Source organism: Agrobacterium deltaense RV3, from assembly GCF_900013505.1.
Classification (GTDB): domain Bacteria; phylum Pseudomonadota; class Alphaproteobacteria; order Rhizobiales; family Rhizobiaceae; genus Agrobacterium; species Agrobacterium leguminum.
Genome location: NZ_LT009745.1, coordinates 1586222 through 1643892 on the forward strand (window position 1 = coordinate 1586222; position 57671 = coordinate 1643892).

General features: G+C 60.7%; 52 protein-coding genes. 21 read left to right on the top strand and 31 right to left on the bottom strand.

The window, feature by feature from the left end:
- Window positions 1-296 precede the first annotated feature (296 nt).
- A complete protein-coding gene (gene trmFO, locus AGR7B_RS07990; RefSeq protein ID WP_162934081.1) occupies window positions 297-1739 on the top strand; it encodes a methylenetetrahydrofolate--tRNA-(uracil(54)-C(5))-methyltransferase (FADH(2)-oxidizing) TrmFO in 1443 nt (480 codons plus the stop codon).
- Between the two features lie 6 nt (window positions 1740-1745).
- Here trmFO and AGR7B_RS07995 read toward each other — a convergent pair whose 3' ends face one another.
- The 3 genes from AGR7B_RS07995 to AGR7B_RS08005 are packed head-to-tail and all read right to left on the bottom strand — an operon-like array spanning window position 1746 to window position 4127.
- Window positions 1746-2348 carry a TadE/TadG family type IV pilus assembly protein gene (locus AGR7B_RS07995; RefSeq protein ID WP_080856418.1) on the bottom strand — a complete coding sequence of 201 codons (603 nt, stop codon included), beginning with the start codon at window positions 2346-2348 and terminating at the stop codon, window positions 1746-1748.
- A complete protein-coding gene (locus tag AGR7B_RS08000) occupies window positions 2345-2911 on the bottom strand; it encodes a TadE/TadG family type IV pilus assembly protein (protein ID WP_065655968.1) in 567 nt (188 codons plus the stop codon). Before AGR7B_RS08000 ends, AGR7B_RS07995 begins: the two co-directional genes overlap by 4 nt.
- Before the next feature lies 1 nt (window position 2912).
- Entirely contained in the window at window positions 2913-4127 is a 1215-nt protein-coding gene (locus tag AGR7B_RS08005; RefSeq protein ID WP_080856419.1) for a TadE/TadG family type IV pilus assembly protein, read from the bottom strand.
- Between the two features lie 428 nt (window positions 4128-4555).
- Between AGR7B_RS08005 and AGR7B_RS08010 the strand changes: the two genes are divergently transcribed.
- From AGR7B_RS08010 to AGR7B_RS08030, 5 genes are all read left to right on the top strand, one after another.
- Window positions 4556-5683, top strand: a complete 1128-nt coding sequence (locus tag AGR7B_RS08010) for an S-(hydroxymethyl)glutathione dehydrogenase/class III alcohol dehydrogenase (RefSeq protein ID WP_080856420.1) — start codon at window positions 4556-4558, stop codon at window positions 5681-5683.
- Between the two features lie 287 nt (window positions 5684-5970).
- Window positions 5971-6711, top strand: coding sequence for a hypothetical protein (locus AGR7B_RS08015; protein WP_162934082.1), 741 nt, complete (start codon window positions 5971-5973; stop codon window positions 6709-6711).
- 105 nt (window positions 6712-6816) lie between these two features.
- Window positions 6817-7080 (top strand): acyl carrier protein, encoded by a 264-nt coding sequence (locus AGR7B_RS08020; RefSeq protein ID WP_080856422.1) that lies wholly within the window; start codon window positions 6817-6819, stop codon window positions 7078-7080.
- On the top strand, window positions 7077-8609 hold the full coding sequence (locus AGR7B_RS08025) for an AMP-binding protein (RefSeq protein ID WP_080856423.1): 1533 nt from the start codon (window positions 7077-7079) through the stop codon (window positions 8607-8609). Before AGR7B_RS08020 ends, AGR7B_RS08025 begins: the two co-directional genes overlap by 4 nt.
- Window positions 8593-9870 (top strand): type III PLP-dependent enzyme, encoded by a 1278-nt coding sequence (locus AGR7B_RS08030; RefSeq protein WP_162934083.1) that lies wholly within the window; start codon window positions 8593-8595, stop codon window positions 9868-9870. The genes AGR7B_RS08025 and AGR7B_RS08030 overlap by 17 nt, the downstream gene beginning before the upstream one ends.
- A 205-nt stretch (window positions 9871-10075) precedes the next feature.
- Here AGR7B_RS08030 and AGR7B_RS08035 read toward each other — a convergent pair whose 3' ends face one another.
- The 6 genes from AGR7B_RS08035 to coaD all read right to left on the bottom strand — a co-directional run bounded on the left by AGR7B_RS08035 (window position 10076) and on the right by coaD (window position 15367).
- Window positions 10076-11233, bottom strand: coding sequence for an aminodeoxychorismate synthase component I (locus AGR7B_RS08035; protein WP_080856424.1), 1158 nt, complete (start codon window positions 11231-11233; stop codon window positions 10076-10078).
- A gap of 37 nt (window positions 11234-11270) precedes the next feature.
- On the bottom strand, window positions 11271-12401 hold the full coding sequence (tgt, locus tag AGR7B_RS08040) for a tRNA guanosine(34) transglycosylase Tgt (RefSeq protein ID WP_080856425.1): 1131 nt from the start codon (window positions 12399-12401) through the stop codon (window positions 11271-11273).
- Complete coding sequence (queA, locus tag AGR7B_RS08045; RefSeq protein WP_080856426.1) at window positions 12401-13483, bottom strand: tRNA preQ1(34) S-adenosylmethionine ribosyltransferase-isomerase QueA; 1083 nt, start codon at window positions 13481-13483, stop codon at window positions 12401-12403. Before queA ends, tgt begins: the two co-directional genes overlap by 1 nt.
- A 244-nt stretch (window positions 13484-13727) precedes the next feature.
- Window positions 13728-14237 (bottom strand): peptidylprolyl isomerase, encoded by a 510-nt coding sequence (locus AGR7B_RS08050; RefSeq protein WP_065655977.1) that lies wholly within the window; start codon window positions 14235-14237, stop codon window positions 13728-13730.
- A 36-nt stretch (window positions 14238-14273) separates the two neighbouring features.
- Window positions 14274-14843 carry a peptidylprolyl isomerase gene (locus tag AGR7B_RS08055; protein ID WP_004442095.1) on the bottom strand — a complete coding sequence of 190 codons (570 nt, stop codon included), beginning with the start codon at window positions 14841-14843 and terminating at the stop codon, window positions 14274-14276.
- Between the two features lie 29 nt (window positions 14844-14872).
- Entirely contained in the window at window positions 14873-15367 is a 495-nt protein-coding gene (gene coaD / locus AGR7B_RS08060) for a pantetheine-phosphate adenylyltransferase (RefSeq protein ID WP_059760169.1), read from the bottom strand.
- 437 nt (window positions 15368-15804) lie between these two features.
- On the opposite strand from coaD, the gene AGR7B_RS08070 reads away from it, so the two are divergent.
- From AGR7B_RS08070 to AGR7B_RS08105, 8 genes are all read left to right on the top strand, one after another.
- Window positions 15805-15984 (top strand): hypothetical protein, encoded by a 180-nt coding sequence (locus tag AGR7B_RS08070; RefSeq protein ID WP_004442101.1) that lies wholly within the window; start codon window positions 15805-15807, stop codon window positions 15982-15984.
- Between the two features lie 40 nt (window positions 15985-16024).
- Window positions 16025-16159 carry a hypothetical protein gene (locus tag AGR7B_RS26435; protein WP_256387174.1) on the top strand — a complete coding sequence of 45 codons (135 nt, stop codon included), beginning with the start codon at window positions 16025-16027 and terminating at the stop codon, window positions 16157-16159.
- A gap of 269 nt (window positions 16160-16428) precedes the next feature.
- Entirely contained in the window at window positions 16429-18321 is a 1893-nt protein-coding gene (locus AGR7B_RS08080) for a peptidylprolyl isomerase (protein ID WP_080856428.1), read from the top strand.
- Window positions 18322-18338: 17 nt separating this feature from the next.
- The gene (gene trpD / locus AGR7B_RS08085) at window positions 18339-19358 is read left to right on the top strand and encodes an anthranilate phosphoribosyltransferase (RefSeq protein WP_080856429.1); all 1020 of its coding nucleotides are present in this window, start codon (window positions 18339-18341) and stop codon (window positions 19356-19358) included.
- A 10-nt stretch (window positions 19359-19368) separates the two neighbouring features.
- Window positions 19369-20184, top strand: coding sequence for an indole-3-glycerol phosphate synthase TrpC (trpC, locus tag AGR7B_RS08090; RefSeq protein ID WP_080856430.1), 816 nt, complete (start codon window positions 19369-19371; stop codon window positions 20182-20184).
- 7 nt (window positions 20185-20191) lie between these two features.
- Window positions 20192-20683 carry a cyclic pyranopterin monophosphate synthase MoaC gene (gene moaC, locus AGR7B_RS08095; RefSeq protein ID WP_065655981.1) on the top strand — a complete coding sequence of 164 codons (492 nt, stop codon included), beginning with the start codon at window positions 20192-20194 and terminating at the stop codon, window positions 20681-20683.
- Window positions 20684-21901: a molybdopterin molybdotransferase MoeA gene (locus tag AGR7B_RS08100; RefSeq protein WP_080856431.1), complete on the top strand. Its 1218-nt coding sequence runs from the start codon at window positions 20684-20686 to the stop codon at window positions 21899-21901.
- 505 nt (window positions 21902-22406) lie between these two features.
- Entirely contained in the window at window positions 22407-23477 is a 1071-nt protein-coding gene (locus AGR7B_RS08105; RefSeq protein ID WP_078053072.1) for a GGDEF domain-containing protein, read from the top strand.
- A gap of 226 nt (window positions 23478-23703) precedes the next feature.
- On the opposite strand, the gene AGR7B_RS08110 is transcribed toward AGR7B_RS08105, so the two are convergent.
- From AGR7B_RS08110 to AGR7B_RS08120, 3 genes are all read right to left on the bottom strand, one after another.
- Complete coding sequence (locus AGR7B_RS08110; protein ID WP_080816895.1) at window positions 23704-24312, bottom strand: pyridoxamine 5'-phosphate oxidase family protein; 609 nt, start codon at window positions 24310-24312, stop codon at window positions 23704-23706.
- A 49-nt stretch (window positions 24313-24361) separates the two neighbouring features.
- Window positions 24362-26173, bottom strand: coding sequence for a monovalent cation:proton antiporter-2 (CPA2) family protein (locus AGR7B_RS08115; RefSeq protein ID WP_080816894.1), 1812 nt, complete (start codon window positions 26171-26173; stop codon window positions 24362-24364).
- A 277-nt stretch (window positions 26174-26450) separates the two neighbouring features.
- Complete coding sequence (locus tag AGR7B_RS08120; RefSeq protein WP_003522738.1) at window positions 26451-26819, bottom strand: gamma-butyrobetaine hydroxylase family protein; 369 nt, start codon at window positions 26817-26819, stop codon at window positions 26451-26453.
- Between the two features lie 131 nt (window positions 26820-26950).
- On the opposite strand from AGR7B_RS08120, the gene moaA reads away from it, so the two are divergent.
- From moaA to mobB, 5 genes are all read left to right on the top strand, one after another.
- Window positions 26951-28000, top strand: a complete 1050-nt coding sequence (gene moaA, locus AGR7B_RS08125; protein ID WP_080856432.1) for a GTP 3',8-cyclase MoaA — start codon at window positions 26951-26953, stop codon at window positions 27998-28000.
- Between the two features lie 171 nt (window positions 28001-28171).
- Window positions 28172-29140, top strand: a complete 969-nt coding sequence (locus AGR7B_RS08130; RefSeq protein WP_080856433.1) for a DMT family transporter — start codon at window positions 28172-28174, stop codon at window positions 29138-29140.
- 1 nt (window position 29141) lies between these two features.
- A complete protein-coding gene (locus tag AGR7B_RS08135; protein ID WP_080856434.1) occupies window positions 29142-30341 on the top strand; it encodes a multidrug effflux MFS transporter in 1200 nt (399 codons plus the stop codon).
- Window positions 30338-30964: a molybdenum cofactor guanylyltransferase MobA gene (gene mobA, locus AGR7B_RS08140; protein WP_080856435.1), complete on the top strand. Its 627-nt coding sequence runs from the start codon at window positions 30338-30340 to the stop codon at window positions 30962-30964. The genes AGR7B_RS08135 and mobA overlap by 4 nt, the downstream gene beginning before the upstream one ends.
- Window positions 30961-31476, top strand: a complete 516-nt coding sequence (mobB, locus tag AGR7B_RS08145) for a molybdopterin-guanine dinucleotide biosynthesis protein B (protein ID WP_080856436.1) — start codon at window positions 30961-30963, stop codon at window positions 31474-31476. The genes mobA and mobB overlap by 4 nt, the downstream gene beginning before the upstream one ends.
- A 294-nt stretch (window positions 31477-31770) precedes the next feature.
- Here mobB and AGR7B_RS08150 read toward each other — a convergent pair whose 3' ends face one another.
- From AGR7B_RS08150 to AGR7B_RS08210, 13 genes are all read right to left on the bottom strand, one after another.
- Window positions 31771-33336 (bottom strand): LysM peptidoglycan-binding domain-containing M23 family metallopeptidase, encoded by a 1566-nt coding sequence (locus tag AGR7B_RS08150; RefSeq protein ID WP_162934084.1) that lies wholly within the window; start codon window positions 33334-33336, stop codon window positions 31771-31773.
- A gap of 345 nt (window positions 33337-33681) precedes the next feature.
- Window positions 33682-34335 (bottom strand): protein-L-isoaspartate(D-aspartate) O-methyltransferase, encoded by a 654-nt coding sequence (locus AGR7B_RS08155; protein WP_003522731.1) that lies wholly within the window; start codon window positions 34333-34335, stop codon window positions 33682-33684.
- Complete coding sequence (gene surE, locus AGR7B_RS08160) at window positions 34332-35102, bottom strand: 5'/3'-nucleotidase SurE (RefSeq protein ID WP_065655992.1); 771 nt, start codon at window positions 35100-35102, stop codon at window positions 34332-34334. Before surE ends, AGR7B_RS08155 begins: the two co-directional genes overlap by 4 nt.
- Window positions 35103-35308: 206 nt before the next feature.
- Complete coding sequence (serS, locus tag AGR7B_RS08165; protein ID WP_078053082.1) at window positions 35309-36592, bottom strand: serine--tRNA ligase; 1284 nt, start codon at window positions 36590-36592, stop codon at window positions 35309-35311.
- Between the two features lie 101 nt (window positions 36593-36693).
- A complete protein-coding gene (gene tatC, locus AGR7B_RS08170; protein ID WP_065655994.1) occupies window positions 36694-37497 on the bottom strand; it encodes a twin-arginine translocase subunit TatC in 804 nt (267 codons plus the stop codon).
- Entirely contained in the window at window positions 37494-38246 is a 753-nt protein-coding gene (gene tatB, locus AGR7B_RS08175; RefSeq protein WP_080856438.1) for a Sec-independent protein translocase protein TatB, read from the bottom strand. The genes tatC and tatB overlap by 4 nt, the downstream gene beginning before the upstream one ends.
- A 157-nt stretch (window positions 38247-38403) precedes the next feature.
- On the bottom strand, window positions 38404-38610 hold the full coding sequence (locus tag AGR7B_RS08180) for a twin-arginine translocase TatA/TatE family subunit (RefSeq protein ID WP_003509722.1): 207 nt from the start codon (window positions 38608-38610) through the stop codon (window positions 38404-38406).
- A gap of 128 nt (window positions 38611-38738) precedes the next feature.
- Window positions 38739-39473 (bottom strand): SMC-Scp complex subunit ScpB, encoded by a 735-nt coding sequence (gene scpB, locus AGR7B_RS08185; RefSeq protein WP_121490410.1) that lies wholly within the window; start codon window positions 39471-39473, stop codon window positions 38739-38741.
- Entirely contained in the window at window positions 39463-40311 is an 849-nt protein-coding gene (locus tag AGR7B_RS08190) for a segregation and condensation protein A (protein WP_003522723.1), read from the bottom strand. Before AGR7B_RS08190 ends, scpB begins: the two co-directional genes overlap by 11 nt.
- Before the next feature lie 58 nt (window positions 40312-40369).
- Complete coding sequence (gene nagZ / locus AGR7B_RS08195; RefSeq protein WP_080856439.1) at window positions 40370-41386, bottom strand: beta-N-acetylhexosaminidase; 1017 nt, start codon at window positions 41384-41386, stop codon at window positions 40370-40372.
- Window positions 41387-41647: 261 nt separating this feature from the next.
- On the bottom strand, window positions 41648-44671 hold the full coding sequence (locus AGR7B_RS08200; RefSeq protein ID WP_080856440.1) for an SPOR domain-containing protein: 3024 nt from the start codon (window positions 44669-44671) through the stop codon (window positions 41648-41650).
- A 66-nt stretch (window positions 44672-44737) separates the two neighbouring features.
- Complete coding sequence (gene argS, locus AGR7B_RS08205) at window positions 44738-46495, bottom strand: arginine--tRNA ligase (protein ID WP_003522720.1); 1758 nt, start codon at window positions 46493-46495, stop codon at window positions 44738-44740.
- Between the two features lie 75 nt (window positions 46496-46570).
- Window positions 46571-47788 carry a deoxyguanosinetriphosphate triphosphohydrolase gene (locus AGR7B_RS08210; protein ID WP_059760463.1) on the bottom strand — a complete coding sequence of 406 codons (1218 nt, stop codon included), beginning with the start codon at window positions 47786-47788 and terminating at the stop codon, window positions 46571-46573.
- A 215-nt stretch (window positions 47789-48003) separates the two neighbouring features.
- Here AGR7B_RS08210 and erpA point away from each other — a divergent pair, with 215 nt between their 5' ends.
- On the top strand, window positions 48004-48336 hold the full coding sequence (gene erpA / locus AGR7B_RS08215; RefSeq protein ID WP_065656001.1) for an iron-sulfur cluster insertion protein ErpA: 333 nt from the start codon (window positions 48004-48006) through the stop codon (window positions 48334-48336).
- Between the two features lie 96 nt (window positions 48337-48432).
- On the top strand, window positions 48433-49230 hold the full coding sequence (gene xth / locus AGR7B_RS08220; protein ID WP_078053086.1) for an exodeoxyribonuclease III: 798 nt from the start codon (window positions 48433-48435) through the stop codon (window positions 49228-49230).
- 42 nt (window positions 49231-49272) lie between these two features.
- Here the strand turns inward: xth and exoR are convergent, their stop codons facing one another.
- The 6 genes from exoR to AGR7B_RS08250 form a co-directional block, all read right to left on the bottom strand.
- A complete protein-coding gene (gene exoR / locus AGR7B_RS08225; protein ID WP_003509731.1) occupies window positions 49273-50067 on the bottom strand; it encodes an exopolysaccharide production regulator ExoR in 795 nt (264 codons plus the stop codon).
- The gene (locus AGR7B_RS08230) at window positions 50061-50363 is read right to left on the bottom strand and encodes a hypothetical protein (protein WP_233282630.1); all 303 of its coding nucleotides are present in this window, start codon (window positions 50361-50363) and stop codon (window positions 50061-50063) included. Before AGR7B_RS08230 ends, exoR begins: the two co-directional genes overlap by 7 nt.
- Before the next feature lie 268 nt (window positions 50364-50631).
- Window positions 50632-51921, bottom strand: coding sequence for an outer membrane protein transport protein (locus AGR7B_RS08235; protein ID WP_065656003.1), 1290 nt, complete (start codon window positions 51919-51921; stop codon window positions 50632-50634).
- A gap of 460 nt (window positions 51922-52381) precedes the next feature.
- Entirely contained in the window at window positions 52382-55225 is a 2844-nt protein-coding gene (locus AGR7B_RS08240) for a valine--tRNA ligase (protein WP_080856441.1), read from the bottom strand.
- Between the two features lie 219 nt (window positions 55226-55444).
- The gene (gene popZ, locus AGR7B_RS08245) at window positions 55445-56452 is read right to left on the bottom strand and encodes a cell division protein PopZ (protein WP_080856442.1); all 1008 of its coding nucleotides are present in this window, start codon (window positions 56450-56452) and stop codon (window positions 55445-55447) included.
- A gap of 389 nt (window positions 56453-56841) precedes the next feature.
- Window positions 56842-57513, bottom strand: a complete 672-nt coding sequence (locus AGR7B_RS08250) for a protein-L-isoaspartate O-methyltransferase family protein (protein ID WP_065656006.1) — start codon at window positions 57511-57513, stop codon at window positions 56842-56844.
- Between the last annotated feature and the right edge of the window lie 158 nt (window positions 57514-57671).

Below are 57671 nucleotides of genomic sequence, written 5' to 3' on the forward strand. Positions count from 1 at the left end.
CGGTACGTCAGGGAACGGTGGCCCGAAGGGTCGGATGACGGGGGCAACGACACGCGATAGACCGCCCCCTGCCCCCCTCATCCCGCTGCCGCGACCTTCTCCCCGGCGGGGAGAAGAAACAAGCGGCACCCGCCCGCTCCACATCCCCTCCGTCGCCCCCCACCCTCAAAAACATTTGGCTGCCCCGGCCATGCATGCTAGTGCATCCGCAAACAATGCCGCGTCCTTCGGGACCCGTGCGGAACAATCACTCGAAAGACAGCCGCCGGACGGGAGCCTTTGCCCCGTGGCCGCCCATGGACGCCAGCATGCAAGACAAGACCACTTCTTCCATTCACGTCGTGGGCGGCGGACTGGCCGGTTCGGAAGCCGCATGGCAGATCGCGCAAAGCGGTGTGCCCGTCACCCTGCATGAAATGCGCGGCGTGCGCGGCACGGACGCGCATAAGGGCGATACGCTGGCGGAACTGGTCTGTTCCAACTCCTTCCGCTCCGACGATGCGACCGCCAATGCGGTCGGCGTCATCCATGCCGAAATGCGGCTTGCCGGTTCTCTGATCATGGCCTGCGCCGACAGGCACCAGGTGCCGGCCGGCGGCGCGCTTGCCGTCGACCGCGACGGATTTTCCGAGGCCGTGACGAAAGAGTTGGAAAATCACCCATTGGTGACAATCATCCGCGAAGAGGTGAACGGCCTGCCGCCGAAGGAATGGGGCAACTCGATCATCGCCACCGGCCCGCTGACCTCGCCGGATCTCGCCGCCGCCATTCAGGCAGAGACGGGTGAGGATGCGCTCGCCTTTTTCGACGCCATCGCTCCCATCGTCCACCGCGACAGCATCAATATGGATATCTGCTGGTACCAGTCGCGCTACGATAAAGTCGGCCCCGGCGGCACCGGTAAGGATTACATCAACTGCCCGCTGAACGAGGAGCAGTACAACGCCTTCATCGACGCGCTGATCGCCGGCGATACGGTGGGTTTCAAGGAATGGGAAGGCACGCCCTATTTCGACGGCTGCCTGCCTATCGAGATCATGGCCGAGCGCGGCCGCGAGACGCTGCGCCACGGCCCGATGAAGCCGATGGGACTGACCAACGCCCATAACCCGACCGTCAAGGCCTATGCCGTCGTGCAGCTGCGACAGGACAATGCGCTCGGCACGCTCTACAACATGGTCGGTTTCCAGACCAAGCTGAAATACGGCGTTCAGGCGGATGTATTCCGCATGATACCGGGCCTCGAAAATGCGGAATTCGCCCGCCTCGGCGGCCTGCACCGCAACACCTATATCGATTCTCCGATCCTGCTCGACCGCTCGCTGAAGCTGAAATCGCGGCCGGACCTGCGTTTCGCCGGCCAGATCACCGGCTGCGAAGGGTATGTGGAAAGTGCCTCCGTCGGCCTTCTCGCCGGACGCTTCGCCGCCGCCGAGCAAAAGGGTGAGAGCCCAAGCCTGCCGCCGGCCACCACCGCGCTCGGCTCGCTCCTCAACCACATCACCGGCGGCCACCTCTCTTCCGATGATGAGCCGGGCAAACGCTCCTTCCAGCCGATGAACATCAATTTCGGCCTGTTCCCGGAACTGGAGCCGGGCTCGATCGTCAAGCCGGAGGGCGTGAAGCGTTTTCGCGGCAAGGACAAGACGATCATGAAACGCCAGCTCATTGCAGCGCGGGCGTTGCGGGATTGTGCGGCGTGGCTCGGCGAAAGCCAGGCCGAGACAGAGGCTGTCTGAGGCCGATCAGTTTGCTTTGAATGGCGAGCGCTTGAGGTTCCACTTTGCGAAATCCGATTTGCCGCTCTGGTAGGGATATCGCTGGGAAAAGAACGGGTTGACGGCCGCAACATATTCGAATTTGAGCGTGATATCGGCCACCGCAGCGATCAGAGGCCGATAGCTGTACCGCCCAGAGACAACAATGATAGCGTCCTGAGCGACAAAACCGTTGGCGATCACGGTTTTCTCCCAAGGCACATCTTCGGCAGATCCCAGAAAATTGTGGGCGGGAAATTGCAGCCGGGCGACTTTGTCCACCAGTTTGACGCTTCTCAGCGTCAGGTCGAGTTTGCCCGTCTGGAGAATGCCGCTGCCGGAAAGGACGACGAAACTCGGAACTCCCGTGCGCACCCGTTCCTCGAATTCGGGGAATCTTGCCGCCCAGCGCGCTGAATCGTCGACTATCGTCATGAACCGGTCATAGCTGAGCCAACCCCGCCCGACCTCAATGATCACTGCAAGCATGAGGACAAGCAGCGGCGCCAAAAGCCCCATTTCCAACGCCGCAGCGCCAGAACGGCAACGCCCGAAACCAGCAAGACGCAAAAACCATGTCGTCTTTTTCATTCCGTCACCCGCACGGCAGTGATCGCCAGGGAAATGTTGCGCAACTGATGAATGCCGCCCGTGTCCGGCACGAGGAAACGCGTCGTCGGCATCAAAAAATTCCAGTTGTAACCGATGGCCAGAATGTACTGCCCGGCGGTATCGGCGGGTGGGCGAAAATCGTTCACGATCGGTATGGGCACTTTGGCTTCGGCAATATCGTCGTCGGGAATCGGCAAGAGGGCGATCTTGAGAGTGGTTTCGTCAGTCCCTCCAATGAAATTGGAGGCGATTGCCTTGCGCAACGCAATCTCGGTCGCCGGTTTACCGTCCGACGCCGCCTTGCGGAGATATTCGATACCCGCATTCGATGCGAACGAGAGATAAAGATAATAGAGCATCAGCAGGCCGATTTCGAGCGTCCCGAAAATCAGCGCAAAAAACAGCGGCAACAGCAGAGCCGTCTCCACCGCCGTTGCTGCCTTTCGGTCGCCGAGCAGCCGATAACATTTGGCATGCGCGACCCGGCATCTGCTCGGGCCACCACGGCTTTTATCCTGACGCGGGGAAAGTAAGGACTTCATCTCAGCCCTCTTCCATTCGATCCACGTAGATGAGCTGGAAACCGGTGATGATGCCACCAAAGCTGTCGCTCAGGCCGGTTGCCTCAATCGTCACCCGATAGATCGAGTAGGCCTTGACCCTGAAACTGTAATCCCTCGGCGTCCAGGCAATACTGTTTTTATCCTGGGTCAACTCCCACACCCGCTGCTGGGGTTTCAGGTCAGGAAGGAGCTGTTGGAGCGAGATCTTGATTCCGTTTGTTTTCTCCACGTCCTCGACGGCCCGGCGCCCATTATACCAAACCATGATCTTATATATTCCGGGATGAAGCTCGACATCCTTGTAGATCGAGCTATTGGCTTCGATATTTTTTTTCTTGCCGGGCTCAGGCGGCCCCCAGTCACTATCGAGCTCCATGACATAACGGGTTGGCAATGAGAGCTCGGTGCCCGGATTCTTGTCGATTTCGATTTTGTCGGTGGTCTTTGCCTTATCGACCTCCTTCAAAGTACAGGCTTTGTCGTTGGCGGTGGGGGCCTCGTTGAGTTTCTTGCTCTGCATTCCCGCCGGATAGCCCTGCCAGTTGTGATTGCGGCGGCAGCAGGGGCTGCTCCAATCCTGCAACTCGACGCCGGGGCCGGTCCCGCCATCCCATCCGATCTCCGAATAGGGATAGACACCCCAGCAACCGCCGGGGGTTTCCTTGGTGACGCCGTTTTTCAGAACCCGCTCGACGCCGAGAGCGTTGCTCTCGAACATATTGTCAATGATGACCGCATCATCCTCGGGATAGGGCGGGATGCCCTCGCAAGAGTATGCAAGGCGATATTTCAGCTTCTCGAGATTGAACATCTCCGAGAAAATCAGCCCGTAACTGAACTCGGCATTGATTTTTGTCTCAGTCCATTTCACTTGCACGTCGCGCGAGAGGACCTTCTGCTTCGTGGATTGAATCATCGCATCGAAGGCCGCGGTCACATTGTCGCGCCGGACAGTGTCAAGCAACGTGTAGGTACGTGTCGGCTTGGTGGCTCTTTCGCATGCCATGGCCATGACCCGCTTTGACTGGTTGTAATAGGCCAGCGCCCTGCCACCCTCAAAAAGCAGCCCCAGCAAAATGATAAAGACCGGCAGCAGCAGCGCGGTCATGATGGCGAAGGTACCCGCGCGGTCCCTGAGGAGCGATGAAAACAGGCTCCGTTTCCATGCCGCTTTTTTAATCCGCCTGCTCGTCATCAAAACACCGTTTCATGTCGCTCATCGCCATGGGAAAGGCGCGCTGTGAAAAGCGACAGGCCTTGCTTTCTGCGACGCTAAAAAATGTCCGGCTCGCGCCGGTCGCTCGAAAATTGCTCGTTGGTCGCCGGCGGCGCTGCTTTTCGAGCAACTTCGCCTGACCCCTGAAATACAGGGGTCAATTAACACGCAAACCGTAAATCAAAACTCAATCGGAACCTAAAAATATGAAGCAAATTCATATGCTTAGTTTATTTATTAGTAAATTAGGTCTCGACAATAAAATCGTATGACCACGTAACGGCAGTGCGGGGTTTGCCTTCACGGTTTCTTCCGAAAACACAAACTTGGGCTCGCCCCTTGTCCCTCAAGCCAAGCTCGGGCAAAACAGCCCTGTTCAATCACAAGACAATGCCAGGAGATAAGATATGGACGTTCGCGCCGCAGTTGCCATTCAGGCCGGAAAGCCGCTTGAGGTTATGACCGTTCAACTCGAAGGCCCGCGCGCCGGCGAAGTACTGGTTGAGGTCAAGGCGACCGGCATCTGCCATACAGACGATTTCACCCTGTCGGGCGCCGATCCGGAGGGCCTGTTCCCGGCCATTCTCGGCCATGAGGGCGCGGGCGTCGTCGTCGATGTCGGACCGGGCGTCACCTCGGTCAAGAAGGGCGACCATGTCATTCCGCTCTACACGCCGGAATGCCGCGAATGCTACTCCTGCACCTCGCGCAAGACCAATCTCTGCACCTCCATCCGCGCCACCCAGGGTCAGGGCGTGATGCCGGACGGCACGTCGCGCTTCTCCATCGGCAAGGACAAGATCCATCATTATATGGGCTGCTCGACCTTCTCAAACTATACGGTTCTGCCGGAGATCGCGCTTGCCAAGATCAATCCCGACGCGCCCTTCGACAAGGTCTGCTACATCGGCTGCGGCGTGACGACCGGCATCGGTGCGGTCATCAACACCGCCAAGGTCGAGATCGGCTCCAGGGCGATTGTCTTCGGCCTCGGCGGCATCGGCCTCAACGTGCTGCAGGGCTTGCGCCTTGCCGGCGCGGACATGATCATCGGCGTGGATATCAACCCCGACCGCAAGGCCTGGGGCGAGAAGTTCGGCATGACCCACTTCGTAAACCCGAAGGAAGTCGGCGACGACATCGTGCCCTATCTCGTCAACATGACGAAGCGCAATGGCGACCTGATCGGCGGCGCGGATTATACCTTCGACTGCACCGGCAACACGAAGGTCATGCGCCAGGCGCTGGAAGCCTCGCATCGCGGCTGGGGCAAGTCGGTCATCATCGGCGTTGCCGGTGCCGGCCAGGAAATCTCCACGCGTCCGTTCCAGCTCGTCACCGGCCGCAACTGGATGGGCACCGCCTTTGGCGGCGCACGCGGCCGCACGGATGTGCCGAAGATCGTCGACTGGTACATGGAAGGCAAGATCCAGATCGACCCGATGATCACCCACACCATGCCGCTCGAAGACATCAACAAGGGCTTCGACCTGATGCATAAGGGCGAAAGCATTCGCGGCGTCGTGGTTTATTGATTGGATAAGACAGAGGCGGACGCGCGTAATCGCGCGCGCCCGCCTTTCATACAAATGTGATCGCCTCCAACCCGCTGCAGCCATTGCGATTAACGGGACGGTAAATCTATCGTCGTAAGCCGATACTACGCGGTGGAGTTGAAAATCCCTCCCCGCCCAGAACGACGCCAGACCTGCGGAGAGCGACCCTGAAAATCGTACCGATCGACAACGGAAACCGCGTCGCCGCCGTCGCTCTTCTGGCGAAAGGCTTCCCGGAAAAAACCGAGGCCTTCTGGTCGCGCGGTTTGTCGCTCGTCAGCGAACATCACGAGCGGCGCGAACTCGGTCCGATCGGGCAATTGCTGATGAAGGGCGACGATGCCGCAGGCGTTCTGCTGACGATCAAAAGCCGTCTGCCGCAGACCGGCAGGATCGTCGTCAACCTGTCCAGCTGGTATGTGGAGCCTTCCTGCCGCTGGTTCGCCCCGCGCATGTTGCAGATGGCGTCCTCCAATGAGGACGAAATCTTTACCGATCTCACGCCCTCTCCCGAAGCCTGCAAGCTCAATGAGAGGCTGGGCTTTGCGACGGTAACCGATTGCACGCTTTTTTATCCGCTGCCCTTTGCAGCGCTTCGCCCGGCAAGCGCACGGCTGCGGGCGCCAGGAGAGATAAAACCGGAAATACTCTCCGCCGAAATGCGCGACCTGCTGGAAGATCATGCCCGTCTCGGCTGCATCGTGGCCGTGATGGAGGCGGAGAACCGCCATTACCCTCTGGTCTTCCTGAAAACCACGACCAAAAGATTGCCATCCGCGCGCCTCATCCATTGCGAAGACCGGCAGGTCGCGCAAAGGCACATATCCACAATCGCCCGCCACCTTCTTGGCCATGGCCGGCTTGCGCTGACCATGGCGGCAATGGGCGCAGAGCGAAAGGCCGGCGGGCTTGCCGCACATAAATCTGCACCAATACAAGTAAAAGGCGCATGGAACCCACGATTTATTAACGAAGCATACTCAGAGTTGGTGTTATTGCCACCGTAGGTATTTTAGTGAGTCATGCGCGACTTGACGGAATCTTGGCCTTTACAGAAAAAGCGCCGTTCCGGGCAGGTCATTAGGAAAGACGCGGGAAATCGGAGAACGAGCATGCTTGCAGCGAAAAAGAGTGAAATCGACGTTGCCGATACCATCTATTCCTACCTCTCCAACCGTTTTCCCGCCTATGCCCCCTTTTCCGCCGATACGCTGCTTCTCGAAGGCGGCGTAATCGATTCGCTTGGCTTTCTTGAGCTGATGATCTTCCTCGGCGAAAGTTTCGGCATCATTCTCGATGACGAACATTTCACGCCCGACAATCTCGGCACGCCGGCCGATCTCATCGCCTTCGTCCTCAGGGAACGGAGGATATGACACCCCATTTCCTGCTGCACCACCTGCTTGACGCCCGCGCCGCGAGCGACGATCAGGCCCTCGTCCACAAGGACCGATCGCTGAATTATCGCGAATTTGCCGCAGCGGCGGCCCGTTGCGCGGCGGCATTGCAGGAAGCCGGAGCGCAACGCGGAGACCGCGTCGTCATCTATCTGCCGCGCGGCATCGAGGAATGCTGGTCGATCTTTGGCGTGAGCATGGCGTCCGGCGTCTTCGTGCCGGTGAACGCATTGCTGAAGGCGCAGCAGATCCGCCATATCGTCAGGGATTGCGGCGCAAAAATCGTCATCAGCGACGCCGCGATGATGGATGAGCTGAAAGCGGCACTGGAAGACCTTCCCGAGGTCGCGATCCTGCTGGCGGAAGAAATAGAGGCCCGCGCCGACACACCCGCCCGGCCTTCAGCGGCAATCGGCGAAGACCTGGCCGCCATTCTTTATACCTCCGGCTCCACCGGCTCGCCCAAGGGCGTGATGCTGTCTCACCGCAATCTTCTGGCCGGCGCGCGCATCGTGCGCACCTATCTGGACATCACCGGTAGCGACCGCATTCTGTCCCTCCTGCCCTTCAGCTTCGATTATGGCCTGAACCAGTTGCTGACGGCGGTTGAACAGGGTGCGGCCACGATCATCTCCACCTTTCGGCTGGGCGATGAGATCGTCCGTGATCTGCGCGACCATGCCATCACGGGTCTCGCCGGCGTGCCGACGATCTGGGCGATCCTGACGAAAGCAGCCCCGTCGCTCACAAAGACGCCTCTGCCACACCTGCGCTACATCACCAATTCCGGCGGGCGCGTGCCGCAGGAAACCGTAAAAGCGCTGCGCGAGAAGTTGCCGGATACGAAAATCTACCTGATGTATGGCCTCACCGAAGCCTTCCGCTCCACCTTCCTGCCCCCCGATGAGATCGACCGCCGCCCGACCTCCATCGGCAAGGCCATTCCCGAATGCGAAATCTTCATCGTCACCGCCGAGGGACAGAGGGCGAGGCCGGGTGAGCCCGGCATTCTCGTGCATCGCGGCCCGACCGTCTCGCTGGGTTACTGGAACCGGCCGGAGGAGACGGCAAAGGTGCTGCGCCCTCACCCCTTCATTGCGGCGGCGATGGGCGGCGAGACCGTGTGTTATTCCGGCGATCTGGCGGTGGAGGACGAGGATGGTTTCTTCAGTTTCGTCGCCCGCAACGATGCGATGATCAAATCGTCGGGCTATCGCATCAGCCCGACCGAGGTTGAGGAAAGCCTGATGTCGACAGGCCTTTTCCAGCAGGTCGCCGTCATCGGCCTGCCCGACCCCTTTGCGGGCGAAAAGGTCCATGCCGTGGCGACTGCTGCCAACCAGAATATCGATGTGACAGCGGCTCTGAAGAAGGCGGCCGAAATGCTCGCCCCCTTCATGATCCCCCGCGCCATCGAACTGGTGGAACGACTGCCGGTCACGGCCAATGGCAAGGTGGATTACCGCGCGCTGGTGCGCGAACGGACGGACAATGGCGCCAACGGATAAACCCCAGAGCCACGGCCAGGCTTTTGCAGCCGCGTTATTCGACACAAGCGAGAACGATCTGATGATCGGCGGACTTCCGGTGCACGATATTGTCGCCGGGACCGGAACACCGTGCTTTCTCTATGACGCCGCCGCCATGCGCCGCGCCTATCGCGATCTCGAAACCGCGCTCGGCGGTTTTGCCGATATCTATTATTCGGTGAAGGCCAATCCCCTGCCCGCCATCGTCTCGCTTTTCCGGCAGGAAGGTGCGGGTGCGGAAATCGCTTCCGTCGGCGAATATCGCGCCGCCATCAAGGCCGGTGTCGCAACGCAAAATATCATCTTCGCCGGCCCCGGCAAAGGCATGGCCGAGCTGCGCGAAGTGATCGAGGGCGGCATCGGCGAAATCCACATCGAAAGCGCCGAGGAAATTACCCGCATCGAGGCAATCGGCAAGCCGGTTAGGGCTTCGATCCGCATCAATCCGGTGCCGGATGCACAGGCCGGCGCGATGCGCATGGGCGGCAAGGCCACCGCCTTCGGTTTCGATGAGGAAGAGCTGGAAAATGTCCTGCCGCTCTTCAAGGACGCCCGATATATCGATCTCGTCGGCGTCCATATTTACGGCGGCACGCAGATCCTCGATGCCGACATGCTTGTCTCCCAATGGAGACACGGCATTTCCCTTGCCGCGCGCTTGGCCGGGATGCTGGGCAGGCCGCTCAAAACCATCGATCTCGGCGGCGGTCTCGGCATCCCCTATTTCGCAGGCGAAACCCCGCTCGATCTTGAAAAAGTCAGCGCCGCCATACCCGACCTCAAGGCGCTTCTGAAGGCGCATGAACTGATAACCGACGCCCATGTCATCGTCGAACCCGGCCGTTTCCTCGCCGGTCCCGGCGGCATCTATGTGGCGGAGGTGAATTCGGTAAAGACCTCGCGCGGCACTACCTTCGTGGTGATGGATGGCGGCATGCACCACCACCTCGCCGCATCCGGCAATCTCGGCCAGATCGTCAAGCGCAACTATCCCATCGTCGCACCGGCCATGATGCTGGCGGAGCATGAAGAGACGGCAACCATCGTCGGCCCGCTCTGCACGCCGCTCGATACGCTTGCCCGCAATGCGGCGCTGCCGAAGCTCAAGGCCGGCGATCTCCTCGCCATCCTGCAATCAGGCGCCTATGGCGCCAGTGCCAGCCCAGCGGGTTTTCTGAGCCATGCGGCGGCAAAGGAAGTGCTGGTAGAGAATGGGGTGTTTGAGGTGATCGGGCGCTGAGGACGTTTGGTAGCGAAAACCGTAGCCGGCTTTCCTAAGGGCACACATTTGGCTGCCTACCTCGGAGCTTCCTCCAACCTCCCTCATTCCTGTGCTTGTCACAGGAATCCAGTCGACGCACGTCTGTGCGGAGGGAGGAGTCTTTTCAGCCCAAGGACTTGGGCTGGCTGGATTCCTGTGACAAGCACAGGAATGATGGAGGCGACTAACTCCGAAGCAGCCTGTCCCCCACCGCGAATTTCGATTTCAGCAGACACTCGTCATACTCCGCCTCGGCAACGGAATCGAACACGATACCACCGCCGACATTGAAGACGGCACGGCCGTCGTCAAACAGGCTGAGCGTACGGATCGCCACGGAGAACCGCATCTCACCATTTGGGGACATGAAGCCGATTGCGCCGCAATAGGCTTCGCGCGGCGTCGCTTCCAGCTCGCGCAGGATTTTCATCGCCCACATTTTCGGTGCGCCGGTAACGGAGCCGCAGGGGAACAGGGCGGCGAAGATATCTTCCACCGTCACGTCAGGCAGAAGTTTCGCCCGCACATGGCTCACCATCTGGTGCACGGTCGGATAGGTCTCGATATCGAACAGCCGCGGCACATCAAGGCTGCCGACTTCTGTAATGCGGGAAATATCGTTGCGCAGCAGATCGACGATCATACGGTTTTCGGCGAGCGTCTTTTCGTCCGCCAGCATCGCCGCGACAATCGCCCGGTCTTCTTCCGCATCGGCTCCGCGCGGCGTCGTTCCCTTCATCGGATGGGTTTCGATGAAACCTTGCCCGTCAACCGAGAAGAACAGTTCCGGTGAGCGCGACAGGATGACCGGGCCGCCGAGATCGACAAGCGCGCCATATTTCACCGGCTGCCGTTCGATGAGCGACCAGAAGGCCGTCAGCGGATCGCCGCTCCAGCGGGCATGAACGGGCATGGTCAGATTGCCCTGGTAACAGTCGCCGCGACGCAGATGCCCGTGCAGCCGCGCGAAACGCTGGCAATAGTCTTGAAGGCTCCATGCCGGCACGGGACCGGACAGAAACGCATCCGCATCCGGCAGATTTGCCGGGCGCGCGAACCGCCCCTCATCCGGCTGCGGACCGGAAAAGACGCCGAAATTGAGAAACGGCACGTTGCGAGGCTCGTCCGCAAAAGGCGCAAGCTTCGGCTCGAACAGGAAGCCCGCTTCATAGGACATATAGCCGGCGAGGTATTTCCCGGCCCGGCGCAGCTCTTCCATGCGCTTCAGCGCAGCAAAAAACGACGCCGGTTCATCCGCGACGATGATCTCTTCCGGCTCGGTGAAGGCTGTCACCGTGCCGGTCGTATCATCCCGGAAAAGAACGTAAGGCGCGTGTGCCAAGGAAAGCGTCCGAAACAGGAGAAAAAGTCGGGAAGCGTCAGATGGGGTCTATATCGCCCCGCGCCCACATTTCGATGGTTTCCGCATAGAAATCGGCGAAACGGCCTTCCTCGATCGACTTGCGGATACCCTGCATCAGCTCCTGATAATAGGCAAGATTGTGCCAGGAGAGCAGCATGCCGCCCAGCGCCTCATTGGCGCGGGTGAGATGGTGCAGATAGGCGCGGGAATAATCGCGCGAGGCCGGGCAGTTGGACTGCTCGTCCAGCGGGCGCATATCCTCGGCATGGCGGGCATTGCGGATATTGACCTTGCCACGACGGGTAAAGGCAAGCCCGTGACGGCCGGAACGGGTCGGCATCACGCAGTCGAACATGTCGATGCCGCGCGCCACCGATTTCAGGATGTCATCGGGCGTGCCGACGCCCATCAGGTAACGCGGCTTTTCGGTGGGCAGCACCGGCAGGGTGATATCGAGCATGCCGAGCATCACATCCTGCGGCTCGCCGACGGCAAGGCCGCCCACCGCATAACCCTTCAGATCGAGCTGCTTCAGTCCCTCTGCGGAACGGATGCGCAAATCCGGCTGGTCGCCGCCCTGTACGATGCCAAACATGGCCTTGCCGGGCTGCTCGCCAAAGGCGACGCGGCAGCGCTCGGCCCAGCGCAGCGACATTTCCATGGCGCGCTCGATTTCCTTGCGTTCGGCCGGCAGCGCGATGCATTCATCGAGCTGCATCTGGATATCCGAATCGAGCATGCCCTGAATTTCAATCGAGCGTTCCGGCGACATGTGGTGCAGCGAACCGTCCACATGGCTCTTGAAGGTCACGCCCTTCTCGTCGAGCTTGCGCAGGCCGGAAAGCGACATCACCTGAAAACCGCCGCTATCGGTGAGGATCGGATGCGGCCAGCGGATCAACTCATGCAGGCCGCCAAGGCGGGCAACTCGCTCCGGACCCGGCCGCAGCATCAGGTGATAGGTATTGCCGAGAATGATATCGGCCCCAAGCTCCCGCACCTGATCGAGATACATGGCCTTGACGGTGCCGACGGTGCCGACCGGCATGAAGGCGGGCGTGCGGATGACACCGCGCGGCATGGCGACTTCGCCGAGGCGTGCGCCGCCGCTCGTGGCTTTCAGGGTGAAGGTGAATTTGTCGTGCATCAGTTTTTCCGGAACAACAGGCTGGAATCGCCATAGGAATAGAAGCGGTATCCGGTTTCGATGGCGTGCCTGTAAGCGTCACGCATCGTTTCGAGACCGCAGAAAGCCGAAACGAGCATGAACAGCGTCGATTTCGGCAGGTGGAAATTCGTCATCAGAATATCGACCGCGCGGAAGCGGTATCCCGGCGTGATGAAGATGCCGGTGGCGTCGGACCATGGGTGGATAACGCCATTCTCATCGGCCGCACTTTCGATCAGGCGCAGCGATGTCGTGCCGACACAGACGATGCGTCCGCCGCGCGCCTTTACCGCATTCAGCCGGTCGGCGGTTTCCTGAGACACATAGCCGATCTCGAAATGCATCTTGTGATCGTCGGTATCGTCGGACTTCACCGGAAGGAAAGTGCCTGCCCCAACGTGAAGCGTCACGAAATGCCGCTCGATGCCCACCCTGTCCAGCGCGGCAAACAGATCGGGCGTGAAATGCAGCCCGGCGGTCGGGGCGGCAACGGCTCCCTTTTCGCGGGCATAGATGGTCTGGTAATCGGTCTGGTCCTGCGCATCTTCCGGCCGTTTGGCCGCGATATAGGGCGGCAGGGGAATATGGCCGACGGAAGCGATCGCCTCATCCAGCACCGGGCCGGAGACGTCGAACAGCAGCGTGATCTCGCCCTCCTCGCCCTTCTCCTCGACGGTGGCTTCCAGATGCGCAAGGCCGCAGGCATTGTCGCGCTCGTAACCGAAACGGATGCGGTCGCCCTGCTTGATGCGCTTGCCGGGACGCGCGAAGGCCTTCCAGCGGGATTGATCGGCACGCATGTGCAGCGTGGCCGAAACCGCCGTCTCCGGCGCACCTTCGCGCAGGCGTACACCTTCGAGCTGGGCGGGAATGACGCGGGTGTCGTTAAAGACAAGCGCATCGCCGGGCTTCAGGAAGGACGGCAGATCGAAGACGCGGTGGTCTTCCATGCGGTTTTCATTCGGATCGACCACCAGCAGACGCGCGCTGTCGCGCGGGTTCGCCGGGCGCAGGGCGATATTTTCCTCGGGCAGATCGAAATCGAACAGGTCTACACGCATTGCAAGGGCTCTCGAAAATATCAAAACCCGCCCTCAATGGGGCGGGTGGTGGGTAGTGACAAGGCTTCGTCTAACGAGACGTCATCCTCGGGCTTGTCCCGAGGATCTAACCACGTAGCCGTCGGGGATCGTTAGATCCTCGGGACAAGCCCGAGGATGACGACGGAGAGGTTGGCACCCTTGTCATCAATGTGAAACGCCCCGCAGTTTCCTGCGGAGCGGGTAAACACTTTATACGCTATCCTCAGGCCGCAGAAGCGAGCTTGATGGAAACGATCGAATCGGGGTCCTTCACCGGCTCGCCGCGCTTGATCTTGTCGATGGCCTCCATGCCTTCGATGACCTGGCCCCAGACGGTGTACTGCTTGTTGAGCCACGGAGAATCCGTGAAGCAGATGAAGAACTGCGAGTTGGCGGAGTTCGGGTTCTGCGAACGGGCCATGGAGCAGGTGCCGCGCACGTGCGGAATGGCGGAGAACTCGGCCTTCAGGTCCGGCTTGTCGGAGCCGCCCATGCCGGCGCGTGCCGGGTTGAAGCTTTCCGAACCCTTCTTGCCGAACTTCACGTCGCCCGTCTGGGCCATGAAGTCTTCGATGACGCGGTGGAAAACGACGCCATCGTAAGCGCCTTCCGAGACGAGTTCCTTGATGCGGGCAACGTGACCAGGCGCAACTTCCGGAAGCAGCTGGATCACGACCTTGCCGGTCGTCGTTTCCATGATGATGGTGTTTTCCGGATCCTTGATCTCGGCCATGACTATTCTCCTCTGTTCGGGCTCTATTGCCCTACCTTACTTCTTGCCGACGGTGACCTTGATCATCCGGTCGGGGTTGGAAACTTCGCCGTTGCTGCCCTGCCCGCGCTTGATCTTGTCCACGGCTTCCATGCCGGACACGACCTTGCCGACCACGGTGTACTGGCCGTTCAGGAACGGGCCGTCGGCAAACATGATGAAGAACTGCGAATTGGCGGAATTCGGATCCTGCGAGCGGGCCATGCCGACCACGCCGCGCGTGAACGGAACCTTGGAGAATTCGGCCGGAATATCCGGCAGGTCGGAACCGCCCGTACCCGCACGCTGGGCACTGAAACCCTTCTCCATGTTGCCATACTGCACGTCGCCGGTCTGCGCCATGAAGCCATCGATGACGCGATGGAAGGCCACATTGTCATAAGCGCCCTTCTTGGCCAGCGCCTCGATCTGCGCCACGTGCTTGGGCGCGACATCCGGCATCAGCTCGATGACAACGGGGCCGTCCTTCAGCTGCACGGTCAGGAGTTCGGCGGCGGAAGCGAAGGTGCTGGCGGCGAGAGCGCCTGCAAACATGGCGCCGGCAAAGGCAAATCGAACGAGTTTCATCGGATTGGCTCCAGAATGTGAGGCTGAAGTTAGCGCTTCAGCTTGGCGTTGAGGGCTTCAAGCACGGCTTTCGGCACGAAGGCGTCGACATTGCCGCCCATGGCGGCGATCTGCCGGACCAATGTGGCTGTGATGGGTCGCGACGAGGTGCCGGCGGGCAGGAATACGGTCTGGATATCGGGCGCCATCTGGCGGTTCATCCCGGCCATCTGCATTTCATAATCGAGATCGGTGCCGTCGCGCAGGCCGCGTAGCAGAAGGCGCGCACCGTGCTGGCGGGCGGCATCGACGACGAGATTATCGAAGGAGACGACTTCCATGCGCGCCGCTTCGCCCGGCAGATGTTCGGCAAGCGCCCGCTTTATCAGCCCTGCCCGCTCCTCGAAGCTGAACAGCGGCGCTTTTCCGGGATGAATGCCGACCGCAACGATGACTTTCGACGCCACGTTCAGCGCCTGAATAAGCACATCCAGATGTCCGTTAGTCATCGGATCGAAGGATCCTGGATAAAAGGCAATCGTCATATCGCTCTCAGATGGTGGGCGCGTCTCGACGCTTCAGCATATGTGCCGCCTTTTGTCATGGAGAGGCACGCGGCGCAAGACTTTATAACCAACCCCTCACAAGCGTGGCTGCGGCGTGAACCGCGGATGAATGGGCCGTTCAGTGCGGTTTCACAGCTATTTTGTTTAAATGCACAGCATCGGGAAACCGAAACGCCCCTCACTCGTTAAGCATCCGGAGAAATGAAAATGCTGGCCTTCATGATCGTCCTTTCGATCATCGCTTCATTCGCTGCCGAGTATATTTTTCTCGAATGACGGCCTTAGCCAGTTTCCTGAACGCCAGATGAACGAACCATTCAAGGAAGTTTCACAGGCGCGATGCTAATCGATTTTTACGGTTGACGCGGAACATGTTTGGACATGGCGCGTTAAGAAAGAACCAAAGGAACGGACAGATGTTTGTAAGAGAAAAACAGTCTACTTCGGCGAAAATCAGCGTCATCAGCACCGCCTGGACAGTACTGGTTATCGCAATGGTAGCAACGACGTTTAGCCTTTATGAACAGAAGCCTGAAAAACTGGGCCCGGACTATCCGCAGCTGACCGCCCGTTATCAGTATATGAATTACTACTGATAACGGAGAGAATTTTCTCGAAACTCCCGGAGACGATATCATGTTCACATTTCTGACAATGCTTCTTGCCCTGATCAGCGTTATGTTCGTGACATCGATGATCTCCGTGGTCGCCGAAATGCGACGTGAAGACGAGGAATTCAAGGCGATGATCCGGCGCGACCGCGCCTTCTGAGCGCGACGGGCCGGGCAGACGGCCGCTTAAAAGTGATTCTTTTCAACCGCCTGGACCTTCCGGGCGGTTTTATTTTGCGCTTCGCCGGGGCAAGGCGGCGAAGACGATGGCGGAAAATCCCGCCTCCAATCACACAAGCGTTTTCAAAACCCCGTTTTTCCAAGGCAAATTCCCTTCAATTTCCGTTTGGATTGATTTAAGGAACGCCGATACGTTGCGGGCCGGAGAGCCGGCGACCGCGACGACGTTCCTGTGAGGTTTGCATAACGATGCTCGATTCCCTGAGAAATGCTTCTCGAACCATGGCAGCCAAGCTGCTGCTTCTCCTGCTTGTTGTCTCTTTTGGCATCTGGGGCGTCTCCGCATCGCTTGTCACCGCCAATTCCCACGCCGTCATGACGGTGGGCGACCAGACGGTCAGCCCGGAGGAATTCCGCCTCGCCTATCAGCGCCAGATTTCCGATCTCAGCCGCCAGTTCGGCACAAGGCTGACGACCGAGCAGGCCAAGGCCTTCGGCATCGACCGCCAGGTGTTCAGCCAGCTTGCGGCCGGTGCAGCGCTTGACGAGCTGGCCTCGAAGATGAATCTCGGCCTTTCGGAAAACCGCCTCGCCAATCTCATCGCCGAAGACCCGGCCTTCAAGGCGGTCAACGGCCAGTTCGACCGCAATCTCTTCAGCGAACGCCTGCGCAATTCCGGTTTCCGCGAGGATGACTATATCAAGGAACGCAGTAAGGTCGCCGTCCGCAGCCAGATCGTCGAAGCCGTTTCAGACGGTTTTGCCGCGCCGCAGGTGCTGGTGGATGCGCTGAAGCAATATCGCAACGAGCAGCGCGCCGTGGATTACGTCATTCTTTCGAACGCCGTCATTCCGCCGGTCAAGGCGCCGGGCGACGACGTGCTTACCCCCTGGTTCGAAACCAACAAGACGAAATATCGCGCGCCCGAGTTCCGCAAGTTCACCTATGTAAAGCTTGAGCCGTCCGATATCGCCGATCAGGCCGCCGTCACCGACGCCCAGATCGCCGATTATTATAACAGCCACAAGGACAGCTTCCGCACCGCCGGCCGCCGCACGGTGGAGCAGCTGACCTTCCCCGAAAAGGAAATGGCAGAGGCCGCCGCCGAGCAGATCCGCCTCGGCAACACCACCTATGACCAGGTGGTGAAGGATCAGGGCAAGACCGCTTCCGACGTGACCCTCGGCGAATTCACCAGGGATACCATCCCCGACCAGTCGATTGCCGACGCCGCTTTCGCCATCCAGAAGGACGGCGGTGTATCGCCGGTGGTCCAGGGCTCCTTCGGCCCGGTTCTCCTGCGCGTCACCGGCATCAAGCCGGAAACGACCCGCACGCTGGAAGAGGCGAAGGAAGATATCCGCAAGGACCTCGCCACCGCCGCCGCTGCGGAAGAGATCACCAATGTTCATGACCGTTACGAGGATCTGCGCGCCGGCGGTTCTTCACTCGCTGATGCGGCAACGCAGTTGAACCTGAAACCCGTCACCATCGCCGCCATCGACGCTTCCGGCCTCGATGAAAAGGGCGATGCGGTTCAGGGCCTGCCCTCCCCGCAGCTCGCGCAGGAGGTCTTCAAGACCGAACCCGGCACGGAAGCGCTGCCGATCAATCTCGGCCGTGAAGGCTACATCTGGTTCGATGTCGACCAGATCATCGCCGCCCGCGACCGCACACTTGCCGAAGTTCGCGACGATGTCGTGGCTGACTGGACGGCGGAGCAGCAGCGCAACGCGCTTGCCGCCAAGGCCGAGGAACTGAAGGCGCGTGTCGAAAAGGGCGACACGCTGGAAGCCGTGGCCGGTGAGCTTAGCCTTGCCGTCGAACAGAAGTCCGGCCTGCGCCGCAACAGCGAAGACGCCATTTTCGGCCAGCAGACCATCGCGGCGGTCTTCTCCGGCGCGGAGGGCAAGGTGGGCACGGCGGCCGATGCCGACGGTTCCAGCCGCATCCTCTTCAAGGTCACCTCGGTCGACACCACTGCGCCTGCCGACGCGCTTGCCAATGACGACCAGCAGTTCGCCGCCATTGCCCGCGCGGCCGGCGACGACATGCTGGACCAGATGGTCAACCGCCTGCAGAATGACTATGGTGTCACCATCAATCAGGCCCTCGCCGATCAGGCGATGGTCGGCTTCTAACCCGGGGGGGCGACAAGATGGCCGAACTGAAGCCGCTGATCGCCAAGGTCGCCAATGGAGAAAGCCTGAACCGCGAGGAATCGCGCGCGGCTTTCGACATTCTGATGTCGGGCGAAGCCACGCCGTCGCAGATCGGCGGCTTCCTGATGGCGCTGCGCGTGCGCGGGGAAACGGTGGACGAAATCGTCGGCGCCGTCTCCTCCATGCGTTCCCGCATGCTGCCGGTTTCGGCCCCCGCCAATGCCATCGATATCGTCGGCACCGGCGGTGACGGCATCGGCACCTATAATATCTCGACGCTCGCCTCGATCATCGTCGCTGGCACCGGCCTGCCGGTCGCAAAGCACGGCAACCGGGCGCTGAGCTCCAAATCCGGCACGGCGGATGCGCTCTCGGCGCTCGGCGTGAAGCTCGATATCGGTCCGGAACTCATCGCCCGCTGCATCAGCGAGGCTGGTCTCGGTTTCATGTTCGCGCAGCTTCACCATTCGGCCATGCGCCATGTCGGTCCAAGCCGCGTCGAACTCGGCACGCGCACCATCTTCAACCTGCTCGGCCCCCTCTCCAACCCGGCCGGCGCCAAACGGCAATTGCTCGGCGTCTTTTCGCCGCGCTGGCTGGTGCCGCTTGCCGAAGTGCTGCGCGATCTGGGTTCGGAAAGCATCTGGGTCGTGCATGGCGACGGCATGGACGAGGTGACGACCACGGGCGTTACCCATGTCGCGGCACTGGAAAATGGCAAGATTCGCACCTTCGACCTGACGCCGAAGGATTTCGGTGTCGAGCCCGCTTCTATGGAAGATCTGAAGGGCGGAGACGGCATTGCCAATGCGGCGGCGCTGCGCGAGGTTCTGTCCGGCAAACGCAACGCCTATCGTGACGTGTCGCTGTGCAACGCGGCCGCAGCGCTGGTTATCGCCGGCAAGGCGGAAACACTGTCTGAGGCGATGGCGATCGTCAGCGAGGCGCTGGACAACGGCAAGGCCGCAGCCGCGCTCGACCGTCTGGTTGCCGTGTCCAACGAGGTTCAGGAATGAGAGCGAGATCATGAGCGACATTCTGAAAAAGATCGAGATTTACAAGCGCGAGGAAATCGCCGCCGCCAAGGCGAAGGTTTCGCTGGCCGATCTGAAGGCCATGGCCGCAGACCAGAGCGCGCCGCGCGGTTTCTACAGGGCGCTCCGGGCAAAGCAGGCCGAAGGCAAATTCGGTCTGATCGCCGAAATCAAGAAGGCCAGCCCCTCCAAGGGCCTCATCCGCCCGGATTTCGATCCGCCGGCGCTGGCCGCCGCCTATGAAGCCGGTGACGCCGCCTGTCTTTCGGTGCTGACGGATAGCCCAAGCTTTCAGGGCGCCCCGGAATTCCTGACCGCCGCCCGCAATGCCAGCGCCCTGCCGGCGCTGCGCAAGGATTTCATGTTCGAGACCTATCAGGTGCATGAGGCCCGCGCCTGGGGCGCGGACTGCATTCTCCTCATCATGGCCTCGCTGTCCGACGACGAGGCGAAACGCCTTGAGGACGAGGCTTTCGCGCTCGGCATGGATGTGCTGGTCGAGGTACATGATGAGGAAGAAACGGAACGGGCGCTGAAGCTTTCCTCGCCGCTTCTCGGCATCAACAACCGCAACCTGCGCACCTTCGAAGTCAGCCTCGAAACCAGCGAGAAGCTCGCAGGCCTCGTGCCGGCGGAAAAGCTGCTGGTCGGCGAAAGCGGCATCTTCACCTTCGAGGATTGTAAGCGCCTCGAAAAAAGCGGCATCAGTACCTTCCTCGTCGGCGAAAGCCTGATGCGCAAGGACGATGTGACAGCGGCCACCAAAGCGCTGCTGACCGGCCAATCCGACATTCTGGCAGCGGAATAATGCACCGATGAGCGAGGCGGGAAAGCTCACCCATATCGATGCCGGCGGCGAAGCGCATATGGTCGATGTCGGCGACAAGGCCGAGACCGTCCGTGTTGCCGTCGCCGAAGGCTTCGTGAAGATGAAGCCGGAAACGCTGGCGCTCATCCGCGAGGGCAACGCCAAGAAGGGCGATGTCATCGGCACTGCACGCCTCGCCGGCATCATGGCCGCCAAGCAGACGGCAAACCTCATCCCGCTCTGCCATCCGCTGATGCTGACAAAGGTGGCGGTGGATATTACCGAAGACGCCGCCCTACCCGGCCTGCGGGTCGAAGCGCTGGTGAAACTGTCCGGCAAGACCGGCGTGGAGATGGAAGCGCTGACCGCCGTATCCATCGCCTGCCTGACGATCTATGACATGGCCAAGGCCGCCGACAAGGCGATGGAAATCGTCAATATCCGCCTTCTGGAAAAGAGCGGCGGCAAATCCGGCGATTTCCGGCGACAGGAGACATGAATGAAACCGCTGCTGCCCGTGGATGAGGCCATAAGACGCCTTCTGGAAGCAGCGGTTCCGGTGACCGAAAGCGAAACCCTGCCGCTTACCGAATGCGATGGCCGGGTTCTTTCGGCCGATCTCATTGCACGCCTCACCCAGCCGCCCTTCGATGCCTCGGCCATGGACGGTTATGCGCTGCGCAGCGCCGATGCGGCGGAGATCGGCTCGGTCCTCACCGTCATCGGTCAGGCCGCCGCCGGCCATGCCTTTACCGGCACGGTGGGTGAAGGCCAGGCGGTGCGCATCTTCACGGGCGCGCCCGTGCCGCAGGGTGCGGACACCGTTCTCATCCAGGAAGATGCCGAAGTGCTGGAGGGCGGAAAAATCCGCACCGCCTTCGACGTCACCGCCGGGCGACATATCCGCCCGCGCGGACAGGATTTTACCGAAGGCGAAGCGGCCCTGAAGGTCGGGCGGGAACTCGGTTTCACCGACCTGACGCTCGCCGCGGCGATGAACCATGCCGCGCTCACCGTCTATCGCAGGCCGCGCATCGCCATCCTCGCCACCGGCGATGAGTTGCTGCCGCCGGGAAGCGCGCCGCAGCCCGCCCAGATCATCGCGTCCAACACCTTCGGCGTCGCAGCCCTCGCCCGGCAGGCGGGTGCCGAGGTTCTCGATCTCGGTATCATTGCCGATGATGACAGGCTGATCCGCGCCGCTATCGGCAAGGCGGTCGCGGCGAAGGTCGATGTGCTTGTGACGCTCGGCGGCGCCTCCGTCGGCGACCACGACCTCGTGCAGGCAGCCTTGAAGGCGGAGGGCATGCAGCTCGATTTCTGGCGCATCGCCATGCGTCCGGGGAAACCGCTGATGGTCGGGTCCATCGGCGCCATGCAGGTTCTGGGCCTGCCCGGAAACCCGGTTGCCAGCCTCGTCTGCGGCCTGCTGTTCCTCGAACCGCTGCTCCGCAGCATCGCCCGCCGTGCGCCGCTGCAACGCACGACCACCGCCCGCACCGCCACGCCGTTGAAAGCGAATGATCATCGGCAGGATTATCTGCGCGCCCGTTTCAGCACGGACGAAAACGGCCTGCTGGTGGCGGAAGCCCATGCGAAGCAGGATTCATCGATGATGAAGATATTGGCCCATTCCGACGGTTTGATCGTGCGCCCGCCAAACGCGCCGGCGGCGGCGGCCGGGGCGGAATGCCCGGTCATCAGGCTGAAATCCTGACACGCAGGCGATACGGCCAAACTTGGGCCGGCAGCATAACTGGCCTCTTCCTGAACCTTACCGAACGGTTGCCGCGCCGTCACTAAACGGCACGGCCGCGTGCCGCATGGCACGGGAACCGAAGATAAGACTGTAACATTCCTGTATCCCGACACGAATGATAAAAAAAACCGCCTATAGGCGGGATTTCCACGAATTCAAAAACCACCATGGCTTTCCGCCGCGGAATTATTTCTACATATTGTTGTGCCAAAATAAATCACACGAATCCCGTTATTGGGATTGACAGAATAAATGCGATGCTGTCACCAAGGCGAATAGTAGAGGGAAAAAATTCCGGAATTCTTCAGAATGAAAATTACTTATATTTATCAATTAAATAAGATAAAAAGTGACGAAAATGAAGTTTCCGGGCACAAAAATTAGTTTCCCTTAAATTAAGCTTTCCAAAACGACCTTCATAATAATAATCATAGTCGATAAGCAGACTCACTGGAGTTTCTTGATGAACACGGCATCCACGCCCAAAACCACGGGGCCCGACATTGCCGGGCAGATTGCCTATGCCATGCGGAGCATGGGTGTTTCGCCGATCCCGCGTAACTACAGCCTCTTTTACGAAGCCTATATCGGTTCGAACCCTGCCCTGACGAAGGATCTGGCCGCGCTTGGAAACCGGGTCACGCAGGAGGATTTGGACGAGCTGTCCTCACGTTACGGGGAAGGCAATCCCGCCCGGTCCATCGACGATGCGCATGAGAAGCTCAGGCGCGAACTGGAGGGCCTCCTGGGCACGCTGAGGCGCGAACAATCCTCCATCGAAAACTATAACAGGATTCTCGGCGAAACGCGTCAGCGCATCGATGACAAGAATGCCGCCAGCAGCAATATTCTGAGGAATGCGATTTCGCTGCTGGCCGAGGCCACCGGCTCGAAGATCATCGACGGCGAAAAGACCTTCAACGATGTCAACCGCCATGCCGAGGAAATGCATCAGGTGCGTCTGGAGCTGGATGAGTACAAGCGCATCGCCAATACGGATTCGCTGACGCGCCTGTCCAACCGGCGCGCCTTCGACGACCGGCTGGCATCCATCTATGACAGCTCCATCGGCCTGCAATATACCACGCTCGTCCTGCTCGATATCGATCATTTCAAGCGGATCAACGACACTTTCGGCCATCCGGTCGGCGACAAGATTCTCGCCACCGTCGCCTCGGTCATCCGCGCCAATGTCCGCAAGGATGGTTTTGTCGCCAGAAGCGGCGGCGAGGAATTCGCCATCATTCTGGACGGCAATACCCCGGAAGAGGTGATGGTGATGTGCGAGCGCATCCGCCTGTCGCTGGAAAGCACGCCCTTCCGCAATTCGAGATCGGGCGCCGACTACGGCACGGTGACGATCTCCCTCGGCTTCGCTTCCGCCGCCCAGGCCACCAACCCGAGCGAGCTTTACGGCCACGCCGACACCGCGCTCTACCATGCCAAGGAAACCGGCCGGAACCGCTCCGTCTATTACGAGGACGGCATGCAGAAGAATTATACCGGCAAGAACTGGCTGATTTATCGGACGTGAGGATGGTGGTGTGTGCACCACTATCTCCTCCGTCATGCCGGACTAGATCCGGCATCCAGTCACGGCGCGTCTGCGCCGTGAGAAAAGCCTCTTGCGATCAAGGACTTGATCGCGCTAGACCCCGGATCCAGTCCGGGGGGACGGAGTGAGACGCTCCGCTTTCGCCAATGACGTAAGCCTTGCGAGGATTGCCTCAACGGCCCGATGGTCGCGTCGTTACTGCACCTCACCACATGGTCTTCGCCGCCCGCGCCGCCCATTCCCGGTCATAGGTCTCCTGATCGAATTCCGCCTTGGCCGCCTTGAGCAGAAGGCCGGGTGTCGGAAGCGAGGCCGGGTCGACGAAATTATCGGGGTTCCATAGTTCCGAGCGCATCAGCGCCCGGGCGCACTGGAAATAGACTTCATCGATTGTCACCACAATGACGGTGCGCGGATGTTTGCCGTCCATCTCGAAGCTTTCCAGCAGGTCGGGATCGACGGAGACCACAGCACGGCCGTTGATGCGCATCGTCGTATTCGAGCCGGGTATCAGGAACATCAGCGCAACGCGCGGATCGCGCACGATGTTCAGAAGCGAATCCACACGGTTATTGCCGCGCCAGTCCGGCAGAAGCACGGTCCTCTCATCGGCCACCCGGACCACGCCGCCCTTGTCGCCGCGCGGCGAACAGTCCATGCCTTCCGGCCCGACCGTCGCCAGCGCCAGGAAGGGCGAAGTCTCGATCATCAGCCGGTATTCGGCCGTCAGCGTGGCTGTCACCTTGGCGATCGATGCCTCGCTCGTGCTGTCATAGATGGCCTTCAATTCCTCAACCGTGCGAATGATCGTCATGTCCTATCCCTGCCAATTCCCTCTGTCGCCGCCGAAAGACCGGGGCGTCCTATTCCTCTGCGGCTTCTGCCTTTTCCCGCTCGGCCCGCTCGCGGGCGGTGCGGGCGGCAACGAGATCGGCCGGCTGGGCATTGCCGCGGATCAGCGAACGGCCGGCATAGATGCCGCCGACGACTTCCATGGCGAAACGTTCCTCGTCGCGGTCGCGGAATTCTTCCACCAGACGCGCGGCATCTTCCCGCTCCTCGCCCATGGCGCCAAGCACTTCCTCGCTGAAATTCAGCGCCGATTCCAGCGTCTCACGAATCTGGTAATCCACACCGGCCTTCAGAAGATCGATCGCGTGGCCGCGGTCATAGGCGCGGGCGAGAACCGGAACCAGCGGGAATTCGTGCTTGACGATCTCCGCGATCCTGACGGCCGCCTCCTTGTCATCGACGCAGATAAGCACGGCACGCGCCGTGCTCGCACCGGCAGCATGCAGGATTTCCGCCCGCGAACCGTCGCCATAATAGACCTTGAAACCGAATTCAGCCGCATCGCGCACGAAGTCGGCATCCTTGTCGATCAGCGACAGCGTATAGCCCCGCGCCAGAAGCGGCTGGCTGACGATCTGGCCGAAACGGCCGAAGCCGATGAGGAGAATGCTGCCCTCGACATTTTCAGGCACGTCGAGATCGTCGGTATTGGGAACCGCCGCCGGCACCAGCCGGTCATGCAGGATGACCATCAGCGGCGTCAGCACCATGGAGATGATGATGGTCGCCGTCAGGATGGCGTTCGCCTCCCGGTCGAGAATGCCGGCGCTGACGGCGGCCGAATAGAGCACGAAGGCGAATTCGCCGCCCTGCGCCATCAGCACCGCCCGTTCCAGGCTTTCGCGCCGGGTGGTGCCGAGCGCCCGCGCCACGCCATAGATCAGGAAGGCCTTGAGCAGCATGTAGCCTGCGACGCTGATGACCACGAGCTGCCAGTTGGAGGCGATGACGGCAAGATCGATCGCCATGCCGACACCCAGGAAAAACAGGCCGAGCAGAATGCCGCGAAACGGCTCGATATCCGCCTCCAGCTGATGGCGGAAGGAGGATTCCGACAACAGCACGCCGGCGAGAAAAGCGCCCATGGCCATGGAAAGACCGCTCACCTGCATCAGAAGCGCCGAACCCAGCACCACCAGCAGCGCCGCGGCCGTCATCACCTCCCGCGCGCCGGAAGCCGCGAGCAGGCGAAAGAACGGGTTGAGAAGATAACGCCCGGCAAGGATGAGCGCGCCGACGGCGGCAAGCGCGATGCCGACGGAAGCCCAGCGCTCCGACGCCGTGACATGTTCGCCGCCCGAACCGAGGAAGGCGACAAGCGCCAGCAGCGGCACGATGGCCAGATCCTCGAACAGCAGGATGGCGATGATGCGCTGGCCTTTCAGGCTCGACATGCTGTTGCGCTCCTGCAGCATCTGCATGACGATCGCCGTCGATGTCAGCACGAAACCGGTGCCGGCGACGAAGGACATGATGACGGGAAAACCGAGACCGACCCCGATCAATGTCAGGCCCGCCATGCAGACCAGCACCTGCAGCGCCCCCAGCCCGAAAATATCCTGCCGCATCGACCACAGCCGCGACGGCTGCATTTCAAGGCCGATGATGAACAGGAACATCACCACGCCGAGTTCCGCTATATGCAGAATGGCCTGCGAATCGGAGAAGAAACCGAGACCGTAAGGCCCGATCACCAGGCCGGCGGCCAGATAGCCGAGCACCGAACCGAGGCCGATACGCTTGAAGATCGGCGCGGCGACAACGCCTGCCGCCAGCAACACGACCACCTGGGCCAGATCATTTCCGTTCGCTTCTACAGCCACACGCCACCCCGTTTAAATAGTGAGACAAGAGCTTTGCCCTCGTCCGATTATCGGCAACGCGCAAGAACATTTCCTCCGTCATGCCGGACTTGATCCGGCATCCAGCCACGGCGCGTCTGCGCCGTGAAAGGACTCTACCGCGATCAAGGACTTGATCGCGCTGGACCCAGGATCAAGTCCGGGGTGACGAAGCGCGGATGCAACAACGTTGCCAAACGCACCAGTTCTTCAACCCCTTGCCATCATTCTCACGAGGGCGTCTCCCTCGGTGTTTTCTCTACCGGTATCGCGGTTCCCTGCTCAAGCCCTTTTCGGCGAGCTGCCGCTCATAATCCGCAAACAGCGCGTCCCCGGTCTCACCCAGTTCCTTCAGATATTTCCAGGTGTAGATGCCGCTATCGTGGCCATCGTCGAAAACGATGCGAACCGCATAATTGCCGGTGGCGACCATGGAACGGATGGTAACGTCGCGTTTGCCGGGCACTGTGACCTTTTGTCCCGGCCCATGGCCCTGCACCTCGGCAGAGGGCGAAAGCACGCGCAGCATCTCGGCCTGAAGGCGATAAACGCTTCCATCATCGAAGGAAACGGTCAGTTCGCGCCGGTCTTTCGACACAAGCAGCTCGGTCGGCCAGGCATCGCTCATTTTTCACTTCCGCAAGCTCGTCATATGCGTCAGAATTACGGACTTGCCTCACGATAGGCAAGCCACTACATCAGCTAATAGAGTACACATTTGGCGTGTGTGCCCGGCGCAAGGCGCATTGAGGATGAGACGTGAACGGTTTCTCCGGCTCGCTTGAAAAAGCGAAAACCCTGACGGAAAACAGCACACCGATGGTGGACCCTTTCGGCCGCGCAATCACCTATCTGCGCGTTTCCGTCACCGACCGCTGCGATTTCCGCTGCACCTATTGCATGTCCGAACACATGACCTTCCTGCCGAAGAAGGACCTTCTGACGCTCGAAGAACTCGACCGGCTCTGTTCCGTCTTCATAACGCGCGGCGTGCGCAAGCTGAGGCTGACCGGTGGCGAGCCGCTGGTGCGCAAGAACATCATGTCGCTGGTGCGAAATCTCGGCCGGCATGTGCGCACAGGCGCCCTCACCGAGCTGACGCTGACCACCAACGGCTCGCAGCTTGCGAAATTCGCCGCAGAACTCGCCGATTGCGGCGTGCGCCGCATCAACGTGTCGCTCGATACGCTCGACCGCGACAAATTCCGCCACATCACCCGCTGGGGCGATCGTGACCGCGTCATGGAGGGGCTAGACGCCGCCCAGGCCGCAGGCATCAAGATCAAGCTCAACGCGGTGGCGCTGAAGGACTTCAACGACGCCGAGATTCCCGACCTCATGCGTTTCGCCCATGGTCGCGGCATGGACCTGACCGTGATCGAAACCATGCCGATGGGCGAGATCGAGGAAGACCGGACCGACCGCTACCTGCCGCTTTCGCAGTTGCGCGCCGATCTGGAAAAGAGCTTCACGCTCATCGACAGCGATTACCAGACCGGCGGCCCCGCCCGTTACGTCACGGTGAAGGAAACCGGAGGCCGGCTCGGCTTCATCACGCCGATGACGCATAATTTCTGCGAAAGCTGCAACCGCGTCCGCCTCACCTGCACCGGCACGCTTTATATGTGCCTGGGCCAGGATGACGCCGCCGATCTGCGCACCGCGCTGCGCGCCTCCGGCAGCGACGCCTATCTTTCCAGCGCCATTGATGAAGCCCTTCTGCGCAAGCCGAAGGGGCATGATTTCATCATTGACCGCACCCACAACCGGCCTGCCGTCTCTCGCCATATGAGCGTGACCGGCGGCTGAGCGACGGCTGAAACTGTTTCTCGTCCACCCACCCATATAAACGGTTGAAATGCCGGCTGTGCCGTGCCACGTCTCTTTACATGGAGGAATGCGCGGTCACGCCGGAAAGGCGGCCCAAACCGCCCCGAAAGGGCGGCCGGGAAAATCGTGCATGGTCTGGGATATTTTGGAATGGCATTGACGGACAATACGCGCGGCGCCCTATTCATGGCGCTCGCCATGGCAAGCTTCACGGCCAATGACGCCCTGACGAAATCCGTCACCCCTTATATCAACACCGGCCAGATCATGTTCGTCCGCGGCATCATGACGGTGGTGCTGATCTATATCGCCGCCCGCCATTTCGGCGCGCTTCGGCCGCTGAAAACCCTCCTGCGCCCCATCATCATCCTGCGCTGTCTCTGCGAGGTGACGGCGGCCGTGCTCTATCTGACGGCGCTCGGCCTTATCGAATTTTCCAATGCCTCGGCCATATTGCAGTCCCTGCCCCTGGTGGTGACGCTGGGTGCGGCGCTGTTCCTGCGCGAACCCGTGGGCTGGCGGCGCTGGGTGGCGATCATCGTCGGTTTTATCGGCGTGCTCGTCATCATCAGGCCCGGCCCGGAAGGCTTCACGCCGGGTGCGCTTCTGGTCGTCGCATCGCTCGCCGTCACTGCTGCGCGCGATCTGCTGACCCGGAAAATGTATGCCGATGTGCCCTCGCTCGCCATCACCGTCATCACCGCCTTCGTCAACATGGCGGTGGGCGGCCTGCTGATCGTGCCCTTCGGCGGCTGGCAACCGATGAACTTCATGATCGTGTCGCATCTGGCGGCTTCGGCCATTCTGGTGCTGGTCGGTTATCAGGCGATCATACTGTCGATGCGATCAGGCGAAATCTCCTTCGTCGCGCCGTTCCGTTATACCGGCCTGCTCTGGGGTTTCATGATCGGCGTGTTCTTCTTCAACGAAAAGATCGACAATTACACTATCGTCGGCGCCATAATCGTCATCGGCTCCGGCCTTTATACCTTCTACCGCGAAAGCCTGCGCAAGCGCTCGCAGATGGCCAAGCGCGCAGCCGCCACACCCACCGCCGCGACCACGGTACGGCCGGCTTCCGTAACGAAAACTGCCGTAACGGAAGAGGCGGGAGAATGACATGAACAGCGGCCGTTTTCTGGACAGGACCACCCCGCCCCACATCATCACGCTGGTCGTCATCGCCGGCGTCGCGGCGCTGTGCATGAATGTGTTTCTGCCCTCGCTTGCGGCCATGGCGGTTTATTTCGAGACCGACTACGCGGTGATGCAATTTGCTGTTTCGGGTTATCTTGCCGCCACCGCCTGCCTGCAGCTCATCATCGGCCCGCTTTCCGATCTCTTCGGACGCCGCCCGGTCATGCTGGCCAGCATCGCCATCATGATCGTCGCAACGCTCGCCTGCATGCTGGCGCCCAATATCACCGTCTTCATGATCGGGCGCGTCGCGCAGGCGGCCGTCGTTTCCGGCTTCGTGCTGGCGCGCGCCATCGTGCGCGACATGGTGCCGATGGAACAGGCGGCCTCGATGATCGGTTACGTGACCATGGGCATGTCTGTGGTGCCGATGGTGGGGCCGACGGTTGGCGGCCTGCTTAACGACATTTCCGGCTGGCAATCGAGCTTTGCACTCCTTGCCCTGCTCGGCGTCGGCATTCTGGTTCTTGCCTGGTTCGATCTCGGAGAAACCAACCACAATAAATCGGCGAGCTTTTCGCAGCAGTTTCACGCCTGGCCGGAACTGTTGCGCTCGCCGCTGTTCTGGGGTTACGCGCTGACCTCGACCTTCTCATCGGGCATGTTCTTCTCCTTCCTCGGCGGCGCGCCTTTCGTCGGCAGCGTGCTTTACGGGCTTGCGCCGGCCATGCTCGGCCTGCAATTCTTCTTTATGGCCAGCGGTTACATGCTCGGCAACTTCATCTCCGGCCGTTATGCCAGCGAAATCGGCATTACCCGCATGATGCTGTCGGGCAATGTCATCGCCATTGCGGGCATCGCCACGACCATGCTGCTGATCTCCGCCGGGGCGGAAAGCGCCTATGCGTTTTTCGTGCCGCTCGCCTTGATCGGCGTCGGCAACGGCGTGACACTGCCAAGCGCCAATGCCGGCATGGTCAGCGTCCAGCCGCATCTGGCCGGTTCCGCCTCCGGCCTCGGCGGCGCGATGACCATCGGCGGCGGCGCAGCGCTCTCGGTGCTCGCCTCCTCGGTCCTGTCCAGAGAAGACGGAACCTGGCCGCTTCTTCTGGTGATGCTGGCGACCGGCCTTGTCGCCCTCCTCACCACCTATATCGTAAGGCTGCAGGAAAAGCGGGAATGACGGCCCCTTTCGAAATACCCGGTCTCGTGCTCGCCGGTGGGCTTTCGCGGCGTATGGGCAGTAACAAGGCGATGGTGCAATTGGGCGATGCGCCCCTCATCTCCCACGTCATCAGCCGCATCACGCCGCAGGTCTCAGATGTCACCATCAATGCGGCCAATGGCTGGGCGGAGAGTTTCGGCCTGCCGCTGCTGCCCGATACGCTGAAGGGCCATGCCGGGCCGCTCGCGGGTATTCTGGCCGGCATGCGCCATTTCCAGCACCGCGGGGATGCGGCGAGCCACTTTCTGACGGCGCCTGCCGACAGCCCGTTTTTCCCGGACGATCTCGTGGCGCGGCTTTGCGAACACCTTTCGGACAATGCAATCGTCATCGCCGCCTCCAGCGGCCAGCTTCATCCGGTTTTTGCGCTGTGGCCGCTGGCGCTGGCCGACGATCTCGAGGCGTGGCTGAAGAACGATGCCAACCGGCGCATCCGCGCTTATCTCGCCCGGCATGTCACCCTCGGCGTGGCCTTCCCGCCGCTGGAAACGGCAAAGGGCAGCCTCGATCCGTTCTTCAACATCAACACGCCGGATGAACTGGCGCTGGCGCGCAGCTATCTGGAGAACCTGCAATCATGACGGAACAAAAGGTCTTCGGCATCGCCGGCTGGAAGAACTCGGGCAAGACCGGCCTTGCGGTCCGTATCGTCACCGAGCTGACGGCGCGCGGCTACCGCGTCTCCACCATCAAGCACGCCCATCATGATTTCGATATCGACAAGGTCGGCGCGGATAGCTGGCGTCACCGCCAGGCCGGCGCACACGAGGTCACCATCGTTTCCGGCACCCGCTTCGCCATCATGCATGAATTGCGTGGCGAACCGGAACCCTCTTTCGAGGATATTCTCGCCCGCCTCGCCCCCTGCGATCTGGTGCTGATCGAAGGCTACAAATACGAGCCGGTGCCGAAGATCGAAGCACGCCGGCTGGAGGCCGCCAAGACCGAACCGCTTGCACCGCTCGATCCGCATATCGTCGCAATCGCCGCCGATCACGCGGTGACGGACACGGCGCTACCGGTTTTCGATCTCGACGATACCGGCGCGATTGCCGATTTCATCGAGAAGACGGTGGGGCTGGTTAGGGCGTAAACAGGCGTCGGAACGGAGCGGCGTCGGCGCCCAGGCCGCCTCCCCACTTCCGTCATACCGGCCCTGAGCCGGTATCCAGCCAGCCCAAGTCCTTGGGCTGAAAGGACTCCATCGCCGCGCCGACGCGCGTCGGCTGGATGCCGGATCAGGCCCGGCATGACGGAGGAGATGTGCCGTAAAACCGAAACCCACAACGCCTGCCGCAACGCCGACGTAACCTCCCGTGATCCCCCACCCCAAAAATGAAAAAGCCGGGCTCTTCACCCGGCTTCATCATTCCTTGAGACGCAATACCTATTCAAGGAAACTGGAGGGGTTCACCGGCGTCGCATCCTTGCGAACTTCGAAGTGAACCTGCGGACGCTTGGCGCTGCCGGTCATGCCCGATGTGGCGATGGTCTGGCCGCGCTGGACCTTCTGACCGCGCTGCACGTCGAGATTGGCGGCATTGCCGTAAACGGTGACCTTGCCGTCGTCATGGCGGACAAGAACCGTGTTGCCGAGCTGCTTCAGGCCGTTGCCCGCATAGATGACCACGCCGTTTTCAGCGGCCTTGATCGGCGTGCCTTCCGGAACGGAGATGTTGATGCCATCGTTGCGGCTGCCTTCGACATTATCGCCGAAATTGTTGATGACCGCGCCGCGAACCGGCCAGCGATATTTGCCGATGCCCGTGGATTCCGGTGCGACGGAAGCCATGTCGGCCTTTTTCTCGATGTCGCTGACACTGGCGGTGGCTGGTGTGGCAGGTGCAGTCGGAGCCGCGGCAGCAGCCGGTGCCTTGTAGGGCTCAGGCTTGGCGGATGCGGTTTCGACCGGCTTGGCCGCTTCCTTGGCGGGAACGGAAGCCGTCTTGATGGCATCCGTCGAAGCGCCAGGCATGTTGAGCGTCTGGCCGACGCGGATGCTTTCGTTGCTGAGACCGTTTGCCGCCTTGAGGGCAGAGACCGACACGCCGTTTTCGCGGGCAATCTTCGCCAGGCTATCGCCCGGCTGAACCTTGTAGCCGCCGGTGGGCGGCAGCGGCTTGCCGCCGGGAGGCGTCAGCTTGCCGGTTTCGGAGGAAACCTTGTCACGGGCGGCGGCCTGCGACGGCAGCACGGCCACATTCCCTTCAGGACTACGCAGCGGTGTCGGCTGGTCGCCATTGCGGTTGAGAGCGATATCGCCGGCCGCGTCCTTGGCGGCATTGCGGACCTGACCGAACTTCGGAATGAGGATCGACTGGCCGGCCTGCGCCGAAGATGCGGTCTTCAGACCGTTGACGCGCAGCAGTTCCTTTTCCGGAACGCCGTAGCGGTTGGAGAGGGTCGCGATGCTTTCGCCGGGACGCAAGGTCACGGAGGAAGCGCCGTCGGTGTGCCAGCCGTTCTTGTCTGAACGGACGGTTGCGGTCGTCAGATTGTCGGTGACGGGAGCGGCAGCCTGACGGGCGGGCGCAGCAAGCGACGGCGCGGCCTTGGGCTGAGCGGACGGGAAAGGCTGGGCCATGGCTTCGTTGCGGGTCGACGGATCGCGGCTTGCCACGGCCGTCGGCGCCGACAGCTCGGAACGCTGCACCGGAGAGGCCGAAGCCGAGCGGGCCGTGGAAGGCTGAACGCCGCCATAACCACCCGATTGCGGATAGGAATTGCCCGCCATGTTCTGGTTGGCATAACCGCCCTGCGGTGCGGCAGAGGCGTAACCGCCATTCATGTCGCCCTGCGGAACCGGGGCCTGCCCGTAAGCACCGCCGCCCTGACGGGCAGGAATTGACGCCGTGGTCATCTGATCCGGTCCACTGGAAAAGAGGCCGCTGAACCGCGTTGCATCCGAGCTACAGCCCGTTGCGACGCTTGCCAGCAATGCCGCTGCGAACATTTTTGCGACTGATTTTCCGATTTTAGACGAATGTCTCATACGCATGACTCGATCTACACTGACGCCAACCCGCCGCATCGAGACCGATCCGGCACAAATTTCACTTCTTGCAAGGCCCATTTCCCGAGGTGGGGAAAACCATGCGTCGATGTTTATGATTAAAGCGCGTTAGTGTTACCACGCCGTTAAAACGTTAAGCCGTTCAGCGCTTTTTTGACACTTCGATAACCATGACGAAAACCGGATGCGTCATGTTGATACAATAATGATATTAAAAATCAGATAGTTGCGGCAATTCAGAACATTAGGAGACAAAAATAGAATGTCTCCAAAATTTTCATTTTGTCACAAATGACGCGCAATATGAGTGCTGAGCGGCAGGTAAGGCGCCTCGAACAGCTCTTCCTTCTCGAAGCGGCTGCCAGTCTTGGAGAAGCGCGTCATCACGCAACGCTCGTCTTCGAGAATGATCGGCGCGATCATCATGCCGCCCGAAACGATCTGCTCGGCAAAGAAGCGGGGCATGGTGGTGAAGGCGGCGGTGGAAACGATTCGGTCGAAGGTGCCCTCGCCCACCAGGCCGTTGCTGCCATCCGCCTGACGGATGACAACGTTGCGGATGGAGAGATCGTCGAGACAGTTCTGCGCCTGCTGCACCAGCGTCTTGTAACGCTCCAGCGAAAAGACCCGTTCTACCCGGCGAGCGATGATCGCGGTCATGAAACCGCTGCCCGTGCCGATTTCCAGCACGCGCTGACCGGGTTTCAGTTGCAGCCGGGCAAGGATTTTCACCGCCATGTCGGCGCCTTCCATGAAGGCGCCGCAGTCGATGGGAATCGTGCGGCTGGAATAGGCGTCCGCCGCAAATTGCGGCGGCACGAATTTGGAGCGTGGTGTCTGCTCGACCGCCGTCAGAAGGTCGAGATCGGAAATCCCCTCGCCCCTTAAGCGGAGAACGAGAGCGGCAAAACCTTCCTTTTCGACCATTGCGGATTTCAATCGGCGACTCCGAATCCAAGTGCTTGCGCAACCCGATCCTTCACCGTGTAGTCCGTCAGGTCAAGCTTAAGCGGCGTGACGGAAATCTTGCCATGTTTCAAAGCGTGGATATCGGTGCCTTCGCGGAAGGTGCCGAGACGCTCGCCGAAGCGCAGCCAGTAATAGGGAAAACCGCGGCCATCCTGGCGTTCTTCCACCGTCAGGCCAAAATCGAGCTTGCCCTGCCCGGTCACGGAAACGCCCTGCACATCCTTGGGCGCGCAATTTGGGAAATTCAGATTGAGGAAGGTGCCATCGGGCAGTTCCACATTCATCAGCTTGCGCAAGAGGTCCGGCGCATAGGTCTCGGCGACTTCCCATGGCACGACGCGGCCGTCGACGTGGCTAAAGGCCTGGCTGAGCGCAAAGGAGCGCACGCCCTGCAGCGTGCCTTCGATGGCGCCGGCAATGGTGCCGGAATAGGTCACGTCATCGGCCATATTGGCGCCGGCATTGACGCCGGAGAGCACGAGATCGGGCTTTTCCGGCAGGACTTCGCGAATGCCCATGATGACGCAATCGGTCGGCGTGCCGCGCAGCGCGAAATGCTTGTCGGAAACTTTTCGCAGACGTAGCGGTTCGGACAGGGTCAGCGAGTGCGCAAGACCGCTCTGGTCGGTCTCCGGCGCGACGATCCAGACATCGTCGGACAGCGTGCGGGCGATACGCTCCAGCACCGCCAGACCTTCGGCGTGGATACCGTCGTCATTGGTCAGCAAAATCCGCATGTTTTCCTCCGCTGCTGTATCCCACTATGAGGACACAATGATTTCTCTCACAGAAGCACCCCCACGACCGTCATTCCGGCCTTGAGCCGGAATCCAGTCGACGCGCGTCTGCGCGGCGGGAAGAGTCTTTTTCAGCCCAAGGACTTGGGCTGGCTGGATTCCGGCTCAAGGCCGGAATGACGGCCGCGTCTTTAGCAGACGAACAATCAGGCCGCTTTCTCAATCCGCTTCAGACCGCCCATATAGGGCAGCAGCACGTCTGGAATTGTGACGGAACCGTCCTCGTTCAGATAATTTTCGAGAACCGCGATCAGGCAGCGGCCGACAGCCGTGCCGGAGCCGTTCAGCGTGTGCACGAACTTCGTCGCCTTGTCGTCCTTGCCGCGATAACGCGCATTCATGCGCCGCGCCTGGAAATCGCCGCAGACCGAGCAGGACGAAATTTCGCGATAGGTGTTCTGCCCGGGCAGCCACACTTCCAGATCGTAGGTCTTGCGGGCGCTGAAACCCATATCGCCGGTGCAGAGCGTCATGGTGCGGAAATGCAGGCCAAGGCGCTTCAGCACTTCCTCGGCGCAGGCCGTCATGCGCTCATGTTCGGCAACGGCGCTTTCCGCATCGGTAATGGAGACGAGCTCGCACTTCCAGAACTGGTGCTGGCGCAGCATGCCGCGCGTGTCGCGACCGGCCGAGCCCGCTTCCGAACGGAAGGACGGCGTCAGCGCCGTGAAGCGCAGCGGCAGCTTTTCCTGGTCGAGAATTTCGCCGGAGACGAGATTGGTCAGCGTCACTTCCGCTGTCGGGATCAGCCAGCGGCCATCCGTGGTCCTGAACAGGTCTTCGGTGAATTTCGGCAATTGGCCGGTGCCGAACATCGCCTCGTCGCGCACCATCAACGGCGAGGACACCTCGGTATAACCGTGTTCGCCCGTGTGCAGGTCTATCATGAACTGGCCGAGCGCCCGTTCCAGACGCGCGAGCTGGCTGGTCAGCACGGTAAAACGTGCACCGGAAAGCTTGGCGGCGCGCTCGAAATCCATATAGCCGAGCGCTTCGCCGATATCGAAGTGTTCCCTGGCCTCGTGGTTCCAGCCGGGCTTCTGGCCGACCACACGGGCCACCACATTGTCATGCTCGTCATTGCCGTCGGGCACGTCGTCAAAGGGCATGTTGGGCAGACGCGACAGGGCATCGTTGAGCTCGGCGGTGACCTGACGGTCCTCCTCCTCCGCGCGCGGCATGTTTTCCTTGAGATCGGCGACTTCGGCTTTAAGCTTTTCTGCAAGCTCCATGTTCTTCTGCGCCATGGCGGCGCCGATTTCCTTGGAGGCGGCATTGCGGCGCGACTGCATATCCTGCAGGGACTGGATGACGGAACGGCGCTTTTCATCGAGCGCGATCAGGCCGCTGGCGGCGGGCTCAGCACCTCGGCGCGCAAGCGCCGCATCGAAAGCTTCGGGGTTTTCGCGTATCCATTTAATGTCGTGCATCGTCGTTCCAGACCGTTGTTGCATCGTCGCGTTTTACAGCAAAACGCCGGGCATAAGCCCGGCGCGAGGAAATGTCGTGAGCGGCGAGACCTTCAAGAATGTCAGGTCTCCTCCAGCTCCGTGCTTGCGGATTCTGCCGCACGTTTCCTCTCCACGAGTCGAGCCATGTAGATGGAAATCTCGTAGAGAATGATCGCAGGCAGCGCAAGACCGATCTGGGACATGGGATCCGGCGGCGTCAGCACGGCGGCGACCACGAAGGCGAGGACGATCGCGAACTTACGCTTTTCCCGCAGCCAGTCGCTGGTCAAAAGCCCAACGCGCGCCAGAAGCGTGGTCACGACAGGCAGCTGGAACACCAGACCGAAGGAGAGAACCAGCGTCATGATGAGGCTGAGATATTCCGATACCTTCGGCATCAGCGAAATCGCCACCTCGCCGTCCTCGGGCAATTGCTGCATGGCGAGGAAGAACCACATGACCATGGGCGTGAAGAAGAAATAGACGAGCGCCGCACCGATGAGGAAAAGGATCGGCGACGCGATGAGGAACGGCAGGAAAGCCGCCCGTTCGTTCTTATAGAGACCGGGCGCCACGAATTTATAGAGCTGCGAGGCGACCACCGGAAACGAGATCACCATCGCGCCGAACATGGCGACCTTGATCTGCGTGAAGAAGAATTCCTGCGGCGCGGTGTAGATCAGCGACGATTTCGTGACATCGAGGCCCGCCCACAGAACCGCCCATTTGTAAGGAATGACGAGCAGGTTGAACAGGTGCTTGGCAACGGCGAAACAGGCGATGAAGGCGACGAAGAACGCGCCGAGCGCCCAGATCAGCCGCGTGCGCAACTCCATGAGATGCTCGATAAGCGGCTGCGGCTTGTCCTCGATATCCCCGCTCATGCTTCATCCTTTTTGGGCTTTGCAGCCTTGGTTTTTGCCGTTTTCGCCGGCTTGGTCTCGGCCACAACCGCCTTGTCTGCGGCCGACTTCCTGACGGCAGCCTTTTTGGCGATGGCCTTCACGGTGGGATTGGAAACGGCAGGCTCACTGGTTTTCGCGGCGGTTTTCGTAACCGGGGCGGTTTCGGGTGTCGCCGCTGCGGCCTTGCTGCGGGCGGCGCGTTTGGGCTTGGCGGCAACCGCTTCGGCCTCCACGGTCGCAATCGATTTCGCCCGCGCGCGCCTCGGCTTCTCCTCCGCAGCGACGGCTGCGGCGACCGACGCGGCGGATGCGGCGACAACAGGCGGCGCATCCGGCAGCTTCATCTCCGGCTCGGGCACGCTCACCAGCGGCGCAACCGGCTCGCTTGTGACGGGCGCAGGGGTGGAAGACAGGCCGTCCGGTGGGGTGGTCGCCTTCTGCAGATCGGACTTGATCTCATTGCCAAGCTGGCGAAGCGGGTTCATCGCATCGCGCAGCGAATTGGTGGGGTTGAGATTGCGGACATCGGAGATGGTCTGGCGCACATCGTCCATGTCGGCCTCTTTGAGGGCCTCGTCGAACTGGGTGCGGAAATCCCCCGCCATCTTGCGAAGGCCGGCCATCGTCTTGCCGAAAGCGCGGATCATGGGCGGCAAGTCCTTCGGCCCGACGACCACGATCAACACGACCGCAATCACCAGAAGCTCGCTCCAGCCGATATCTAACATCAATATGCTCCCGAGACCCTAGCGCATCGGCCCCAAAAATCTGAATCGATTTTCGACCGGAACGATGCGCAACATACAAGTGGTAGAGCGTCCTTTTGCGTCCGAAAGAACGCACGGCGCTCTAGCGCCAGTCCCACACCAAGCGGCGACAGGCCGCTTACTTGATCTCGTCAGCCTTGTGGTCGACGGTCTTCGTGTTGGCATCGGCCGGCGGCGGCGTCTGGTCTTCGTCAGCCATGCCCTTCTTGAAGCTCTTGATGCCCTTTGCGACATCGCCCATCAATTCCGGGATCTTGCCGCGTCCGAATAGGACGAGAACGATCACCAGCACGATGAGCCAATGCCACACACTAAAAGAACCCATAACTGAAACTCCTGAATTTCGCTTTCAGACGATGTAAGACGTTTGAAAGGCTTTTTCAAACGACAAATCGTCGCTTCAACAGCGAGTGCGCATAAAGTTTTCGTGGCCCCGCCAACAGGATGGCGATATCAGTCGTCGCCATCACCGCCGCCCGGCGCAAGCAGGCCCAGTTCCTCGAGATCGAGCTGCGTGATCGGGTCTTCGTCCTCACGCAATTCGTCGCTCATCATCGGCAGAGGAACGCCGAAATTAGAGGGAATGCGGCCCGAAAGCAGCCCTGCCCCCTTCAGCTCTTCGAGGCCCGGCAGATCGCGCAATTCCTCAAGGCCGAAATGGTCGAGAAACTCCACCGTGGTGCCGATCGTCACCGGCCTGCCGGGGGTACGCCTGCGGCCACGGAACCTGACCCAGCCCGCCTCCATCAGCACGTCAAGCGTGCCGCGCGAGGTCTGAACGCCGCGGATTTCCTCGATTTCGGCGCGTGTCACCGGTTGATGATATGCGATAATCGCCAGAACTTCCAGCGCCGCGCGCGACAGCTTCTTCGGCTCCTTTTCCTCGGCGCGGATGACGAAGGAAAGATCGCCGGCGGTGCGGAAGGCCCATTGCCCGCCCACCTGCACGAGATTGACGCCCCGCTCCGCATAAAGAACCTTGAGATGCTGCAGAATGGCGACGACATCCATGCCGCGCGGCAGGCGTTCAGCGATGAAAGCCACGGAAACCGGCTCGGACGAGGCAAAGACCAGGGCCTCGGCGATCCGCTCGGCCTCCTTCAATTGGCGCTCGGAAAATACCGTGGGCTCGGGCTCGGCCCCATCGGCCGCGATGGTGGCCTCGGCGGTCTCGTCGTCATTCATCATTGTCAGTCCTTTCGGCATTCACCGCACGGTCGTCTCGTCCACCCTTACGCATATAAATGGGCTGGAAAGCGCCCTCCTGCCGGATTTGCAGCGAGCCCTCGCGCACCAGCTCCAGCGAAGCGGCAAAGGCGCTGGCAATCGCCGTCACCCGCATGGCGGGATCGGGCACATATTGCAGCAGATACTGATCGAGCACGGTCCATTCCCCGACATCGCCGAGGAGATGGGTCAGAAGCTCACGCGCCTCGACAAGCGACCAGACCTGCCGTTTTTCAATAGTGACCTGGGTAATCGCCTGCCGCTGCCGCAGGTTGGCATAGGCGCTCAGGAGATCGTAGAGATTGGCCTCATAGGCCGAGCGGTTGATATGGGGAATATGCTCCGGCGCGCCACGGGCAAAAACATCGCGGCCGAGTTGGGCGCGGTTGACAAGGCGTTCCGCCGCCTCGCGCATCGCTTCCAGGCGTTTCAGCCGGAACGCCAGCGTCGCGGCCATTTCCTCGCCCGAGGGACCGTCATCCTTCGATTGCTGCGGAATGAGGAGCTTGGATTTGAGAAAGGCGAGCCACGCCGCCATGACGAGATAATCGGCCGCAAGCTCAATGCGCACACGGCGCGCGCTTTCCACGAATTGCAGATATTGTTCGGCAAGCGCCAGCACAGAAATGCGCGACAGATCGACCTTCTGCGTGCGGGCAAGATGCAGCAGCAGATCGAGCGGGCCTTCGAAACCCGCGACATCGATGACCAGCCCAGCCTCACCCGTCAACCGCTCCGGCGTTACATCCTGCCAGAGCTTGTCCATCGGTGTTGAATTGCGAGACTTGTCTGCGGCCATTGTTCCATCCGCCGGGCGTCCGGCCTGTCGTCCCGAGTAACGGGCCGCCGCCCGACTGTCAGGAAACGGCCCACATGGCGTTGAATTCGGCTCTCAGCTCCGCTTCGTCGGAAGGGTCCGCAACGGGGAAACCCGCTTCCACGGCCCGCACCCGCTCCAGCGAACGACCTGAAAGAACGGGAACCTCCTTCACGACCTGAAGCATTTCACCCATCACACCGTTGCAATGCAAGACTATATCGCAGCCGCCCGCAACAATATTCGCAGCTCTTTCACCGAGCGTGCCCTTCAGCGCATTCATGGAACTGTCGTCGGACATCAGCAGGCCGTCAAAGCCGATGCGGCCGCGAATGATTTCCTCGATGACCTTCGGCGAGGTCGTCGCCGGCCGCTCGCGGTCGATGGCGTTGAACACCAGATGCGCGCTCATCGCCATCAATTCGCGGTTCAGCGCCCGGAACGGTACGAAATCGTGGGCGTCCAGCTCATCGAGCGGCACATCGACGACCGGCAGTTCATGGTGCGAATCCACCATGCCGCGGCCATGGCCCGGCATATGTTTCATGACAGGCAGCATGCCGCCCGCCTTCAGCCCGTCGGCCGCCGCCTGCCCCATCTCGGCCACCATTGTCGGCGTGTAGCCATAGGCGCGATTACCGATGACATTACTGGCGCCTTCCACCGGCACATCAAGCACCGGCAGGCAATCGACATTTATGCCGAATTTCATCAGGTCAAACGCGTGCAGGCGCGACATCAGCCAGGCGGCGCGCAGACCCGCCCCCCGGTCACGCTCATAGATTTCACCGAGAATGCGGGCGTTTGGATAGGCCTGCAGGATCGGCGGCTTGATACGCTGCACGCGCCCGCCCTCCTGATCGATCAGCACCGGCGCATCTGGCCGCCCGACAGCATCGCGCATGGCGGCGACGAGATCGGTGATCTGCTGCGGCTCGCCAATATTGCGCCCGAACAGGATGAAGCCCCAGGGCTGCTCATCGCGGTAAAGGGCAATCTCGTCGGCAGTCAGCGCAAGCCCGCTGCATCCGAGGATCATAGCTTTGCAATCGGTCATGGTGTCACGCCTGTTACAGAATAGATGGGAAGAACTTTGCCTGATCCTCGGCCAATGCCGGGGCGGCGACGTTTACCGTCCGTCACCTCGGCCTCCGAGCCGGGGTCCAGCGCGATCAAGTCCTTGATCGCGAAAGACTCCTCTCACGGCGCAGACACGCCGTGGCTGGATGCCGGATCAAGTCCGGCATGACGGAGGTTAGGTGCTCCGTCACTGTCGTTAGACAACAGCGCCGGGGTACTATACCCCCCGGCGTCTCTATCACCGCGCCACGAGGCAGCTACCGCCGGCCGAGCGGAACTTTTCGCACAGCGCCACGGCTTCGTTCTTGTCGCCCGCCGGGATGCGGACGCGGTAGAACGTGCCCTTGCCGGCGATTTCGGCGGCCTTGATGTCGACGCCGCGTCCACCGATGACCGAGCCGAACTTGGCCGACATGTTCTGGTAGGACTTCTGGGCTTCCGCCTGGCTCGGCAGCGAGGCGATCTGGATGTAATAGCCACCGGCAGACGGCGTGCTGGTCGCTGCAGGCGTCGCGGCTGCCGTCTGCTGCTGCGCGGCCTGCGGCTGCGCAGGAGCGGTCGCAGGGCGGACATTGCCCTGGTTGGTCACCGTTGCCACCACATTGGCGGGCTGTGAAGACGGACGCGCCGCAGGAAGCGGTGCTGCCGACTGCGCTGCCGGCTTGGCGGCGGCGGCAGGCGTGTTGGCCTGCGGCTGAGCCTGTTCCGGCGCAACCGGTACCCGCGATGCGGCGATGACGGCGGGCGCGCCCTCACCCGGCTTTGCGGTCTGCGGTGCTGCAAGCTCCTCGACCTTGTCGGCCTTCGGCGGCTGGGCTGCCGGTACCTCGACTTCCTGGGCAACCAGCGTGCCGTCAGGCTTGACGATCATGGTGCGGACCTTGCGCGGCGAAACGCCGGTTGCAGCCGAACCTTCGGTCTGCGCGGCCTTTTCTTCTGGCGAAAGCAGGCGCGGATCTTCCGTTTCGCCAACCGGCGTGCTGGCGGCTTCCACATCCACGTCGTTTTCGCCTTCCAGCGGCAACTGTTCGGGGATCAGCGTGCGCTGAACCACATCCACCGGCTGCTCGTTGCTGGAAATCAGCGCCGGCTGCTTCGGATCGGCGGCGCTGCCGCCAGCCACGCGGTCATAAACCGCCTTGTCCTGGTTCGGCACAACGCGACCGCCCGGATTTTCCGGAACGACCTTCATCGGATCGTTATCGGCGGAGATGATGACCGGCGCGCCATTGGAACCGGTGCTGGACGAACCGCCGGAGACCAGCGCGTAAACGCCGCCACCGATCAGCACCAGACCGATTGCAGCGGCAACCGGCATGATCCAGCGGCGACCGCCGCGTTCATCTTCCTCACGATAGGCCGCCTGATGGTCGACATAGGTGTTTTCGGCATCGCGCTGGGCGCTGCCACGGGAAGCCGCAGCCTCCTGCATGGAGCGGCGGAAATCCTCTTCCAGCGCCCGTTCGAATTCATCGGCCTCTTCCGGAGCCTGCGCGGGACGCGCCTGGGCAGCGCCACGGTTTTCCGCGTGCTTATGACGGTCGAGACCGCCGGCAACCGCAGGCGCAAACAGCGTCGCAAGCTCGGTATCGATATCGAGATCTTCCTCGTGGCGGCGCGCGGTCGGCTTGGGTTCGAAAACCCCGACCGGCAGTTCCGGCACGTCCATCTCGATGATGTTTTCCGGATGCTCTTCCGTCTCGCCGATCTGCGAAGGATCGAAAGGCAGGCTTTCCAGCGTCTGCGGCGCGGCTGGCTGCGGTGCTGCGGCGGCCGGACGCGGCTGAACCGCAGCAGCGGCCACGGGTGCGACAACGGCAACGGGAGCCGGGCGCGGCTGAGGTGCCGGCTGTTCCCTCACCGGCTGCGGCGCAACGGCAGCAGCGGCAACCGGAGCGGCTGGCGGCTGACGAACGGGCTGCGGTGCGGGCGCAGGCGCAACTTCCGCCTCGGCAATTTCAGACAGGTCCAGATCAAGATCGAGATCGTCGAGCGCAAGCTCGAAATCATCATCGTTGAAGCCGGCGAAATCCGTGAAATCAAGTTCTTCAGCGGGTGCTGCGGGCGCGGCAGCGACAATCTGCGCTGCCTTCACCGGCGCTGCGGCAATCACGGGCGGCTCTACCTTCGCGGCCTGCGCAGCGGGAACGTCCTGCACCAGCGGTGTTTCGCCGCGACCGGGAATGGAATATTTCGCGACGTCGTAAATCAGCTCGTCCATCGGCGAGAGATGTTTTGCTGCCGGCTTCCCGGCGGCCTCGAACGCCAGAGACTCTGCGGCAGGCGCAAAGGTCTCGGCGACCGGAGGCGTAAAGGACGGCGCGGTCTCTTCCGCCTGCACGACGGCAGGCGCGGCTTCGACCTGCGGCTCGATACGGGCTGCGGCAGGCTGCTGTTCGGAACGCGGCTCGACCCGCTTCGGATCGGCGGCCGAAACATCCCGGCGCGCGCCGAAGTTGGCGAGCGGCAGCCGCAGGCTGGAAAATTCCAGCGAAGAACGGCCGCCATGCGATGGCGGACGCACGGAAACCGGTGCGGGCGCCTCCTCGGCGACAGCTATTTCCACCTCATCGGCGAGATCGAAAGCCTGCGGCTCCGGCGCATAGGAATGAACATCGGCGTGAATGTTGCTCGAAACATCGGCCGGAAGCTCCGGCATCGTGTGCCATTCCGGCTCTACGGGTTCTGCGGCCTGCGGCTCTTCCCATGCCACCTGCTGGGCGGCGGGCTGGTAAACCATCGGCTCGGCGGGACGCGACTGGCGCGAATGCACATCGAAAACTTCCGCCACCGCGGAGGCATCGTCGCGAAAATCCGCACGAATGTCCTGCGTGGTCGTTTCGACGTAGTTGTGAATATAGGCCTGATCGACTTCCGGAAGCGGCTCTTCGATCACCTCCGGTGCGGATGCGGCCACGGGCGCAGGTTCATCCGCCGGTGCAAGCTCGGGCTCGCGGCGGGCGAAAACCGATTCGACACGCTGCATGAAATCTTTGGGGTGGATTCCCGCACGGACATCGTTTGCCGGATCAAGAACGACCGGATCGGCGTGCGGTGCGTCGTAAACCTCGAATTCCCTCAGAAGCTCATCTTCGAGATTGAATTCGGGTTCGCGGCGGGTCACCGATGGCTGAGCCTCGGAACCCGCATGCGAAGGACGATCTTCGAAGCCGACGATACGCGCCAGTTCTGCCAGAGGATCGTTGTCAGCGAACCCTTCGGACCGGGCGTCCCGGTTATACGCGACATTTTTTTCGACCATTACGTGTTCCACCATCTACGCATTGCAGCTCTTGCCAGCGTATTGTGAGCAAATAATGGTGATATGTTATCGCATTTCAGCAGGTGCGTCCGCTCCTAAAAGCGTAAGGCCGGACCTCAAAACATTTGCGACAGCATTCACCAGCCCAAGTCTGGCAATGCTCAATTCTCGGTTTTTATCGTTAATAAAACGTAATTCCGGCTGGTCTTTACCCTTGTTCCAGTGTCCATGGAAGGAACTGGCGAGATCGTAGAGGTAAAAAGCAAGCCGGTGCGGCTCATGCGAAAGGGCCGCCGATTCGATCAGGCGCGGATATTCCGCAAGCTTTGCAACCAGCTGCAACTCATTGATATCGCTAATCAAAGCAACAGAAGCCGCCATCTCCTCAGCCGAAGGAGAAAGCCCCGGAAACGCTTCCTGCGCCTGCCGGAAGATCGACATGGAACGGGCATGCGCGTATTGCACGTAAAAAACCGGATTATCCTTAGATTGTTCGGTCACTTTCGCGAAATCGAAGTCCAGCGGCTCGGAATTCTTCCGATAAAGCATCATGAATCGCACCGGATCGCGACCCACTTCGTCGACAACATCGCGCAGCGTGACGAAGTCGCCGGAGCGCTTCGACATCTTCACCGGCTCGCCGTCACGGAACAGCTTGACGAGCTGGCACAGAAGCACCGTCAGTTTCGACTTGCCTTCGGAGACGGCGCGCGCAACCGCTTCCAGCCGCTTCACGTAACCGCCATGGTCGGCGCCGAGCACATAGATCATCTCGGAGAAACCACGGTCGAACTTGTTCTTGAAATAAGCGACGTCGGCGGCGAAATAGGTGTAGGAACCGTCCGACTTCATCAGCGCGCGGTCCATGTCATCGCCCACCTCGGTGGAGCGGAACAGCGTCTGTTCGCGGTCTTCCCAGTCTTCCGGCAATTCGCCCTTCGGCGGCGGCAGGGTGCCCTTGTAGACATGGCCCTTGAAGGTGAGATCGTTGATGGCCGAGAGTATCGGACCGCCATTGCCCTCATGCAGCGTGCGCTCCGAGAAGAACACGTCGTGCCGGACATTGAGCAGCGCCAGATCCTCGCGGATCATCGCCATCATCGCGTCGATCGCCTTGTCCTTGACGATAGGCATCCACTTTTCCTCGGGCATGGCGCGCAGCTTGATGCCATATTCATCCGCCAGCGCCTGGCCGACGGGAACGAGATAGTCGCCGGGGTAAAGGCCGGACGGAATGGTGCCAATATCTTCCCCGAGCGCCTCGCGGTAACGCAGGAACACCGAACGGGCCAGCACATCGATCTGCGAGCCGGCATCGTTGATGTAATATTCCTTGGTAACGCCATAACCGGCAAAAGCGAGCAGGTTCGCCAGCGTGTCGCCGACGACGGCGCCACGGCAATGGCCGACATGCATCGGGCCTGTCGGATTGGCGGAAACATATTCGACGTTGATCTTCTGGCCCGCACCGATGGTGGAGCGGCCGAAATCGACGCCCTGCCCGATCATGTCAGCGAGAAGACGCTGCCAGTAACCGACCGAAACCTTGAGATTGATGAAGCCCGGACCCGCGACATTGACGCTGTCCACATCGCCATCGGCCTGAAGAGCCGGTACGATGAGTTCTGCCAGCGCGCGCGGATTGGTGCCGAGCGGCTTCGCCAGCACCATGGCGGCATTGGTTGCGACATCGCCGTGGCTCAGATCGCGCGGGGATTCGACGGTAATTCGACTGAAATCGACCTTTTCGCGGTTCTCTTTCACGAGATCGAGGGTCTCGAGCGCGTTTTTGATCCTGGTATCGAAATCGGCAAAAATGTTCATCGTTCCAACCTGCGCGAAGGGCTTCTGTTTATATCCGGCCGTTTAACCGGGTCGGCTTCGCGATCGCCCGCTGCCCTATCGCAAATCGGGGGTGTGGTCAAACAGCCGCTGGTGGGCGCGCAGTGCATAACTGTCGGTCATGCCGGCCAGATAGTCGCCCACATGCCGGGCTTTTGCGGCCACGCTCATGCCGGAAATGCTGTCCACCCAGTAGTGGCTCTGCATTTCCGCCGGCGTTTCCATATAACGGTGGAAAAGATCGGTGACGATCTGTGTCGCGCCGGCGCGGATGCGCATGATTTCCGGATGCCGGTAGATATGGCCGAACAGCAGTTTCTTGATCTGCCGGTCGGTCTCGGCCATTTCCGGCGAGAAGGTCGCGACAGTGAAATCGGCAGCGCGGATATCCGCCGCACTCTTCGGCTTGAGACGGGCGAGATTCTGCTGCGCAACGCCGATCACATCTTCCACCATATGGGTGATCTGCCGACGCATGATCTCATTGGCGAAACGCTCCTTGTCGAGCACGGGATATTTCGCCCGCACCTCGGCCATCAGGCCGCCGAGGAACGGCACCTCCTCCAGCATCTCGAAGGTGAGATAACCGGCGCGCAACCCGTCATCGATGTCGTGGGTATTATAGGCGATGTCATCGGCAATCGCCGCCACCTGCGCCTCGAGGCTGGCATAGCTGCCGATTTCCAGATCCTGCAGCTCGCAATATTCGAGAATGGGCAGCGGAACCGGTCCCTTGATCCCCTCGCCCTTCGCATTCACCAGCGGTCCATTGTGCTTGACGAGACCTTCAAGCGTCTCCCAGGTCAGGTTAATGCCGTCATATTCGGCATAACGGCGCTCCAGCTTGGTAACGATGCGCAGCGACTGGGCGTTATGATCAAAGCCGCCATAGGGCAGCAGCACCGCATCCAGCGCGTCCTCGCCGGTATGCCCGAAAGGCGTGTGGCCGAAATCATGCACCAGCGCCACGCCTTCGGCGAGATCCTCGTCGAGCTTCAGCGCGCGGGCGAGCGCCCGGGCGATCTGCGCCACCTCGATGGTGTGGGTAAGCCGCGTGCGATAATGGTCGCCATCAGGGCTGATGAACACCTGCGTCTTGTGCTTCAGGCGGCGAAAAGCCGTCGTGTGGACGATGCGGTCGCGGTCGCGCTGGAACTCCGAGCGCGTCAGGCTTCCGGTTTCGGGAAAAAGACGCCCGCGCGTGGTCCATGGATCCGAGGCGAAAACCGCCCTCTCGCCGCTTCCGAAACCCAATGCGCGCTGGTCTATGATCATGCATCCACCTGTTGTCTTCTCCAGCCGGGACTTCCTTTTGGTCTCGGCCATTGACCTTTTCATTCACCCTTCATACCTATCGCAGAGATCAGCGCAAAGCATCATCGCCGCGCAGACCGCCTTCACACAGGCTATAGACCGTTAATTTGACCGGTTTATAATGGTGACAACGAGATTATTGCTCTCCGGTTCTTGACCCCGGCAGGAGAAACGACATGGAAAACAGCGACATTACCCTTTCTGAAGCTGCGGCAAAGCGAATCGCTCAGATCGTCGCCGCCGAAACCGGCAAACAGGCGCTGCGCGTCTCGGTGGAAGGCGGCGGCTGCTCGGGCTTCTCCTACAAGTTCGATCTGGCCGAAGACAAAGCCGATGACGACATCGTGATCGCCCGCGGCGACGCGAAAGTGCTGATCGACAGCCTCTCGGTCGTCTATATGGCCGGCTCCGAAATCGACTTCGTCGACAATCTGCTCGGCCAGTCCTTCCAGATCAAGAACCCGAATGCTGTGGCAAGCTGCGGCTGTGGCACCAGCTTCTCGATCTGACATCGTCTTTCCACCACATCCACAGGGCCGTTTTCCAAAAACGGTGGCAATCGCTTTTGCATCGGGTAAAAGTACCCTCGCAAAAGGGAAACTCCGATGAAGATTGCCACCTGGAACATCAACGGCGTCAAGGCGCGTATCGAAAACCTCTGCCAGTGGCTGAAGGATTCGTCGCCCGATATCGTCTGCCTTCAGGAAATCAAATCCGTCGACGAAGGTTTTCCCCGGCTGGAGCTGGAGGCGCTCGGCTATCACGTCGAGACCCATGGCCAGAAGGGCTTCAACGGCGTCGCGCTGCTGTCGAAGGTCAAGCCCGACGAGGTCAATCGCGGCCTGCCCGGTGACGATGCCGATGAACAGGCGCGTTTCATCGAAGGCGTGTTTTCCGTCGATGGCGGCGCGATCCGCGTCTGCTCGCTTTACCTACCGAACGGCAATCCGCCGGACGATCCGGTGAAATATCCCTATAAGCTTGCCTGGATGGAACGGCTGCGGCATTTTGCCGAAGATCGCCTTGCGCTCGAGGAGCCGCTGATCCTCGCGGGCGACTACAACGTCATTCCCGAGCCCTTCGATTGCCACGACCCACGCGTGTGGGAAGGCGACGCATTGTTCCTGCCGAAAACACGTGCGGCCTTCCGCAAGCTGGAGAATCTGGGTTTCACCGATGCCGCGCGTGCGACGACGGATGAAGCAGGACTTTATTCCTTCTGGGATTATCAGGCCGGGGCATGGCCGAAAAACAATGGCATCCGCATCGATCATCTGATGCTGTCAGCGGAAGCGGCCGACAGGCTGCAATCCGTCAGCATCGAAAAACATGTGCGAGCCTGGGAAAAACCGTCCGACCATGTGCCGGTCTGCGGTTATTTCGATTTCAGTCCGGTCGGCTGAGCCACTCCTGGCGGGTGGATAAAACCACCCCGATCAGCACCCTCAATCCGGATCGTTGAACTGCATGTTCTGCGCCATGGCGATGGCGGCGCGGCGATCGTTCTCACCGGCGAGCGAAAAAGCCTGCTCCTGCAGGTTCTGTATCCAGGTGCAGTCCGCTGCCGTGCACTTGTCGAGCGCCGCCGTCATGAAGGCCAGCCCCTGCGTCGTCTGGCCTTCCTGGAAGATCAGGTTGCCGAAAATCGACATGGCGCCGGCATGGCCGTGCTTGCGGGCCTGGTTGAGCCACTTCTTGGCCTGCTGCACATCGGCGCGGCCGCCCTCGCCGGCGAGAATCATCTCAGCCAGACGGAACTGCGCCTCAGCGACGCCAAACGTGGAAGCAACCTGGAAATAAAGCTGGCGGGCCTGCGACAGGTCCATCTTCACCGGGCTGCCGGGAATGCCGTGACGGTAATAATCCGCAAGGGAAAGCAGCGCGTTGACGAAAAAGCCGGTATCTTCCGAACCCGGCTCCACGCCCTGATTGGCGATTTCGCTGTAGATCTTGAAAGCTTCGAAGTCGTTTTTGGCGACGCCATCGCCATAGGCATACATATTGGCAAGCGCCCAGCGCGAGCCGGTATGGCCCTTTTCAGCCGCGTAGCGATAGGCCTCGACGGCTTCACCCTTGTTGCCGTTCTTGTAGGCCTTGAAGCCGAACTTGAACAGGTCGAAGGGGCCGGATTCCTTGGTCACGCCCGCATTGATGTCAAAAGCCGCAGCAGGCATTGCGAGCGACGCAAGCAACATGCCCATGAGGAGCGGCTTTAAAACGTTGGCTTCACATTTCAGCATTTCAGCGAACTTCTCTCAACTCTTCCCGGCATATAGCCAATACTTGCGGAATACTGCAAAGCCGAACCCCGCCGGGTCGCGATTTTTCGAACACACTGCGTCTTTCCGGCAGCACTTTCCAGCGCACCACCGGTGGTCTCTTGCGGCAATTGCCCTAATTTTCCAGTGAGACAGATATAGGCATAATTTCCGGCAACATAACGGCATTCCGTCATCCGCCGGTCAGCGCCAGACAAGAAAGCCGGGCGAAATTCCCGTATTACTTGCTTAAACGCTGAATCCAAACCCGTTTTCACTTTCTGCAACTCCGCAGGCCCACATCAAACGCCTGCATGTTCTTTCATTCCCGCGCCTCTAAACATAAGCCAAGCACCTTGTTTGTGGCGGGAAATGGACAGATATGCTCACATTCCAACGCGCCCACACGCTTGCAGAAAAGTGTTGCCAAATCGTCACAAAACTTTCGGGCTAGAAAATTTTATCGAGCAGGAATCATAGTCGCGCATGAAAAAAGGCCCGGTTGGTAAACCGGACCTTTATTTTAGCATCTACGGAAGGATGACGTCAGAACTTGACCTTCACACCGGTCGAGATGGCTGCGACGAGGTCGTTGCCGAAGTCGTAGCCCGCCTCGTTGCCGCAGGTGAAGCCTGCACCGCACGGTCCGCCATTGATGGACGAGCTACCGGAGGTCAGGAGGCCGAGAGCGCCGGCAATCTTGAACTCGATGTTCTTGTTCGGGGAGTAGACGATCTGCGTGCCCAGTGTCCAGGTGTCGGTCTGGGTGCCGATGACAGTCGACGTACCGCGATCCCAGGTCAGGCTCACAGCACCGCTCCACTGTTCGTTGAACTTGTGACCGACGCCACCCGAAATCGTCCAGCCGTCGCGATAAAACAGGTCAAGCGTGTTGAGCGTGTCAGCTCCGCTCGGAACGCACGGCGACGTGCCGACCGCGCAGAAAGGAATGACCTGAATCTGGCTCCAGTCCGTCCACTTCACGGAACCGAAAGCAAGCCAGTCCGGCGCGATACCAGATTGCACCTTGAGTTCGATACTGTCAGGCATGGAAACAGAGCCATAGATCGGCACGAGCTTGCCACCGTATTTCGCAAGCGTCGGAGAAATGGACGGCGGCGTCTGCGGGATCGCCCTGACGTCGGCGAAACCGGTCAGGTCGTGATCAACGGCGCTGTTGTAAACGAGGCTTGCACGGAAGGCGATCTCGGGAATCTCATATGCCATGCCGGCGCGCCAGCCCCAGCCGTCACCTTCCATCTCAAGTTTGCCAACGCCGCTGAAGCTGGACCAGGCCGGATTGAGGCCCAGAACGGCCGGCCCGAGAACCTGACGGTATTTATAACCGCTGAGTTCCTGATAGAAACCACCGCCTATAATCGAGAAGTCGCCCTTGCCAAGATCGAACTTCACCCGGCAGGTGGTGGCGTAATTGTGCGACTTGACCTTGGTTTCGATATTGTAGCTCGATCCCTGCCAGATACCGGGATTAAGATGCGCGCCCCAGGGCTGCGAATAGTCGAACATGCAGTCGCCGAAATCACCGATTGCCGCTTTGGCGCCGATCCGGGTCGACCAGAAGTTTTCAGAGTCATCTGCGCTCCTTGACCAGGCCGCAGGCAGCGGGCCGCTCTTCAGCGGATTGTCCCGGGCATTTTCCACCTTGCGCTGCGGCGCGACGAAGGTTGCAGAACTGTCGAGAACATAATCGGACGGATCGAACAGCAGGTCGATATTGTAACCGCCGCGCTCAAGGCCGCCGGCCAGTGAGGGCGTTACCGCCGCGATGCTGACTGCGAAACATACCGCGCCGCGAAAAATTGCAGTTTTTGCCATCTCTCTCCCCAATCAAGGCAATGTGATCATCAAAAGAGTGAAGCGCTTCGCAGCAAATGACAATCTGCCGCACTCTGGCACAGTTCTGCGACACTTCTCCATTTTTTACGTAAGAATTTCATGTCGATCCCCTTGCATAATCATTTTAGGTTATTTTTCTAATCCAATTGAAGCAATCAGACATAAAATGAAACAAATTCCCACTTGAGGCGGGAATTGTCGCCAAATAACCACACTCACGGGTTTCCCGAGGAAACGCGCTTATCAGGCCGTTTTTGTTGGATTTTTTGGCTGTTTCAGAGGTTTTTGGCCGGGCATAGCGTGAAATAATCGCTCTTTCGGCTGCCCATGATTCGCCGTTGCAGTGCAGCAATCAATCGATACGAATTGTTACATAGAAACAAAAACGCCCCGTTTCGAACGGGGCGTTTTCTTTTCAGAAGAGAGCCGGAGGCAGCTATTAACCCGCTTCGCTGACCCGCGTGAGCGCCGTTCTCAGGCTTGCAAGCTGCACTTCCAGCTCTGCCTTGCGCTCGCGCTCGGCGGCGACCACTTCCGGATCGGCATTGGCCACGAATTTTTCGTTCGACAGCTTCTTGTCGATGCGTTCCATTTCCGCATCCACCTTGCCGATCGCCTTTTCGAGACGGGCTTCCTCGGCGGCCAGATCGATGAGCTTGCCGAGCGGCAGGCAGACCGTGGCCTCACCGACGATGATCTGCGCGGAGCCCTTCGGTGCGACATCGGCGGCGCGGATTTCATCCGCCCGCGCCAGGCGCCGGATGGCGGCGGCGTGGCGGTCGAGCCGCGCTTCGGTGGAGGTATTGGCGCCGACAACGACCAGCGAAGCGGTGGCGCCCGGCGGCACATTCATCTCGGCGCGCGCGGAGCGAATGCCGGAGACGAGATCGATCAGCCAGTTGATTTCGGCCGCCGCGGCATCGTCGCGGAATTCCGGCACCGGCCAGTCGGTCAGGCAAAGCAGATTATCCCGCTCCTCACCCTCGCCCGCCGTATGCGCCCACAGCTCTTCCGTCATGAAGGGCATGAAGGGATGCAGGAGCTTGTAGATCTCGTCCAGAACATAGGCCGCGCAGGCCTGCGATTCCCTCTTGGCCTTTTCGTCTTCGCCGCTGAAGACAGGCTTCAGCAGTTCCAGATACCAGTCGCAGAACTGGTTCCAGACGAAACGGTAAAGAATGCCGGAGGCATCGTTGAAGCGGAAGTTCTCAAGCGCCGCCGTCACGTCGCGCGCCGTATTGGCAAGCTCGGTCAGAATCCAGCGATTGATGGTCAGAGACGCGGTTTCGGCGAGGAAATGCGGATCGCGCTTCACGCCGTTCATCTCTGCAAAACGCGTCGCATTCCAGAGCTTGGTGCCGAAGTTGCGATAACCGGCGATACGCGCCGGATCGAGCTTCACGTCACGGCCCTGCGCCGCCATGATGGCAAGCGTGAAACGCAGCGCATCCGCACCATATTCGTCGATCAGTTCCAGCGGATCGATGACGTTGCCCTTGGACTTCGACATCTTCTGGCCGTTCTTGTCGCGAACCAGCGCGTGGATATAGACCGTGCTGAAAGGCTCGACCGGGTTGCCGGCATCGTCCTTCATGAAATGCAGGCCCATCTGCATCATCCGCACCACCCAGAACGGGATGATGTCGAAACCGGTCACCAGCACGTTGGTCGGATAATAGCGTGCCAGTTCCGGTGTCTGCTCGGGCCAGCCGAGCGTCGAGAAAGGCCAGAGCGCCGACGAGAACCAGGTGTCGAGCACGTCTTCGTCGCGGGTCAGGATTTCACCCGGCTTGAAGTTCTCAAGCTTCTCCTCGACCCAGGCCTTCCACGGACCTTCATGGGCGATGTAATGCTGGATGGCCGCCTGAAGCGCCTCTTCTTCGGTCTTCTCAACGAAGACCTGTCCGTCCGGGCCATACCATGCGGGGATCTGGTGACCCCACCACAATTGCCGCGAGATACACCAGGGCTGGATGTTCTCCATCCACTGGAAGTAGGTGTTTTCCCAGTTCTTCGGCACGAAATTGGTGCGGCCTTCGCGAACGGAGGCAATCGCCGGCTGGGCCAGCGTCTTGTTGTCCACCCACCACTGGTCGGTCAGGCGCGGCTCAATCGGCACACCGCCACGGTCGCCATGCGGCACCACGTGCTTGTGCGGCTCGATCTTGTCGAGCAGGCCGGCTTCCTCGAAGATTTCGACGATGATCTTGCGGGCGGTAAAGCGGTCCTGCCCTTCCAGACGATCCCATGCGCCATGCAGCGCCGCGGGATGGCTGAGACCCTCGAGGAAATCCTCGTTTTCCTTGATGGAGATCGTGCCGTCGATATTCATGATGTTGATGGCGCGCAGGCCGCAGCGCTTGCCGACTTCGAAATCGTTGAAGTCATGCGCAGGCGTGATCTTGACCGCACCCGTGCCGGCCGTCGGGTCAGCATAGTCATCGGCGACGATCGGGATCTTGCGGCCGATGATCGGCAGGATGACATGCTTGCCGATGATGCCCTTGTACCGTTCATCCTTCGGGTTGACCGCAACGCCGGTATCGCCGAGCATGGTTTCGGGCCGCGTCGTGGCGACGACGATATAGTCGCGCGTTTCGAACTCGGTTGGCTTCCCCTCCTCGTCGAAAGCGACCGGATATTGATAGGTGACACCCTTTTCCAGCGGATAACGGAAGTGCCAAAGGTTGCCCTTCACCTCGATCTGTTCGACTTCCATGTCGGAAATCGCCGTCTGCAGCTTCGGGTCCCAGTTGACGAGGCGCTTGTCCTTGTAGATCAGGCCCTGCTTGTAAAGGGTGACGAAGACCTCGAGAACGGCCTCGGAAAGCCCCTCATCCATGGTGAAGCGCTCACGCGACCAGTCACAGGAGGCGCCAAGGCGTTTCAGCTGGTTGAAAATGAGACCGCCGGATTCGGCCTTCCACTCCCAGACCTTCTCCACGAAAGCCTCACGGCCCATATCGCGGCGGCCCGGAAGCTGCTGCTCCATCAACTTGCGCTCGACGACCATCTGCGTGGCGATGCCGGCATGGTCCATGCCCGGCTGCCACAACACGTCCTTGCCGCGCATGCGCTCGAAGCGGACCAGAATATCCTGCAGCGTGTTGTTGAGCGCGTGGCCCATATGCAGGGAGCCGGTCACATTCGGCGGCGGGATGACGATGGTGAAGGTTTCCGCGCCCGGCTTGGCGTTGGCGCCGGCACGAAAAGCGTTAGCCTCGTCCCAGGCTTTGGCGATCTTCGGTTCGACGGATGCGGAATCGTAGGTCTTTTCGAGCATTTCCTGACCTGAATTTTAGAGTTCTTGTGTGGATTTTTTTAAATAAGGATGGACGGGAGAGAGTCAACAGAAACCCGCCCGCGAGCCAACCATTGAGTGGACCCACGGGTGACTATGACCCCATAACACCTTCATCTTCAACAAAAAAGCCGCCCCGATGCCGGAGCGGCCCCTGTTTCGTCGCATCCGCCGCAATCGCACATGCGGCCGGAGCGGAACTTAGCGGCGCGAACCGCGCGCCACGCGCTCGATTTCCTCGCGCACCAGACGCTCCACGAGCGTCGGCAGATTGTCTTCCAGCCAGTCCTGCAGCATCGGACGCAACATTTCGGCGGCCATATCCTCAATCGAGCGCCGCTCGACGCCGTCGAAAACCTCTGCAAGCTCGCTGAACGAACGGGCGATCTGCGCACCGGCAGCGGCGGAAAGAAGATTGAGCGACAGACCGCCCTCAACACCCGCCTCGTCTTTTGCCTGTGGCTCGGCCAGATCGAATGCCGGTTTCTCAACGGCAGGCTCCAGCACCGCAATATCGAAACGCTCCGCTGTCAGCGGCGTTTCGAGGGCGCCGCGCAGCGAAAGCTGATCGAAGCGGTTTTCGGCCGAAGACGCGCTTTCGATGGCGGCAGCGGCGGCGCGATCCTCGGCGGCAAAAGATACCGGCTGCTCGTTCACGCTGGATGCCGGCTGCTCGCTCACGCTCGCGGCGGCCGCAGCCGCCATCAGCGGACGAACATCCGTCGGGCGCTGCGGTGCGGCGCGTTCGGAAGACGGCGCGGACAAAGGCTGCGATACGGTCGGGGCAGCAGCCGACGGCGCGGTCTCGGCCGCGCCGCGCTGGGCCTGCGCGGCGAAAGCCTGCGGCCCCATGGCGGCGTTACGGTCTGCGGCGGCACGCACACGGGCAGCGACATCTGCAAGCGACATGGTCTTCTCGGCGGCGCTTTCCTGCCGTTCAGCCATGGGCCCTTCAGAAATCGGCGAAAAATCCTGCGCAGGCCGTGCGCCAAAAGCCTGGTTTGCGGCGGGGGGAACGCGCGCCGGCGGGCTGATGGGCTCCGCCACGAAGGCTGCTTCGCTCGCCGCCTCGTCTTCATCGTCATAGACCGGCGGCAACTGCCCGGAAAACGCACCGGCAGGTCCGGTCTCGTTGCTTTCGATGATCCGGCGGATAGACGCCAGAATCTCTTCCATGGACGGTTCACGCGCTACGCTTGGCTGAGCCATATCAATCCCCGGTTTCCACTCTTCGAACGCCCTTGCCGCATCCCTCGGACACCGGATGAGCGCTCCTTGACCTGTTCAATTTTCACATCGCGTTTTCGACAACCGAAATCGATTGTCACACCGATGCTCTGAAACATGGCCGGCCAAGCGCCTGGGCATTTCGCCGTCCCTGTCGCAGGATCATGCGGGGCAGAAATACGCACACCCCGAATCACCCTTAGTTTAGGTCAGCATAGCGAGGAACTAAATCACTGATTCGACAAGTTTCGTGATGATGCACAGCTTTGTGAGAACGGCCCGAAAGGAAGCGCTCCGCCGGCAAACCGAACGTAAAAACGCCGGGGCGGAAACTCCACCCCGGCGCCAGAAAGAAGATGATCGTTTGCCGATCAGAAAACGAATTCGGCCGCCTTGGCAAAACCCGGCAGCGGCTTGACCGAAGCATTGAAGAAAGTGGCGGCCGATGTGCTGTTGCCATCGCGGCGATAGACGGTGGCCTTCGCGGCGCCGCCATATCCGACGACGACAACCAGACGGCCGCCGTCACGCAGCTGGTCGGTCAGTGCCGCCGGCACTTCCTCAACCGAGCCGTTGATGAAAATGAGGTCATAGGGCGCTTCGCCCGCATAGCCCTTTTCGAGGTCGCCGGTTACGACCGCGACATTGTCATATCCGAGCGAGGCGAGCGTCTCGGTCGCCTGTGCGGCCAGCGCCTCATCGCTTTCAAGCGAAACCACCGAACCGGCAAGCTGCGAAAGGATGGCGGCTGCATAACCTGCACCGCCGCCGACTTCCAGCACCACGTCCTCCTTCGACACGGCCGAAAGCTGCAGCAGCTTCGCCAGCGGCGAGGTCTTCATGACATAACGGGCCGGACGGCCATCGCGGGCGGGACAGATCTGCAGGTCCTCGTCCACATAGGCTATCTGCCGCACGCCCGCCGGCACGAATGCCTCGCGCGGCACGCTCAAAAACGCCTTCAGCACGGAATGCGACGTCACGTCGGTCGTGCGCAACTGGCTGTCGACCATATTGGCGCGTGCGGTTTCGAAATCCATCATATCGTATCGCCTCAATTTCACGGATGCCGGTCGGGAAGCCTCGGCTCCAAAAGCTCAAAACGGCAGGGGCTCCCCCTCGCCTTTGGATAATCTCATAATTGCCCAAGCGCACGCTTTCAAGCGCGCTAAGCCGGATGTGTGGGAAAAAGCGAAACAGT

Coding starts and splice junctions, on each gene's coding strand:
- AGR7B_RS08025 (WP_080856423.1), top strand. CDS start 7,077: ATGACACCCCATTTCCTGCTGCACCACCTGCTTGACGCCCGCGCCGCG.
- nagZ (WP_080856439.1), bottom strand. CDS start 41,386: ATGACCGATTGCAAAGCTATGATCCTCGGATGCAGCGGGCTTGCGCTG.
- AGR7B_RS08020 (WP_080856422.1), top strand. CDS start 6,817: ATGCTTGCAGCGAAAAAGAGTGAAATCGACGTTGCCGATACCATCTAT.
- serS (WP_078053082.1), bottom strand. CDS start 36,592: ATGCACGACATTAAATGGATACGCGAAAACCCCGAAGCTTTCGATGCG.
- AGR7B_RS08180 (WP_003509722.1), bottom strand. CDS start 38,610: ATGGGTTCTTTTAGTGTGTGGCATTGGCTCATCGTGCTGGTGATCGTT.
- AGR7B_RS08055 (WP_004442095.1), bottom strand. CDS start 14,843: ATGAAACTCGTTCGATTTGCCTTTGCCGGCGCCATGTTTGCAGGCGCT.
- argS (WP_003522720.1), bottom strand. CDS start 46,495: ATGAACATTTTTGCCGATTTCGATACCAGGATCAAAAACGCGCTCGAG.
- AGR7B_RS08190 (WP_003522723.1), bottom strand. CDS start 40,311: ATGGCCGCAGACAAGTCTCGCAATTCAACACCGATGGACAAGCTCTGG.
- tatB (WP_080856438.1), bottom strand. CDS start 38,246: ATGTTAGATATCGGCTGGAGCGAGCTTCTGGTGATTGCGGTCGTGTTG.
- AGR7B_RS08080 (WP_080856428.1), top strand. CDS start 16,429: ATGCTCGATTCCCTGAGAAATGCTTCTCGAACCATGGCAGCCAAGCTG.
- AGR7B_RS08150 (WP_162934084.1), bottom strand. CDS start 33,336: ATGTTCGCAGCGGCATTGCTGGCAAGCGTCGCAACGGGCTGTAGCTCG.
- AGR7B_RS08200 (WP_080856440.1), bottom strand. CDS start 44,671: ATGGTCGAAAAAAATGTCGCGTATAACCGGGACGCCCGGTCCGAAGGG.
- mobB (WP_080856436.1), top strand. CDS start 30,961: ATGACGGAACAAAAGGTCTTCGGCATCGCCGGCTGGAAGAACTCGGGC.
- xth (WP_078053086.1), top strand. CDS start 48,433: ATGAAGATTGCCACCTGGAACATCAACGGCGTCAAGGCGCGTATCGAA.
- AGR7B_RS08250 (WP_065656006.1), bottom strand. CDS start 57,513: ATGATGGATTTCGAAACCGCACGCGCCAATATGGTCGACAGCCAGTTG.
- trpC (WP_080856430.1), top strand. CDS start 19,369: ATGAGCGACATTCTGAAAAAGATCGAGATTTACAAGCGCGAGGAAATC.
- AGR7B_RS08130 (WP_080856433.1), top strand. CDS start 28,172: ATGGCATTGACGGACAATACGCGCGGCGCCCTATTCATGGCGCTCGCC.
- AGR7B_RS08110 (WP_080816895.1), bottom strand. CDS start 24,312: ATGACGATCATTCGCACGGTTGAGGAATTGAAGGCCATCTATGACAGC.
- AGR7B_RS07995 (WP_080856418.1), bottom strand. CDS start 2,348: ATGAAAAAGACGACATGGTTTTTGCGTCTTGCTGGTTTCGGGCGTTGC.
- popZ (WP_080856442.1), bottom strand. CDS start 56,452: ATGGCTCAGCCAAGCGTAGCGCGTGAACCGTCCATGGAAGAGATTCTG.
- AGR7B_RS08070 (WP_004442101.1), top strand. CDS start 15,805: ATGTTTGTAAGAGAAAAACAGTCTACTTCGGCGAAAATCAGCGTCATC.
- erpA (WP_065656001.1), top strand. CDS start 48,004: ATGGAAAACAGCGACATTACCCTTTCTGAAGCTGCGGCAAAGCGAATC.
- trpD (WP_080856429.1), top strand. CDS start 18,339: ATGGCCGAACTGAAGCCGCTGATCGCCAAGGTCGCCAATGGAGAAAGC.
- AGR7B_RS08100 (WP_080856431.1), top strand. CDS start 20,684: ATGAAACCGCTGCTGCCCGTGGATGAGGCCATAAGACGCCTTCTGGAA.
- AGR7B_RS08050 (WP_065655977.1), bottom strand. CDS start 14,237: ATGGCCGAGATCAAGGATCCGGAAAACACCATCATCATGGAAACGACG.
- moaC (WP_065655981.1), top strand. CDS start 20,192: ATGAGCGAGGCGGGAAAGCTCACCCATATCGATGCCGGCGGCGAAGCG.
- tgt (WP_080856425.1), bottom strand. CDS start 12,401: ATGCACGACAAATTCACCTTCACCCTGAAAGCCACGAGCGGCGGCGCA.
- AGR7B_RS08210 (WP_059760463.1), bottom strand. CDS start 47,788: ATGATCATAGACCAGCGCGCATTGGGTTTCGGAAGCGGCGAGAGGGCG.
- surE (WP_065655992.1), bottom strand. CDS start 35,102: ATGCGGATTTTGCTGACCAATGACGACGGTATCCACGCCGAAGGTCTG.
- trmFO (WP_162934081.1), top strand. CDS start 297: ATGGACGCCAGCATGCAAGACAAGACCACTTCTTCCATTCACGTCGTG.
- queA (WP_080856426.1), bottom strand. CDS start 13,483: ATGCGTGTAGACCTGTTCGATTTCGATCTGCCCGAGGAAAATATCGCC.
- AGR7B_RS08000 (WP_065655968.1), bottom strand. CDS start 2,911: ATGAAGTCCTTACTTTCCCCGCGTCAGGATAAAAGCCGTGGTGGCCCG.
- AGR7B_RS08240 (WP_080856441.1), bottom strand. CDS start 55,225: ATGCTCGAAAAGACCTACGATTCCGCATCCGTCGAACCGAAGATCGCC.
- AGR7B_RS08235 (WP_065656003.1), bottom strand. CDS start 51,921: ATGGCAAAAACTGCAATTTTTCGCGGCGCGGTATGTTTCGCAGTCAGC.
- coaD (WP_059760169.1), bottom strand. CDS start 15,367: ATGACGATTGCCTTTTATCCAGGATCCTTCGATCCGATGACTAACGGA.
- scpB (WP_121490410.1), bottom strand. CDS start 39,473: ATGATGAATGACGACGAGACCGCCGAGGCCACCATCGCGGCCGATGGG.
- AGR7B_RS08105 (WP_078053072.1), top strand. CDS start 22,407: ATGAACACGGCATCCACGCCCAAAACCACGGGGCCCGACATTGCCGGG.
- AGR7B_RS08005 (WP_080856419.1), bottom strand. CDS start 4,127: ATGACGAGCAGGCGGATTAAAAAAGCGGCATGGAAACGGAGCCTGTTT.
- AGR7B_RS08030 (WP_162934083.1), top strand. CDS start 8,593: ATGGCGCCAACGGATAAACCCCAGAGCCACGGCCAGGCTTTTGCAGCC.
- AGR7B_RS08010 (WP_080856420.1), top strand. CDS start 4,556: ATGGACGTTCGCGCCGCAGTTGCCATTCAGGCCGGAAAGCCGCTTGAG.
- AGR7B_RS26435 (WP_256387174.1), top strand. CDS start 16,025: ATGTTCACATTTCTGACAATGCTTCTTGCCCTGATCAGCGTTATGTTC.
- mobA (WP_080856435.1), top strand. CDS start 30,338: ATGACGGCCCCTTTCGAAATACCCGGTCTCGTGCTCGCCGGTGGGCTT.
- AGR7B_RS08120 (WP_003522738.1), bottom strand. CDS start 26,819: ATGAGCGATGCCTGGCCGACCGAGCTGCTTGTGTCGAAAGACCGGCGC.
- AGR7B_RS08135 (WP_080856434.1), top strand. CDS start 29,142: ATGAACAGCGGCCGTTTTCTGGACAGGACCACCCCGCCCCACATCATC.
- exoR (WP_003509731.1), bottom strand. CDS start 50,067: ATGCTGAAATGTGAAGCCAACGTTTTAAAGCCGCTCCTCATGGGCATG.
- tatC (WP_065655994.1), bottom strand. CDS start 37,497: ATGAGCGGGGATATCGAGGACAAGCCGCAGCCGCTTATCGAGCATCTC.